The organism is Phocaeicola fibrisolvens, from assembly GCF_025567125.1.
Classification (GTDB): Bacteria; Bacteroidota; Bacteroidia; order Bacteroidales; family Bacteroidaceae; genus Phocaeicola; species Phocaeicola fibrisolvens.
The window spans coordinates 1-57,671 of record NZ_JAOQJI010000017.1; the positions used below are offsets into that span (position 1 = coordinate 1).

The 57,671-nt window shown below is 46.6% G+C and carries 45 protein-coding genes and 1 tRNA gene (1 of these 46 running past the window's edge); 24 read left to right on the forward strand and 22 right to left on the reverse strand.

Features of this window, described 5'->3' with window-relative positions; all coding sequences use genetic code 11:
* A partial coding sequence (locus OCV81_RS08835) for an ISAs1 family transposase (protein WP_148329709.1) occupies positions 1-1,058 on the reverse strand: 1,058 nt, incomplete at its 3' end.
* A 143-nt stretch (positions 1,059-1,201) separates the two neighbouring features.
* On the opposite strand from OCV81_RS08835, the gene tnpC reads away from it, so the two are divergent.
* Positions 1,202-2,386: an IS66 family transposase gene (tnpC, locus tag OCV81_RS08840; protein ID WP_262640293.1), complete on the forward strand. Its 1,185-nt coding sequence runs from the start codon at positions 1,202-1,204 to the stop codon at positions 2,384-2,386.
* Between the two features lie 255 nt (positions 2,387-2,641).
* On the opposite strand, the gene carB is transcribed toward tnpC, so the two are convergent.
* Positions 2,642-5,869, reverse strand: a complete 3,228-nt coding sequence (carB, locus tag OCV81_RS08845) for a carbamoyl-phosphate synthase (glutamine-hydrolyzing) large subunit (RefSeq protein WP_148329710.1) — start codon at positions 5,867-5,869, stop codon at positions 2,642-2,644.
* 21 nt (positions 5,870-5,890) lie between these two features.
* Positions 5,891-6,967, reverse strand: coding sequence for a glutamine-hydrolyzing carbamoyl-phosphate synthase small subunit (carA, locus tag OCV81_RS08850; protein WP_072542872.1), 1,077 nt, complete (start codon positions 6,965-6,967; stop codon positions 5,891-5,893).
* A gap of 572 nt (positions 6,968-7,539) precedes the next feature.
* On the opposite strand from carA, the gene OCV81_RS08855 reads away from it, so the two are divergent.
* From OCV81_RS08855 to OCV81_RS08930, 16 genes are all read left to right on the forward strand, one after another.
* Positions 7,540-7,612, forward strand: a tRNA-Thr gene (locus tag OCV81_RS08855).
* A gap of 429 nt (positions 7,613-8,041) precedes the next feature.
* Positions 8,042-8,662 (forward strand): YhcH/YjgK/YiaL family protein, encoded by a 621-nt coding sequence (locus OCV81_RS08860; RefSeq protein ID WP_148329711.1) that lies wholly within the window; start codon positions 8,042-8,044, stop codon positions 8,660-8,662.
* Between the two features lie 188 nt (positions 8,663-8,850).
* Positions 8,851-9,216: a BlaI/MecI/CopY family transcriptional regulator gene (locus OCV81_RS08865; RefSeq protein WP_148329712.1), complete on the forward strand. Its 366-nt coding sequence runs from the start codon at positions 8,851-8,853 to the stop codon at positions 9,214-9,216.
* A gap of 46 nt (positions 9,217-9,262) precedes the next feature.
* The gene (locus tag OCV81_RS08870) at positions 9,263-10,531 is read left to right on the forward strand and encodes a M56 family metallopeptidase (protein WP_148329713.1); all 1,269 of its coding nucleotides are present in this window, start codon (positions 9,263-9,265) and stop codon (positions 10,529-10,531) included.
* Positions 10,532-10,650: 119 nt separating this feature from the next.
* Positions 10,651-11,859 (forward strand): TlpA family protein disulfide reductase, encoded by a 1,209-nt coding sequence (locus tag OCV81_RS08875; RefSeq protein WP_148329714.1) that lies wholly within the window; start codon positions 10,651-10,653, stop codon positions 11,857-11,859.
* Between the two features lie 92 nt (positions 11,860-11,951).
* Positions 11,952-13,844: a S9 family peptidase gene (locus OCV81_RS08880; RefSeq protein WP_148329715.1), complete on the forward strand. Its 1,893-nt coding sequence runs from the start codon at positions 11,952-11,954 to the stop codon at positions 13,842-13,844.
* A gap of 105 nt (positions 13,845-13,949) precedes the next feature.
* A complete protein-coding gene (locus OCV81_RS08885; protein WP_148329716.1) occupies positions 13,950-14,381 on the forward strand; it encodes a hypothetical protein in 432 nt (143 codons plus the stop codon).
* Positions 14,382-14,391: 10 nt separating this feature from the next.
* Positions 14,392-15,354, forward strand: a complete 963-nt coding sequence (gene bioB / locus OCV81_RS08890) for a biotin synthase BioB (protein ID WP_148329717.1) — start codon at positions 14,392-14,394, stop codon at positions 15,352-15,354.
* Positions 15,344-16,633 (forward strand): adenosylmethionine--8-amino-7-oxononanoate transaminase, encoded by a 1,290-nt coding sequence (bioA, locus tag OCV81_RS08895; RefSeq protein ID WP_148329718.1) that lies wholly within the window; start codon positions 15,344-15,346, stop codon positions 16,631-16,633. The genes bioB and bioA overlap by 11 nt, the downstream gene beginning before the upstream one ends.
* A gap of 18 nt (positions 16,634-16,651) precedes the next feature.
* The gene (locus OCV81_RS08900) at positions 16,652-17,827 is read left to right on the forward strand and encodes an aminotransferase class I/II-fold pyridoxal phosphate-dependent enzyme (protein WP_148329719.1); all 1,176 of its coding nucleotides are present in this window, start codon (positions 16,652-16,654) and stop codon (positions 17,825-17,827) included.
* Positions 17,828-17,846: 19 nt separating this feature from the next.
* Positions 17,847-18,515 carry a DUF452 family protein gene (locus OCV81_RS08905; protein ID WP_148329720.1) on the forward strand — a complete coding sequence of 223 codons (669 nt, stop codon included), beginning with the start codon at positions 17,847-17,849 and terminating at the stop codon, positions 18,513-18,515.
* Complete coding sequence (gene bioC / locus OCV81_RS08910; RefSeq protein WP_148329721.1) at positions 18,500-19,249, forward strand: malonyl-ACP O-methyltransferase BioC; 750 nt, start codon at positions 18,500-18,502, stop codon at positions 19,247-19,249. Before OCV81_RS08905 ends, bioC begins: the two co-directional genes overlap by 16 nt.
* A gap of 21 nt (positions 19,250-19,270) precedes the next feature.
* Positions 19,271-19,921, forward strand: coding sequence for a dethiobiotin synthase (gene bioD, locus OCV81_RS08915; RefSeq protein ID WP_148329722.1), 651 nt, complete (start codon positions 19,271-19,273; stop codon positions 19,919-19,921).
* Between the two features lie 10 nt (positions 19,922-19,931).
* The gene (locus OCV81_RS08920; protein ID WP_148329723.1) at positions 19,932-20,804 is read left to right on the forward strand and encodes a DMT family transporter; all 873 of its coding nucleotides are present in this window, start codon (positions 19,932-19,934) and stop codon (positions 20,802-20,804) included.
* 132 nt (positions 20,805-20,936) lie between these two features.
* The gene (locus OCV81_RS08925; protein WP_148329724.1) at positions 20,937-22,160 is read left to right on the forward strand and encodes a hypothetical protein; all 1,224 of its coding nucleotides are present in this window, start codon (positions 20,937-20,939) and stop codon (positions 22,158-22,160) included.
* A gap of 25 nt (positions 22,161-22,185) precedes the next feature.
* Positions 22,186-23,787, forward strand: coding sequence for a hypothetical protein (locus tag OCV81_RS08930; RefSeq protein WP_148329725.1), 1,602 nt, complete (start codon positions 22,186-22,188; stop codon positions 23,785-23,787).
* A gap of 66 nt (positions 23,788-23,853) precedes the next feature.
* Here OCV81_RS08930 and OCV81_RS08935 read toward each other — a convergent pair whose 3' ends face one another.
* From OCV81_RS08935 to OCV81_RS08980, 10 genes are all read right to left on the reverse strand, one after another.
* Positions 23,854-24,999: a DUF4421 domain-containing protein gene (locus tag OCV81_RS08935; protein ID WP_394802529.1), complete on the reverse strand. Its 1,146-nt coding sequence runs from the start codon at positions 24,997-24,999 to the stop codon at positions 23,854-23,856.
* A gap of 29 nt (positions 25,000-25,028) precedes the next feature.
* Entirely contained in the window at positions 25,029-26,018 is a 990-nt protein-coding gene (locus OCV81_RS08940; RefSeq protein ID WP_072542950.1) for a Gfo/Idh/MocA family protein, read from the reverse strand.
* Positions 26,019-26,030: 12 nt separating this feature from the next.
* Entirely contained in the window at positions 26,031-26,849 is an 819-nt protein-coding gene (locus tag OCV81_RS08945; protein ID WP_148329726.1) for a transporter substrate-binding domain-containing protein, read from the reverse strand.
* Between the two features lie 5 nt (positions 26,850-26,854).
* A complete protein-coding gene (locus OCV81_RS08950) occupies positions 26,855-28,942 on the reverse strand; it encodes a putative porin (protein ID WP_148329727.1) in 2,088 nt (695 codons plus the stop codon).
* Between the two features lie 170 nt (positions 28,943-29,112).
* Positions 29,113-29,655 (reverse strand): 2-oxoacid:acceptor oxidoreductase family protein, encoded by a 543-nt coding sequence (locus tag OCV81_RS08955; protein WP_148329728.1) that lies wholly within the window; start codon positions 29,653-29,655, stop codon positions 29,113-29,115.
* Between the two features lie 14 nt (positions 29,656-29,669).
* The gene (locus tag OCV81_RS08960) at positions 29,670-30,443 is read right to left on the reverse strand and encodes a thiamine pyrophosphate-dependent enzyme (RefSeq protein WP_148329729.1); all 774 of its coding nucleotides are present in this window, start codon (positions 30,441-30,443) and stop codon (positions 29,670-29,672) included.
* A 21-nt stretch (positions 30,444-30,464) separates the two neighbouring features.
* Complete coding sequence (locus tag OCV81_RS08965) at positions 30,465-30,593, reverse strand: hypothetical protein (protein ID WP_262483167.1); 129 nt, start codon at positions 30,591-30,593, stop codon at positions 30,465-30,467.
* A 45-nt stretch (positions 30,594-30,638) separates the two neighbouring features.
* Positions 30,639-31,718: a 3-methyl-2-oxobutanoate dehydrogenase subunit VorB gene (locus tag OCV81_RS08970; RefSeq protein ID WP_148329730.1), complete on the reverse strand. Its 1,080-nt coding sequence runs from the start codon at positions 31,716-31,718 to the stop codon at positions 30,639-30,641.
* A gap of 30 nt (positions 31,719-31,748) precedes the next feature.
* Positions 31,749-31,979, reverse strand: a complete 231-nt coding sequence (locus OCV81_RS08975; RefSeq protein WP_022354230.1) for a 4Fe-4S binding protein — start codon at positions 31,977-31,979, stop codon at positions 31,749-31,751.
* A gap of 11 nt (positions 31,980-31,990) precedes the next feature.
* Positions 31,991-32,269 carry a tetratricopeptide repeat protein gene (locus tag OCV81_RS08980; protein WP_022354229.1) on the reverse strand — a complete coding sequence of 93 codons (279 nt, stop codon included), beginning with the start codon at positions 32,267-32,269 and terminating at the stop codon, positions 31,991-31,993.
* Positions 32,270-32,621: 352 nt separating this feature from the next.
* On the opposite strand from OCV81_RS08980, the gene OCV81_RS08985 reads away from it, so the two are divergent.
* Positions 32,622-34,916, forward strand: a complete 2,295-nt coding sequence (locus OCV81_RS08985) for a bifunctional dihydroorotate dehydrogenase B NAD binding subunit/NADPH-dependent glutamate synthase (protein WP_148329731.1) — start codon at positions 32,622-32,624, stop codon at positions 34,914-34,916.
* A 161-nt stretch (positions 34,917-35,077) separates the two neighbouring features.
* Here OCV81_RS08985 and OCV81_RS08990 read toward each other — a convergent pair whose 3' ends face one another.
* The gene (locus tag OCV81_RS08990; RefSeq protein ID WP_148329732.1) at positions 35,078-36,118 is read right to left on the reverse strand and encodes a DUF4468 domain-containing protein; all 1,041 of its coding nucleotides are present in this window, start codon (positions 36,116-36,118) and stop codon (positions 35,078-35,080) included.
* Positions 36,119-36,320: 202 nt separating this feature from the next.
* Between OCV81_RS08990 and OCV81_RS08995 the strand changes: the two genes are divergently transcribed.
* The gene (locus OCV81_RS08995; protein WP_239464735.1) at positions 36,321-37,094 is read left to right on the forward strand and encodes an arginase family protein; all 774 of its coding nucleotides are present in this window, start codon (positions 36,321-36,323) and stop codon (positions 37,092-37,094) included.
* Positions 37,095-37,176: 82 nt separating this feature from the next.
* Here OCV81_RS08995 and rpiB read toward each other — a convergent pair whose 3' ends face one another.
* The 8 genes from rpiB to OCV81_RS09035 all read right to left on the reverse strand — a co-directional run bounded on the left by rpiB (position 37,177) and on the right by OCV81_RS09035 (position 47,537).
* On the reverse strand, positions 37,177-37,611 hold the full coding sequence (gene rpiB, locus OCV81_RS09000) for a ribose 5-phosphate isomerase B (protein ID WP_022352623.1): 435 nt from the start codon (positions 37,609-37,611) through the stop codon (positions 37,177-37,179).
* Entirely contained in the window at positions 37,611-39,626 is a 2,016-nt protein-coding gene (locus OCV81_RS09005) for a transketolase family protein (protein WP_148329733.1), read from the reverse strand. Before OCV81_RS09005 ends, rpiB begins: the two co-directional genes overlap by 1 nt.
* Positions 39,627-39,761: 135 nt before the next feature.
* A complete protein-coding gene (locus OCV81_RS09010; RefSeq protein ID WP_022352621.1) occupies positions 39,762-41,360 on the reverse strand; it encodes a xylulokinase in 1,599 nt (532 codons plus the stop codon).
* Between the two features lie 106 nt (positions 41,361-41,466).
* A complete protein-coding gene (gene araA, locus OCV81_RS09015; protein ID WP_148329734.1) occupies positions 41,467-42,993 on the reverse strand; it encodes an L-arabinose isomerase in 1,527 nt (508 codons plus the stop codon).
* 41 nt (positions 42,994-43,034) lie between these two features.
* Positions 43,035-43,724 carry an L-ribulose-5-phosphate 4-epimerase gene (locus OCV81_RS09020; protein ID WP_148329735.1) on the reverse strand — a complete coding sequence of 230 codons (690 nt, stop codon included), beginning with the start codon at positions 43,722-43,724 and terminating at the stop codon, positions 43,035-43,037.
* A 4-nt stretch (positions 43,725-43,728) separates the two neighbouring features.
* A complete protein-coding gene (locus tag OCV81_RS09025) occupies positions 43,729-44,406 on the reverse strand; it encodes an NUDIX hydrolase (protein WP_022352618.1) in 678 nt (225 codons plus the stop codon).
* A gap of 50 nt (positions 44,407-44,456) precedes the next feature.
* Positions 44,457-45,611, reverse strand: a complete 1,155-nt coding sequence (locus OCV81_RS09030; RefSeq protein ID WP_072542936.1) for an aldose epimerase family protein — start codon at positions 45,609-45,611, stop codon at positions 44,457-44,459.
* Positions 45,612-45,791: 180 nt separating this feature from the next.
* Positions 45,792-47,537: a sodium:solute symporter gene (locus OCV81_RS09035; protein ID WP_022352615.1), complete on the reverse strand. Its 1,746-nt coding sequence runs from the start codon at positions 47,535-47,537 to the stop codon at positions 45,792-45,794.
* A gap of 384 nt (positions 47,538-47,921) precedes the next feature.
* Between OCV81_RS09035 and OCV81_RS09040 the strand changes: the two genes are divergently transcribed.
* The 5 genes from OCV81_RS09040 to OCV81_RS09060 all read left to right on the forward strand — a co-directional run.
* Complete coding sequence (locus OCV81_RS09040; RefSeq protein WP_148329749.1) at positions 47,922-50,813, forward strand: ligand-binding sensor domain-containing protein; 2,892 nt, start codon at positions 47,922-47,924, stop codon at positions 50,811-50,813.
* A gap of 221 nt (positions 50,814-51,034) precedes the next feature.
* Positions 51,035-51,550 carry a sigma-70 family RNA polymerase sigma factor gene (locus tag OCV81_RS09045; protein WP_148329736.1) on the forward strand — a complete coding sequence of 172 codons (516 nt, stop codon included), beginning with the start codon at positions 51,035-51,037 and terminating at the stop codon, positions 51,548-51,550.
* A gap of 44 nt (positions 51,551-51,594) precedes the next feature.
* A complete protein-coding gene (locus OCV81_RS09050; RefSeq protein ID WP_148329737.1) occupies positions 51,595-54,795 on the forward strand; it encodes a SusC/RagA family TonB-linked outer membrane protein in 3,201 nt (1,066 codons plus the stop codon).
* 13 nt (positions 54,796-54,808) lie between these two features.
* Complete coding sequence (locus OCV81_RS09055; protein ID WP_148329738.1) at positions 54,809-56,554, forward strand: RagB/SusD family nutrient uptake outer membrane protein; 1,746 nt, start codon at positions 54,809-54,811, stop codon at positions 56,552-56,554.
* A 96-nt stretch (positions 56,555-56,650) separates the two neighbouring features.
* Positions 56,651-57,671: the 5' portion of an Ig-like domain-containing protein gene (locus tag OCV81_RS09060; RefSeq protein ID WP_262640294.1), read on the forward strand. The gene runs 482 nt beyond the window's last position; only the first 1,021 of its 1,503 coding nucleotides appear in the window; the start codon lies at positions 56,651-56,653; the stop codon falls past the right edge of the window.

A 57,671-nucleotide genomic window follows, 5' to 3' on the forward strand; every position in this document is an offset into this window, starting at 1 on the left:
CTGAATTCCACATCAAGCATCCTGTGAAGTCCATTTTCCACCTGCCAGTGATTCCTCTTATGCATAATCAGACTTGCGGCATCTTTTCCCAAAGAGGTGATAAAGTATTGTGTCTCTTTTGTTTCCTCTCCTGTTTTCTTGTTCTTGCGTACGGTGTTGAATACTCCGAAAGTCTTTATTCCCGCCCATTTCCTGTACATGCTTCCCAGCATGTATTTTTCCTGAACAGTAAAACAGTTTCTGGTTACGGTATATCCGTGAGCCTTTTCATCAACTATGGTAACATCATCATTACGGTTCTCTCTTTTTTTGAGCATATTCCAGCCGACGATTTCCTCTATCTCTTTGCGCAAAAGAAGCTGGTTGTCCTTGACTATAAGAAGATAATCAGCTCCTTTTTTGAAAATCGCCTCCGCTATTTCTCTCTGCGTACCCATGGCGTCCATTGTTATAAGGTCTCCTTTGCCAATTGACAACGATTCTATCAGTGCCTTGTCAGCCGTAATCTCATTGCTTTTTTCCGGTACACGTTCCTGTCCGAGAGAAACCTCATGGGTCACATCGTATGCACTTACAATGTGTACTCTGGCTTTTCCGCCGTCATTGTCTGCATTGTTGATTTCATTTACAATACATGATAGGATAGAAAGATTCTCCTTGCCGGCGGAGCGCATTCTTTTCCCGTCAATGGCGATGTGTCTTTTAATTGATGTGGAATAATCCGTATCCGAGACGCTTGAGGCGGAAAAGCAGCAGGCCCATTCCCTGTACAGACTTTCAAGCTTGTCCGGATTTATGATGCTGAAAAAACGCCTGAAGGTATCATGGGAAGGAGTTGATTCAAGTCCCGGGATGAATCTCCTGAAGAAATCAATCTTTATCTTTCCATAATCTGCTATTTCATTCCATGTCTGGCATTTGGCAAATACCCCTGCAAGAGTTATTAAAAAAATTGTAGAGGTAGAATGTTGGACCATACCTTGTACACGTGTATCCAAAGGCTCCATGGCCTTTGCCAAATTATCCATAATCAAGAATTTCTTTGATATTGAATCCATATTTATCTGTTTTTTATTATAAAGATAATGAAAAACATCGACACATGCAAACTAAACAATCTGATAATCAGATAAATACAAACATCAAAAACTAAATCCTGTTAAAGAAATTTTGATGCGTTTTCTCTGAGCACAAACCGGGGATGCTCTATGTCAAGGAAATCATCCGTCCCAAATATGCGCTCAAGGACAGCACCCGGCTTCCTCCCGCAGGGCAGAAAGGCGTGGAGATTGCCCCCATGCCGCTGATGCCCGTCGACAAGTGCATCGCCGACACCAGCCTGCTTGCCGAGATACTGCTTCAGAAGTATGAATATCACGTCCCGTTCTACCGGCAGATACAGCAGTACCGGCATCTTGGGATGAAAGGCCTTACGGAAAGTACGCTGGACGGATGGTTCAAAAAGACGGTGGAGCTGCTCAGGCCTCTGTATGAGGAGCTCAAGAAGGAAGTCTTTTCCTGCGACTATGTACAGGCGGACGAAACCACTGTTCCGGTCATCAACAAGGAAAAGCACAGGGCCGACAAGGAATACCTGTGGATGGTAAGGTCGGTCATGAAGAAACTGGTCATCTTCCATTACGATGAGGGATCGCGTGCCGGAGCAGTCATCGAATCCCTGACAAATCAATATCACTTCAAGGGTTATCTTCAATGCGACGGTTTTGCAGGCTATGAGACAGCCTTCAGGACCAACCCCGACGTGCGGCTGCTCAACTGCCTGGTGCATATCCGCCGTCATTTTGAACAGGCTCTGGATGAAAACCGGGAGATGGCCGAACATGGCCTGACCCAGATACAGCATATTTACCGGATTGAACACTGCTGCGATAAGGCGGGCCTGTCGTACGACGAGCGGAAGACGAAGCGCCGGGAACTGGCCGGACCTGTCATGGATGCCATGAGAGTGTGGATGGAAACGGAAGGAATCAAGTACAGCCCCAATTCCCAGATTGGGAAAGCCATCACGTATGCCTATACCCGATGGGACAACATGATGGGATGTCTGGAGGACGGACGCCTGCTCTGGGATAACAATCTGGCTGAAAATGTCATCCGGCCGATTACTCTGGGACGGAAAAATTACCTCTTCTGCGGCAACCATGAGGCGGCGGCTAATATGTCGGTGATCTGTTCCCTGCTGGCCACCTGTAAGGCACATGATGTAAACCCAAGGGATTATCTGAATGATGTCATCGCCCGAATGCCCTATTACAAAAAAGCTACTCATGAGGAACTGCTGGAACTGCTTCCACATAAATGGAAGCTGCAACATCCGGAAAGTGCATTGACAAAACAAGAGGAGGAAGCCGGCAACCGGTGCTGACTGCAACATATAGGTTCAACAAAATAATAGCGACTGCAACTATTAGGTTTATAGTGACAGTCGCTATTGTTGTATATAAAGTTCAATACCTGTAGTTTAACGAATGCTTACATAAAATATATAGATTAAAGATTATAGTTGTACCTTGGTCTTTCTAGACGTAGAGGCATGATGGTCACAAAAAATCCCCTTCCGAACTCATTCATAACGAAGCGTTCAGGAGGGGATAACTTTTTCTGTATCTAGCTGTACGGATTATTTATATTCGTCCCAGCTCTTGATTTCGATGTCGTCGATGCTCATCGTGCAGAAGGCATGGATGAAGGCACTTGCCAGACGGGCATTCGTAATCAACGGAATGTTCAGGTCGATGGCGGCACGGCGAATCTTGTAACCATTGTCGAGTTCGCCGGCAGTCAGGTCGCGCGGGATGTTGACTACCATGTCGATTTCTTTCTTGTGCAACATTTCCAGTGCCTGCGGTTTGCCTTCTTCACTCGGCCAGAATACGCGGGTGTTCTCAATGCCGTTTTCAGTCAGGAACTTGGAAGTACCACCTGTAGCGAAGATGTTGTAGCCTTTGTCCTTCAATTCCTGTGCAGCTTTCAGCATTTCCACTTTCTGCTTCGGCGTACCGGTAGACATCAGGATGTTCTTTTCCGGGATGCGGTAGCCTACGGAAAGCATGGATTTCAGAACGGCGCAAGAAGTGTCTTCACCGATACAGCCCACTTCACCGGTAGAAGCCATGTCGACACCCAATACAGGGTCGGCTTTTTGCAGACGGTTGAAGGAGAACTGGCTGGCCTTGATACCTACATAGTCGAGTTCGAAGAGGTTCTTTTCCGGCTTTTCTACCGGCAGTCCCAGCATAACTTTCGTAGCCAGTTCGATGAAGTTGATTTTCAATACTTTGCTGACAAACGGGAACGAACGGCTGGCACGCAGATTACATTCAATCACCTTGATGTCATTTTCGCGGGCAAGGAACTGGATGTTAAACGGACCGGAGATGTTCAGTTCTTTCGCAATCTGACGGCTGATGCGTTTGATGCGGCGTACGGTTTCTACGTATAGTTTCTGCGGCGGGAACTGGATAGTGGCGTCACCTGAGTGAACTCCGGCAAACTCGATGTGTTCACTGATGGCGTAGGCAACGATTTCACCATTCTGTGCCACGGCATCCATTTCTACTTCTTTGGCATGTTCGATGAACTGGCTCACTACTACCGGATGCTTCTTGGATACGTTGGCAGCCAGCTGCAGGAAGCGTTCCAGTTCTTCCTGGTTGGAGCATACGTTCATGGCAGCACCGGAAAGTACGTATGACGGACGAACCAGTACCGGGAAGCCAACTTTCTGAATGAAGGCGTTGATGTCTTCCATGGAAGTCAGTGCGCTCCATTCCGGCTGGTCTACGCCGATGCGGTCGAGCATAGCCGAGAACTTGTCGCGGTCTTCTGCGTTGTCGATGCTCTTGGCGGAAGTTCCCAAAATGTGGATGTGCTGTGCATCCAGACGGAGAGCCAGGTTGTTCGGAATCTGTCCGCCGGTAGATACAATCACACCGTGCGGGTTTTCCAGGTCGAGGATATCCATCACACGTTCGAAGGTCAGTTCGTCGAAGTACAGACGGTCGCACATATCGTAGTCGGTAGATACGGTTTCCGGGTTGTAGTTAATCATCACGGAACGGTAGCCTTCCTTGCGGATGGTGTTCAGTGCCTGTACGCCGCACCAGTCGAATTCTACGGATGAACCGATACGGTAAGCACCCGAACCGAGTACAACGATGCTCTTGTGGTCGCCCAGGTAGTGTACATCGTTGGCCACACCGCTGTAAGTCAGATACAGGTAGTTGGTCTGTGCCGGATATTCAGCGGCCAGTGTATCGATTTGTTTCACTACCGGAACGATACCTACGCTCTTACGGTGCTTGCGGATGTCGAGGATGGCATCTTCCATGTCGCCTTCGTAACCGATGGCGCGTGCCACCTGGAAGTCGGAGAATCCCTGACGTTTTGCTTTATAAAGAAGTTCGTTCGGAAGCTGTGACAGCAGTTTGTGGTTGTTGCCCCACTCGTGCAGCTCTTTGGAAGTCTGCATGATGTTCATCAGCTTGTCGAGGAACCATTTGTCAATCTTGGTAAGGTCGTGAATCTGGTCTACGGTGTAGCCGGCACGCATAGCTTTTGAGATGACGAAGATACGCTTGTCGGTCGGTTCGCGCAGTGCCTTGTCTACATCGGCAATCTGAAGTTCCTTGTTTTCTACGAAACCGTGCATGCCCTGACCAATCATACGCAGACCCTTCTGGATGGCTTCTTCGAAAGTACGTCCGATGGCCATGACTTCACCTACTGACTTCATGCTGGAACCCAGCTCGCGGTCTACGCCGTGGAACTTGCCCAAGTCCCAACGAGGAATCTTACATACCACGTAGTCCAGTGCCGGCTCGAAGAAGGCTGAAGTGGTCTTTGTGACAGAGTTCTTCAGGTCGAACAATCCGTAACCCAGACCCAGTTTGGCAGCGACGAAAGCCAGCGGATAACCGGTTGCTTTAGATGCCAGGGCAGAAGAACGGCTCAGACGGGCGTTTACCTCAATCACGCGGTAGTCTTCCGATTCCGGGTCGAAAGCATACTGCACGTTACATTCACCCACGATACCGATGTGGCGGATGATGCGGATGGCCAGTTCACGAAGTTTGTGGTATTCGCTGTTGGTCAGTGTCTGTGAAGGTGCGATAACGATACTTTCACCGGTGTGGATACCCAATGGGTCGAAGTTTTCCATGTTGCAGACCGTGATACAGTTGTCGAAACGGTCGCGCACAACTTCGTATTCTACTTCCTTCCAGCCTTTCAAGCTCTTTTCTACCAATACCTGCGGGGAGAAAGAGAAGGCTTTTTCGGCCAGTACGTTCAGTTCTTCTTCGTTGTCGCAGAAGCCGGAGCCCAGACCTCCCAGTGCGTATGCTGCACGGATGATGACCGGATAGCCCAGTTCCTTGGCAGCACGGCGGGCGTCTTCGATGTTTTCTACCGCTTCACTCTTGATGGTCTTTACGTGGATTTCATCCAGTTTCTCTACGAACAGCTCACGGTCTTCCGTATCCATGATGGCCTGTACCGGAGTACCGAGTACGCGAGCATTGTATTTTTCGAATACACCTGCCTTGTAAAGAGCTACACCGCAGTTCAGGGCTGTCTGTCCACCGAACGACAGCAGCACACCGTCGGGACGTTCCTTGGCGATGACTTTCTCTACGAAATAAGGAGTGACGGGCAGGAAGTAAATTTTGTCGGCCACACCTTCCGAGGTCTGCACGGTGGCGATGTTCGGGTTGATCAGGATGGTTTCGATACCTTCTTCCTTCAAGGCTTTCAGGGCCTGTGAGCCGGAGTAGTCGAATTCACCTGCTTCACCGATTTTCAGGGCTCCTGAACCTAACAGCAATACTTTCTTTATATTTTCTTTCATTGTCTTCTTTGTTTTAATGGATTACAGCAACTTTACAAATTCGTCGAACAGGAATTCTGTATCGGTCGGACCGCTGGCAGCTTCTGGGTGGAACTGTGCAGAGAACCAAGGGTTCTTCTTGTGGCGGATACCTTCGTTGGAGCCGTCGTTCATGTTGATGAAGAGCGGTTCCCAGTCGGCTCCCAGTGTGTTGTTGTCCACTGCATAACCGTGGTTCTGTGAGGTGATGAAGCATTTGTCTGTGCCCACCAGACGTACCGGCTGGTTATGGCTGCGGTGTCCGTACTTCAGTTTGTAGATTTTAGCGCCTCCTGCCTTTGAAAGCAACTGGTTACCCATACAGATTCCGAAGATAGGAAGTTTTTCGTTCTGCATGGCTTTGCGGATGTTCTGTACAGCCGCATCGCAGGTGTCAGGGTCGCCCGGACCGTTGGAGATGAACAGACCGTCGAATTGCAGGGAGTTGAAGTCGTAGTCCCAAGGCACGCGGATTACTTCTACGTCGCGCTTGAGCAGGCAACGGATGATGTTTGATTTCACGCCGCAGTCTACGAGCACTACTTTTTTCTTGCCTTCGCCTTCATTGTAGCGGATGATTTCTTTGCAGGAAACTTTGTCTACGTAGTTTACGCCGGCATAAGTGGCTTCAGGGATGTTGTCCGGTTCATCGTCGAACACGATTTTTCCCATCATCACACCATGTTCACGCAGCACCTTGGTCAGTTCGCGTGTGTCGATGCCCGTGATACCTGGAATCTGTTCACGCTTCAGCCAGTCGGCCAGGCTTTCTACTGCATTCCAGTGGGAATACTTTTCGCTGTAGTCGCTCACGATAATCGCTTCGGCATGGATTTTTTCGCTTTCCATGAAAGTGGGCAGTCCGTTTGCTTCGAACGTGAACGGAGGCACGCCGTAGTTACCGACCAGCGGATAGGTCAGTGTCATCAACTGACCGGCATACGAAGGGTCGGTCAAGCTTTCAGGGTATCCGGTCATTGCCGTGTTGAACACCACTTCACCGGCTACCGGTTTCTCATAGCCGAACGACTTGCCATGAAAGCGGCTCCCGTCGTCGAGGATTAATGTTACATTTCTCATCACCTTATTACAAATAATCTTATATATCTTGTATTATTATTCTCTTGCATTCGTATATACGAAAAAACGCCCGGATTTGCCGAAAAGCAATTCCGGGTGTATATAAAGGGAAACTCAAATATTCAGGGAAAAAATGACATGAAGAAAAAAAAGAATGGCTTCCGGCATTCATCCAGTCCGCCGGAACTCCGAATATGTGTGTATTCTTTCTATGTCTTAACCAGTAATCCATCAAGCTCTTTTGTCACGTCATAATTCGGAGTGCAAATATACACATTTCTGTTCAAATGAAAGGACGATTGTCGAAAGTTTTTACAAAAATATTTCTTTCTTTTCTTTTGATGACTGGAGAATGGTGCGGGTGGAAGGTATTTATGTGGAAAGTGGGGGAGTGAGAATTCGGAAAAAGCCTGGTGAAGATTGGGTAGGAAAGAAAGGTGAAAGTGCAAGGAATAGCGTAAAAAGTGGGTTTCATGGGCTTCTGAAATGATTTTTTTTGAAAAAAAACTGCTTTTTGTTTGGCAGGTTCCAAGAAAACTGTAATTTTGCAACCGTTTTCAACGAAACACGTTGCCGAAATAACTCAGTTGGTAGAGTAACTCATTCGTAATGAGTAAGTCGCGGGTTCGAGTCCCGCTTTCGGCTCCGAGTGAAAGCCGCTTAATTACAACGAATTAGGAGGCTTTTTTATTTTCTTTCCCCAGATTCGGGGCAATGTAACGGGGCTCAACGTAAAGCATTGAAGAATTTATTTTAAAAGGTCAAAGAAATATATTGCCATTCTTTCATTGTTTTTTATGTTTCTCAGGTGGAGAACGTACGTTTTCCATGCGAGAGACGTAGGTTTCAGCTTCGGGAAACATAGGTTTCATGCATGGGAAACCTACACATTTTCTTTCTTTTTTGAGATTATTCTCTTTTCGTTTTCTGGTTATCATGTTGGCACGCTGATTCATGCAAGGGATTGTCGGTTGTAAAAAGTCTTTATGGGGAAACTTTTTTGTTGTCCGATAATTGTATACCTTTGGGCATGTTAAAACAGAATTTTATGAAATAAACCAATACGAAATAAAAATGAAAAGAAATGTAAGATTGTGTGGATGTATGCTGGCGGGACTGATGTGTGCATGGAATGTAACTTTTGCACAATGCCCTGTGAGTGGAGATTATTCCAAGTATATTAATTGGACATTGGGAAAGTCATGGAGCAACGGATTCAAGGCCATGCCAGATGTGTGTACTAATCTGAAGGAATTTTATAGTCAGTATCATAAGAACAAGGCTCAGTGGGATGCGGCTTTCCAATGGCTGGCACAAACCGATTTGGAGCATATTCCAGCAGGAAAGCACGACATACCCGGTACAACGTTGTCGGTTTCGGTAGAGGACAGTGCCAACAAGCCCTTGGACAAGTGTGGCTCTGAATCGCATTATCATCACATCGACTTGCAATACGTAGTAAAGGGAACGGAACGTTTCGGACTGCTTGATCATGATTCTTCTTATCCTAATCAGGCATACAAACCCGATTTTATGGGCTATACTTATGAGGTGGAGAAAACAATGTTTATTGATTCTACTCCTGGACGCTTCTTTTTGTTTTTCCCCAGTGACTGGCATATTGCCAAGGTGCAGACAGAGAAAGAATCACAGGAAATTCGTGTTGTAGTGATCAAACTGGACTATGTGAAATAATTGAAGGAAACAAATACTTTGCTTTTTTTGATTTGATGCAGCATCATCTTCTATCCGTTTATCGGAGCATGAAGATGGTGCTTTATTTGTTAATTCACTTTTCTTTTAAATTAATTAACTGTTTGTTTGAAAAACTATTACGATAGTTTCGTAGATTTGCGAAAAATTCGTAGAAAACCTAATTCGATATGGAAAAGCTAACTTATCAGGAAGAAGAGGCCATGCGCTTCATCTGGCATTTGGGCCCGTGTTTCGTGAAAGAAATCGTGGCCCGTTATGACGAGCCGAAACCGCCTTACACCACGGTGGCCTCGATTGTGAACAACCTGAAACGGAAGGGCTACCTGAAGGCCGAGAAGTTTGGGAACACTTACCGCTATACGCCGCTGGTGGGGAAGGAGGAATATACCCGCAACTCAGTGGGCAACCTCGTGCGCAACTATTTCGCCAACTCTTACAAGGAGATGGTGTCGTTCTTCGCCAAGGAGCAAAAAATCTCCAAGGACGAGCTGAACGAGATTATCGACCTGATTGAGAAGCGGAAAGACAAATAGAGTATTTCAGAATTATATTTACTCACCTTTTAAAATTCTTTTTATTATGCTATATCTTCTTCAAGTCAATTTCGGACTGGTCCTGTTTTACGCCTTGTACAAGCTGGTATGTACGCGGGACACCTTTTTCCGTTCCAGAAGATTCATTCTGCTGCTGGCATTGGTGTTGCCTTTCGTGTTGCCGCTGGTCGACGTGCGGGAATGGCTGGAAAGTCGTGACAGCCTGATTATGCTGACGCATTTCGACTATTCGGTAGTGTTGCCGGAAATTGTGGTGGGAAGTGAAGCGGCGGAAGCGGGAAACGGCGTGTGGGTGTTGTCCGATTGGGTGAAATACCTGTACCTCGCCGGAGTGCTGGTGCTGTCCGTTCGATTCCTCGTGCAAGCGTGCAGTCTGTGGCATCTGATCTTGCGTACGCCGGAGAAGACGATAAACGGCATCCGTGTGAAATGCTTGAATGGCTCGTCCGGACCCTTCTCTTTCTTCGGGTGGATTTTCCTGAATCCGGCGACGGTGAAGGGAGACGAACTGGACGAAATCCTGACACACGAGATGGCGCACGTAAAGCAACGGCATTCCGTCGATGTGCTTCTTGCCGAAATGGTCAGTATCTGCTGCTGGATGAACCCTTTTGCCTGGCTGCTGAAACGGGAAGTCCGGCTCAATCTGGAGTTCCTGGCCGACAAGAGAGTCGTGGAAGCGGGATTCGCCACCAAGAGTTATCAATATCATCTGCTTGGGTTGGCCTACAGCCACAAGTATGGATTATCCAATAATTTCAATTTCTCTCATCTTAAAAAACGTATCATTATGATGAACAAGAAAAAATCAAACGGAACAGGGCGTATTAAATATGCACTGTTCATGGTTCCGGCCTTTGCTCTACTCGTTGCCGGAAACACCTCCTGCTCGCAGGGAGCATCCGAAAAACAGGATGCCAAAGAAGAAACCGTCGCACCGGATTCAGTAGCGGCTCTTACTGACAGTGTGGCAAAGGACGAAGTGTTTATGGTAGCGGAACAGATGCCTGAATTTCCGGGAGGGATGAAGGAATTGTTGAAATTTCTTCAAGACAATGTGAAATATCCGGAAAGTGCCATGAAGAAAAATGTGCAGGGACGGGTAATTGTGCAGTTCGTAGTGGAAAAAGACGGAACCCCTACCGAGTTCAATGTGGGTCGTTCTGTGGACCCGGATTTGGATGCGGAAGCTTTGCGCGTGCTGAAGACCATGCCTAAGTGGAAACCGGGCATGCAGAGGGGAGAGGTCGTGAGAGTGAAATTCACTGTGCCTGTTGCGTTCAAGCTTCAGTAATTTGCTTTTTTGAGTCCGCTTTCAAATGGGTTTTACGTATGCTTTATGTACTTCTGAGAGAAGTTGAAAGGAAGAAACCGCATTTGAAAGCGGGCTCATTTTTATAAAAATATAATACCATGAAAATTACCGCAATATTATTTTCCTCTATCTTATTGGCCTTGCCGGGTTACGGACAAAATAGAGAGACGGACTATCTGTCGCATGTGCTGGAGAAAATGAATGCCGTGGAATCGGTGACCTATCATTGTGTGATAAAGTCATGGGAACCGGGAGACAAAGAGCCGGTGTACAATGTGCCAATAGAAATTTATGAGCATGTGAATCCGCAGGATACGGCTGTGGGTTATTCTTTCTTGTGTGCCTCGGATAAGGAATTCAGGCAGCCGCTTTGGGTATATGACGGAACTGTGTTTGCTTATATAGAGAAAGAGGAAAAAGAAGTACGGATAGATGATTTCACTCAGAAAAGTTCCCTTCCGTTCAGAGTTATTATGCCGCAAGCTTTTGGTTGCATGAAATCCGTTCTTGAGTATGCATTGAACACCCAGGATAGCATAGTCCTCAGCTTGAAGGATGAGGGGAAAGATTATCTGATGGAATTAAGTATCCATACACCGTATCAGGTGGAGTTCTTTGGTAAGGCCTGTTACATGCCGCAGAATCCGTATGTATATGATCCGACATCTATCTACAAAATCTGGATTTCAAAAGAAGATGACATGCCTTTTCGTTATCGCAGGGAGATGCAGCACAGCATCAGTGAGGGGATTTGTTCCGATTTTGTGTATAATCCTGCAGGAAAGGGAAAAATTGTGGCGGAAGATTATTATCCGGCAGACTATGTGCGGCGTATAAAAGGAGAGAAGTCTCAGAAGGCGACTGTGGATATGATGGGTAAAAAAGCTCCAGACTGGACGCTTACTGACATGAACGGTCAGAAGGTTTCTTTAAGCGGTATAAAGTCGAAGGTCATCTTGTTGCAGTTCACGGGGATAGGCTGCGGACCGTGCAAGATTTCAGTTCCTTTCTTGAACAGGTTGAGAAAAGAATATGCGGTAAATGAACTTGAAGTGCTGGCTGTAGAAACGTGGGGACGGTCGAAATCATCTTGTGAAGTGTATGTGAAAAACCAGGGAATAGAATACGGTTTTCTGACTGCCGATAAGGATACAATTGCTAAACTTATAAATGATTATCAGGCTGGTAATGGAGTTCCGCAGTTTTATTTGATAGGTAAAGACCGCACGATAATTGCAAAGTTTCAAGGCTATGCAGAGAAGACAACGGACGAGGAGATAGAAAAGAAGATAAAAGCGAACTTGTAGATCCGAAAATCGTATTCTTCCAATACCTTGCATTTTCTGTAGATTTTTCTATACATTTGCAGCCGTACATTTATAAACAAAAATAAGACACAATGAAAAATCTAAGAAACATGCTGGCAGCCGGTCTGTTCATGGCCGGAATTTGCTTTACCGCCGGCGCACAGACACAGATTCCGCTGGAAAACTTTTTCAAGAACCCGGAAAAGATAGACTATCAGGTATCGCCCGACGGGACCTACTTTTCATTCATGGCTCCCTACGAGAACCGCATGAACCTTTTTGTACAGAAAATCGGATCGGACACTACCATCCGCATCACATCTGAAACGGAACGTGACATCGCCGCAAGCATGTGGGCCGGCAATAACCGCATCCTTTTCGTCAAGGATACGGGAGGCGACGAGAATTACCAGCTCTATGGCGTGAACATCGACGGTTCTGACCTGAAATCGTACACCAATTTCCCGAAAGTGAGAACCAATATTATCGACCCGCTGGAAAAAATCGATTCACTGGTCATCATCGGCATGAACAAACGTAACCCTCAGGTATTTGACCCGTATCGCCTGAACCTGAACACAGGAGAATTGACCTTGTTGGCCGAGAACCCAGGCAATATACAGGGATGGATGACCGACCACGACGGCAAGCTGCGTGTAGCCATTGCCATAGTAGATGGGGTCAATAAGCAGATACTATACCGTGAAACGGAAGACCAGCCGTTCCAAGCGGTATTGACCACCAACTTTAAGGAAACCGTCGGTTTTGCCGTCTTTACGCCCGACAACAAGATGGTCTATGCACTGACCAACGTCGGACGCGACAAGACCGCACTGGTCCTGATGGATCCGGAAACCTGCGAAGAGAAGGAGGTCCTGTACATGAACGACAAGTACGACATCTCGGGCTTCAGCTACTCCGAAAAGAAGAACCGGCTGACAGTAGTAGCCTGTGAAGGGCACAAGGACATGATCCGCCACTATTTCGACAAAGAGGAAGAAGGGATACGTCATAAACTGGAAGCACAGCTTCCGGGCTATAACGTCAGTATCACCAGCCAGAGCAGAGACGAGAATATCCGCCTGATCCATGCCGGCAATGACCGCACATACGGAAGCTACTACCTCTATAATGTAAAGGAAAACAAGCTCACCAAGGTGGCCGACATAGCGCCCTGGATTAAAGAAGAGGAAATGTGCGCCATGAACCCGATTACCTATACCAGCCGTGACGGACTGACCATAGAAGGTTACCTGACTCTGCCGAAAGGTTATACCATGGAAAATGCAAAGAACTTGCCGGTTGTGGTCAATCCGCATGGAGGACCGTGGGCACGCGATTCCTGGGGATACAATCCGGAAGTACAGTTCCTTGCTAGCCGTGGCTATGCCGTACTGCAGATGAACTTCCGCGCCTCAACCGGATACGGACGCAAGTTTACTGAACTGGGCTACAAGCAATGGGGACAGACCATGCAGAATGACATTACCGACGGAGTAGAATGGCTGATCAAGAAAGGGATAGCCGACCCGAAGCGGGTGGCCATCTATGGAGCAAGCTATGGAGGTTACGCTACCCTGGCAGGAGTGACCTTTACTCCCGACCTGTATGCCTGCGCCGTCGATTACGTAGGAGTGTCCAATTTGCTTTCATTCATGAATACGATTCCTCCCTACTGGAAACCGTTGCTCGACATGATGCACGAAATGGTGGGCGACCCCGCAACCGACAAAGAAATGATGGAAAAATACTCGCCTGTATTCCATGTAGACCAGATTAAGGCTCCGCTGTTCATCGCCCAGGGTGCAAACGACCCGCGCGTCAACAAAGCCGAATCTGACCAGATGGTAGAAGCCTTGAAGAAACGAGGTGTGGAAGTGGAATACATGGTAAAGGAAAATGAAGGACACGGATTCTATAATGAAGAGAACAAGTTCGACTTCTACCGTGCCATGGAGAAATTCCTTGACAAGCATCTGAAATAAACACTTCAGCCTGATTGTTATTAAACCGGATTCTCCAAAATCCTTGCATTTTCTGTAGATTTTTATATACATTTGCAGCCGTACATTTAAACAAAGAGAAAACAGATGCATCGTATCGCTTCCTATTCGCGCAAAGTCATGCTTCGGTTCCGCCGTTGGAGCCGGAAGGAATATGCTGCGTTCGTGAGCCTGCATCGCCACGTCACCATCGGACAGGTGGGACGGGGAATTGCGGATGCCTCACTGGGTAAGCAGAAAGCGACCGTGCGCACGGGAGCGAAAAGTGCGGTGACCTCATGGACCAGTGTGGTGGAGGAGGAGTGGCCGCTGGGAGGCGGAACGACCGGATGGGAAGGAGCACTGGCAGGGATTGGTGTGCCCGAACGACAGGGACAGTCCTGCAGACAAAGGGATGAGGTGCCTGCTTCTTTTTGTACGACGATGAGATTTGAAACAAGCATACCGAAAGGGGTGTACTCGTTCGCGACTCAGTCTGACAGACGTAGCCGTAACGGGTACACTCCTTCTTTTTTATGAATAAATACGTATGGAAAGATTACAGAAACTGGAAGAGAAAATAAAAGAAGGACAGGTGCTGACTGCCGAAGAGGCTTTGTGGCTGTTGGAAGAAGCACCTTTTGACGCATTGTGTGAAACGGCCCACCGCATCACGGAGGCATACGCTTCGCGGAAGTTTGACATGTGTTCCATCATCAATGCCAAGTCGGGACGTTGCCCGGAAAACTGCAAGTGGTGCGCCCAGTCGGCACATCATCACACGGGCGTGGAGGAATACGGACTGGTGAGCGAAGAAGAATGTTTGCGTCAGGCACAGATGAACGAGCACCAGGGGGTATCGCGCTTTTCGCTGGTGACCAGCGGACGTCGGCCTTCGGCGGGAGAAATAGAAAAGTTGTGCGCGCATTTTGAATACCTGCGGGCACACAGCGGCATCAAGTTATGTGCATCTTTGGGGCTGGCCACGGAGGAACAGCTTGCGGCGTTGCACCGTGCGGGGGTGAGCCGTTATCATTGCAATCTGGAGACGGCGCCTTCGTTTTTCCCGAACCTGTGCTCCACGCATACCCAAGCCCAGAAGATAGATACGTTGCAGGCAGCTCGCCGGGTGGGCATGGACGTGTGCAGCGGAGGCATCATCGGCATGGGAGAAACACCTGCCCAGCGGGTGGAACTGGCGCTGACCTTGCGGGAACTGGAGGTGCAGTCTATCCCGTTGAACCTGTTGCAGCCCATCAAGGGAACACCGCTGGAACATGCGAAACCGCTGACAGCGGAAGAGGTGTTGCGCACGGTGGCCATGTTCCGCATGGTGAACCCGACAGCTTTCCTCCGTTTTGCCGGAGGACGTTCGCAGCTGAGTGAGGAGACGGTGGACCGTGCTTTGTATGTGGGCATCAATTCGGCCATTGTGGGTGATTTGCTGACTACTCTCGGTTCCAAAGTATCAAAAGACAAAGAACGTATAAAAGGAGCAGGATATGAATTGTGAGAAACTGTTTGACGAATTTGACCGGGACCACCTGTGGCACCCGTACACTTCGACCTCAAATCCGTTGCCTACTTACAAGGTGGAACGGGCAGAGGGCTGTACGCTGACCTTGGCCGACGGCACGGAGCTGATTGACGGCATGTCGTCGTGGTGGTGTGCCGTACATGGATACAATCATCCGGTATTGAACCGGGCGGTGGAGGAACAGCTCCACCGGATGTCGCACGTGATGTTCGGGGGACTGACCCACGAACCGGCCATCGAACTGGGAAAGGAATTGTTGAAAATCGTGCCTCCCAGCATGGAGTATATTTTTTATGCAGACAGTGGGTCGGTGGCTGTGGAGGTGGCCTTGAAGATGGCGGTGCAGTATCAGTTTGCAGCCGGCCATCCGGAGAAGAACAACTTCGTGACCATTCGCTCGGGCTACCACGGCGATACGTGGAACGCCATGTCGGTGTGCGACCCGGTGACGGGCATGCACAGCCTGTTCGGTTCGGCCCTTCCGGTACGCTATTTCGTGCCAGCTCCGCAGTGCCGTTTCGGCGCGGAATGGGACGAGAAAGACATCGAGCCGTTGCGGGAAGTCATCACGCAGCACCATGGCGAGCTGGCGGCCCTGATTCTGGAACCGATCGTACAGGGAGCCGGAGGGATGCGTTTCTACCATCCACAGTATTTGCGGGAGGCGGCACGCCTCTGCCGGGAACACGGCATGCTCCTGATTTTTGACGAGATTGCCACGGGTTTCGGGCGTACGGGCAAGCTCTTTGCATGGGAACATGCGCAGGTGGAACCGGACATCATGTGCATCGGCAAGGCACTGACCGGAGGATACATGACCTTCTCGGCGGTGTTGGCTTCGGCAAAGGTGGCCGACTGTATTTCTTCCAAGGAACCGCGTGCCTTCATGCATGGGCCTACGTTCATGGGCAATCCGCTGGCGTGTGCTGTGGCACTGGCTTCTGTCCGGCTGTTGTTGTCGTCTGGTTGGCAGGAGAAGGTGCGCCGCATTGAGGCACAGTTGAAAGAGGAATTGGCGCCGGCGGTTGCGTTGCCGCAGGTGGCTGACGTCCGGGTACTGGGAGCCATCGGGGTGATTGAGACCAAGAAGCCGGTCGACATGGGCTGGATGCAGCGGCGGTTTGTGGAAGAAGGTATCTGGGTACGTCCGTTCGGACGGCTGGCCTACATCATGCCGCCTTTCATCATCCGTCCGGAGCAGCTGACCAAGCTGACGAGCGGTTTGTGTAAGATTGTGGGCGAAATGCCGGAATAAAAACAAAGGAGGAACATCATGGAAAATGAAATACAATCCGGACCGGACAGGGATTTCCTGCTGGAACTGGACAAGCTGGAGGCGTGCGGCAACCTGCGCGTGTTGCCGGAAACCTGCTGTGACGGGAAATGGATTGAAGCCGGCGGACGGCGGATGCTGAATCTGTCATCGAACGATTACCTGGGACTGGCTTCGGACAAGGCGTTGCGCGAGGAATTTCTGCGGACGGTGAAGGAGAGGGACTTGTGCTTTTCTTCCTCGTCTTCACGGTTGCTGACGGGCAACTTCCCGGCTTATCGGGAATTGGAAACGTTGCTGGTTTCGCTCTTCGGGGCGGAGAGTGCACTGGTGTTCAGCAGCGGGTATCACATGAACACGGGGATTCTGCCGGCGGTGACCGATGCGAATACCCTGATTCTGGCCGACAAGCTGGTGCATGCGAGTCTGATTGACGGCATCCGTCTGTCGGCAGCCAAGTGCATCCGCTACCGCCATCAGGACTATGCACAGCTGGAGAATCTGCTGGCCAAGTATCACGGTTCGTATCACCGGATTGTCATCGTGACGGAAAGTGTGTTTAGCATGGACGGTGATGTGGCTTCGCTCGACCGACTGGTGGCACTGAAGCACTGTTACGACCACGTGATGCTGTATGTGGACGAGGCGCATGGCATTGCGGTGCGAGGGGCGCATGGACTGGGGGTGGCCGAGGAACAAGGCTGCCTGAAGGACATCGATTTCCTGTGCGGCACCTTCGGCAAGGCGATGGCTTCCGTCGGGGCGTATGTGGTGTGCCGGAAGGTGATTCGCGATTATCTGGTGAACCGGATGCGGACGTTGATTTTCACCACGGCATTGCCTCCTGTCAACGTGGCTTGGACGCGGTTTGTCTTGTCGCGGTTGGAGGAGATGCAGGCACGGCGGGAGCACCTGGCACAGATTTCAGCGCGTCTGCGGGAGGCTGTCCGTGAAAGCGGGGCCGATTGCCCGTCGGAAAGCCACATCATTCCCTTGGTGGTAGGAGCCAACGAGAAGGCCATCTGGAAGGCACTGCAGATGCAGGAACACGGCTTCTATGTGTTGCCCGTGCGTCCGCCTACGGTGCCTGAAGGGACGGCACGGTTGCGTTTCTCGCTGACCGCGCTGATTGAAGCGGACGAAGTGGCGCGTTTGTGTCACGAATTGAAGGAATGAATCGGAAAGAATTGAAGGAATGAAACAACTGTTTATCAAGAAGGAAGGAAACCCGGTGTTGCTGCTTTTCTTTGCGGGCTGGGGTTCGGACGAAAACCTGTTTGGCAGTCCGGTGCCGGAAGGGTGCGATTACTTGCTGTGTTTTGATTACAAGAATATGGACTTTGACTACAGCCTGCTGGACGCCTATCAGGAGATACGGGTCCTGGCCTGGTCCATGGGCGTATGGGTGGCTTGCCAGACGTTGACCGGGAAGGATTATCCCTACGGGATGAGGCTGGCCGTGAACGGAACACCTTATCCCATTCACGATACGAAAGGGATTCCGGAAGCCATCTTCCGGGGAACGCTGGAGAATTTCTCGGAACCGGTGCTGGTACGTTTCCGGCGGCGGATTTGCGGGTCGGCAGCGCAGGTGAAAGTTTTTCTGGCACATCATCCTTACCGGACATTAGAAGATTTGCATCAGGAACTGGCAGACGAATGGACGATGGTGAAGGCCCTTCCGGTGTGGGAGTGGGACTGGGACAAGGCGATTGTCGGGACCTCGGACAAGATTTTCCCGCCGCAGAACCAGCGGGAAGCTTGGCAAGGCGTACCGGTAGAAGAAAAGGACGTGGAACACTATGACGAGGAACTGTTCCGGCAGTTGCTAAGCGGAGAAAGTAGTTTATGGACAAGACCCTGATCAGTCGGCGTTTTGCGAAGGCCGTGGGCACTTACCTGGACAAAGCCGACGTGCAGCGTTACGTGGCGTCGCGGATGGCAGAACTGACGGGCCGTTATATCCCGGAAGACGTACAGGAACGGGTGCTGGAGATTGGTTGCGGCACGGGCATGTTCACGCGGATGTACCTGAAACAGGCAACTCCGGAAGAGATGTGGCTGAACGACCTTTGTCCGGAGGTAAAACCCTATCTGGCCGATGTGTTGGGCGAGAAGGTGCATTTTGTGGCGAAGGATGCGGAGACGCTGGCTTTTCCCGGAGGGCAGGACCTGATTGTGTCGTGCTCGGCGGTGCAGTGGTTCGATGATTTGCCGCGCTTCTTTTCGGGGTGTCGGAGGCTGCTGCACGAAGGAGGCTACCTGGCTTTCAGTACCTTCGGCCCTCACAACACGGAGGAGGTGGCCACGCTGGCTTCGGCAGGGCTTTCGTATCCGTCGTTGGAGGCACTGCGGGAGATGCTGGCCGCCCGTTACGAGGTGGTATATGCCCATGAGGAGCAGTTGCGCCTGTCGTTTGCTTCTCCGCTGGAGGTGTTGCGGCACCTGAAAGAGACGGGAGTGACGGGCACGGCAGCACAGGCCTGGACACGAGGCAGGCTGCAGGAGTTCTGCCGGAATTATACCGAACGGTTTTCGGATGAGCGGGGCAGGGTGTATCTTACCTTTCATCCCATTTATATGATATGTAGAAAATAAAATACTAAAAGCGATACGGAAATGAAAAAAAATGTATATTTTGTGAGTGGCATCGACACGAACATCGGAAAGAGTTATGCCACAGCTTATTTGGCCAAGACATGGAACGAGCGGGGTATCCGCACCATTACGGAAAAACTGATTCAGACGGGTAATATGGACCTGTCGGAAGACATCGAGTTGCACCGTCGGATTATGGGTACAGGCTTGTTGCCGGAGGATAAGGAACGGCTGACGATGCCGGAGATTTTTTCTTATCCCTGCTCTCCGCACCTGGCTGCAGAGATTGACAAGCGTCCGATTGACTTCGACAAGATTGAACGGGCTACGCAGACGTTGAGTGAGCGTTACGACGCGGTGTTGTTGGAAGGGGCCGGGGGACTGATGGTGCCTTTGACGCGCGAATTGCTGACCATTGACTACGTGGCACAGAAACAGTATCCGCTGGTGTTCGTGACTTCCGGACGACTGGGAAGCATCAACCATACGTTGCTGAGCCTGGAGGCGATGAGCCGCCGGGGCATCCGTCTGCATACGCTGGCCTACAATCTCTTCCCGGAGGAAGACGATGAGATTATCCGTCGGGATACGGAGGAATACATGCGCGATTTGCTGAAACGGGAATATCCGGAAGCAGAGTTCGTGGTGATTCCGTTTTTAGGTAATAAATAAAAGAAAGAAAGTGAAACAGGGGTATTATCACCTGCTGGCCATTTTGGTGGTCGCAGTGTGGGGATTGACGTATATCTCCACCAAGGTGCTGATTCAGCATGGACTGCATCCGCACGAGATTTTTTTCTATCGTTTTCTGATTGCTTATGCAGGTGTTTGGGTGATTTCCCCCCGTCGTTTGCTGGCTAATAGTTGGAGGGATGAAGGTTTGCTACTTTTAGGCGGCTTCTTTGGAGGTGCGCTTTACTTCTATACGGAAAATACGGCATTGGGAATTACGCAGGTTTCGAATGTGGCTTTTCTGTTGTGTACAGCTCCCTTGATGACGGCATTGCTTTCATCAGTTCTCTACAAAGAGGAACGACTGACCCGCCGGTTGCTGGGCGGATCGGCACTGGCTCTGTGTGGAGTGGCTTTGATTGTGTTTGAGAAACAACACGGAGTACAAGTTTCCCCGTGGGGCGATTTGCTGACCTTGTGTGCAGCTTTCTCGTGGGCGTGCTATAGTTTGGTGATTCGTCAGCTTTCAGGTCGTTATCCGGTGTCGTTCATCACTCGGAAAGTGTTTTTCTATGGGATAATCACTATCCTGCCGCTATTTGGAATTTATCATTTCCGGTTGAATGCGGGGATTTTGGTGCAGCCGTCAGTTTGGATGAATCTGTTGTTCTTGGCATTGGTAGCCTCGCTGGTCTGCTTTGTGGTTTGGAACGTGGCTCTGAAGAAGATAGGAGTGGTACGTACTTCCAACTATATCTACTTGGGGCCGTTGGTCACGCTGGCCGCTTCCATGTGTATATTGGGAGAAAAACTAAGTCTTTGTGCAATTGTGGGATCGGCCTGCATCTTGTGCGGGGTATACTGGGCAGAAAAGAAACATTGAGTCTTCCGGTTTTGAGATTGACAAGTTTAGGGAAATCCCTACCTCAAAATAGGGATTTCCTGCTTGATGGGGAGAAATATCTTCCTATTTTTGTACTAGAATAAAAAGGTAAAACCGTTAAAAGATAGAATTATGAGGAAGTTGAAAGTATTTGCTTCGTTGATATGGGCAAGTTTGCCGCTTTTTGTGGCGGCCCAGAGTAACGACGACCTTTACTTCGTGCCTAAGAAGAAGGCAGAAACGAAGAAGGAGACCGTAGTAGCCCCGAAGCAGAATCAGGGGACAGCGGTATATTCCACATCGGCCACTTCCACTCCGGTGGTGGTGAAAGATGCGGCAGGAAACACACGTGATGTGGACGAGTACAACCGTCGGTACACATCGCGGGAAAACACGTTCTCCATGCAGAACGATACGCTTTACATACAGGAAAAACCGTATGGAGAGCGGGGAGAATGGGTGAACGGCTTTGAAGGTTCACAAGATGATTATGAGTATGCTATGCGCATCGTCCGTTTTCGGAGTCCGCGCTATGCCATTCCGGTGAGCAGCCCGCTGTATTGGGACGTGGTGTACGGAGCCTTCCCTTCCTGGGATTGGAACGTGTATGACGACGGACTGTATGCATACGTGTTCCCTACTTACAGCAATCCGCTGTGGTGGGACTGGAGATGGAACTGGAGCATTGCCGGACCGCGATTTGGCTGGTATTCTCCATGGTATTATAGCAGCTGGTATTCTCCTTATTGGTATGGTAGCTACTGGGGTGGTTACTGGGGCAGCTATTGGGGAGGCTACTGGGGCGGTTATTGGGGTCCCGGATGGCATCATCATTACCCCTATTATGGATGGGGAGGAGGCGCTTATCAAGGGCACTCTTATACCTATAACAACCGCCGTGCAGAAAATATGGTACGGAACGGTACGGTGGGGACTGCGTTCGACCGTAACGGCAGAACGGGAGGCCGCGTGATGAGTGGATTGGACCGTAACGGCAGAACGGGAGGTCGTGTTGTGACCGGTACCGATGGAGTACGTTCTATCCGTCCGGACGGTGCTTCCAGAGTGCGTAGTACGGGTACAAGATACACACGCCCGTCTCAGGGATTGGGTGAGTCCACTTATTCTCGTCCTAGTAGTACACGCCCGAATTCCTATCGAAATACGGATGTGTTCAACCGGATGAATCAGAATTCGAACCGGACGAATGGGCTTAATAATTCGCGGACAAATTCAAATTCTTCTGTCAGAAGTTACAGTAACTTTGGAGGAGGAAGCTATCGTTCTACTACGGGTGGCGGCGGTTCTTCCAGAGGTGTAAGTACCGGTGGCGGTGGTGGTGCTCGCAGAAGATAAATGTGTAAATAAAATGAAGTTAAAGATGAAAAAGAGATATATGTATGCGGTGGCCTGTTCAGTGCTGTGTGGCGCACAGGCCATGGCGCAGACTGCGTATGATGCGGTCCGTTATGCGGGGGATGAATTGAATGGAACAGCCCGTTTTGTCGGAATGGGGGGTGCCATGGGTGCTTTGGGTGCAGATATTTCGGTCATCGGTACCAACCCGGCGGGTATCGGCTTGTTCAGGGGACACGATGTGTCTACGTCATTTGGCATGAATGCCACAAAGGCGGAAAGTGACTTTAATGGGAATGTGATGAACGACAAACGGAATAAGGCTTCGTTTGATCAGATTGGTTTTGTGTATTCTACCAAAATCGGCAACCGTACGACGCTTCGTTACCTGAATTTTGGTTTTAACTATCATAAAAGCCGGAATTTCAACCGGCAGTTTGCAGCAGGCGGTATGCTGGGCGGACTCTCACAGACGCAGCAGATGGCCAATATGGTAGGCGGGTCTATCTATTCCATCAGTGAAATGGATGACATTTATAACTATGGGACAGAAGGGCACAGCGGACTTTCGAACCCTTACTACAATACCAATTATCCGTATCTGGGCGTCATGGGTGTCCGTACGGAACTGGTCGGAGTGGGCACATTGGCCAATGGGAAGCAAGTACCGATGGGCTGGAACGGTAATGCAAACGGTTTCCGCAGCCGGGAGGAAGGTGGTATCAACCAGTATGACTTCAACGTGGCGTTTAATGTGGAAGACCGGATGTATTTCGGTATCACGCTGGGCGTGAATGACGTGAATTATACTCGCAGCACCTATTATACGGAAGATGTGTACGATGGCGATCACTCAGGTTATTATGAGTTGCGAAATGCTTACCGTACGGAAGGAACTGGATTGAACTTGAAATTCGGTGCTATTTTCCGTCCGATAGAAGATTCTCCGTTCCGCTTTGGTCTGGCCATTCATACGCCTACCTGGTACAGTTTAACCGACAAATATTCTTCGGAGATTTATTCGGAACTGAATTATAAATTCGCGAATGAAGCTGACAATACGCAGTTCAAGGCTGATGAACGGACGATAGATTATGCTGGAGAGTCTCTGCAGGATTATCGGTTGGTGACTCCGTGGAAATTCAATGTCAGCGCAGGAACTACTTTGGGAGGAATCATGGCTTTAGGTGCAGAATATGAATATGCAGGCTATAATGCTTCTCGGATGTATTACAACGACGGGACTCCAATGGAGAACCAGAATGAGTACACCAAGTCTATCCTGAAAGGACAACATACACTGCGTGTGGGAATGGAAACACGTATCTCTTCGGCTTTCAGCGTAAGAGCAGGTTATAACTATTCTACTTCGGCCTTTAAGTACGGAGCATACAAATCGCTGAATGCAAACGATATGCGTACGGATACGGAATATATGAATGACTTGGCCCGTAATACGGTAACCGTGGGCTTAGGTTATAGAGGAAAATGGTTCTATACGGATTTGGCATATAAATATGACATATATAAATCCGATTTTTATGCCTTCAGTGATGAGGCTTTGCCAGCCACAAAGGTTACCAATGAACGTCATCAGCTGTTGCTGACATTGGGCGTTCACTTCTAAGCGTTCATTGTGTTTGTTTTATTTTAATATGGGAGTTGCTTTTGTTGATCGAGGCAGCTCCCTTTTTTATTCTTTTTTGTCGCGGTATTCTTTCTTTTTCCAGAAATTGAATCCCATGTAGATACGCAGGCTTCCAAAAGAGTTGGTCATGGAGAAAGTGGGTTTCCGGTAATCATAGGTGTGGAGTACGAGGGAGGCTCCTACATAATATTTGCTGTTGTTCCAGGTGATTCCGGCACGGGTAATCAAATCGAAATTGATGTCTCTGATCCATTGGGTCCAGTTGGTTCCACTTTGGGTAGGCTGGTCGTTGATGCGGGCCTTTTTGTAGGCGATGGCTGGAAGCAAGGAAATGTTCAGCAGACAGTTCTTGGCAAATACCCAGTTGTAGCCATAACCAACGCTGAGGTTGTAATCAGTGTAGCGCAGGCTGTGGAATTTCAGGGAGGAGCTGAGCTGTTGCTGCATCTCATCGGGCAGTTGGGTGTAGTCGAAGGAGATGTTGTGTTGTGAATAGGAGAATCCGGCCAGCAGAGAACCGCAACTTTTCCGCTGGTTGGTCGACTGGCTGTAGGCTGCAGGGTAGGAGAAACGTTTGTGGTTGAAAATCCAGTAGGCATTCAGTCCCTTGATGTTGCTTTGGAAGCCGTTGAACTGCGTGTTTGTATAGTCCTTGCTCAGACTGAAATTTTCGTACGAAGAAATTTTGAAATCACTGCCTGTTTTCCGGTAGTAAAGGTCTACTCCAAATTTGGCGCTGTACAGGTTGAATACAATTTCTTTTCGGGGAGCTTTGTTCTTTCCTTTTCCTAAAAGGTCTTTGATATCAAACGAAAGTCCCAAAAAAATCCATCTCCATCCGAAGTAGATTCCCAGCTTGGTGTTGATGTGGGGGGCAAAACTCAGGCTTTGTCCGTCGTTGCTACCAAGGCGGTAGTGCTCATACCAGGAGCTTTGTTCCAGCATGAAAGCTAGGTTGTATTGGTTAGGAGAGATATAAGTGGTATCTATTGTGTTTAACTTAATCCCGGCTTTTTTTATTTCATTCCCTGTGAATTTGATGGAACGTACAATGCCGTTGCTCAAACTGCCCAATGAAAGGCGTGGAAAGGAGATGAGTTTAGGCTTGTCATGGGCCACACTGTCCTGCTTCTCTGCTTGAGCTAGACTATGAGCCGGGCAGAAAAGGAATAGAGACAGTATGGTCAACAAGGAGAGAGGTTTCACTCTATCATAAAGGTTTAAAGTTTGTTCAGGATTCGGTCCATAACCCAGTTCGTGGGAGTGGCACTGATTCCGTCGCAGGTGCAGACTGCTTTTCCTTGCAGGTGTTCTACTACAGCCTTAATCAGCGGCAACTGTACGTGGGGCGGATTTGGGGGAAGAATTTCTTCGCGTCCACGTTCCGTATGCAGGGCAATGGGGTCGTAGGTAAAAACAGAAAAACAAATCATGCCTTTGTCTCCGATAATTTCAATACGGTCTTCTTTGGCTGATTCATGTGCGACGAAACACCACGAACCGGAACCTGGCAGTCCGGAATCAAACTTGAAACAGGCACTGATGGTATCTTCTGCTTCGTACAGACCGCCGCGATTACTCTTGTAGCCTTCGGCTTCGAGGATACAACCAAACATGTCTTGCAGCAAATCCAGCTGGTGAGGAGCCAAGTCGTAGAAGTAACCTCCACCGGCGATGTCTGGTTGTACACGCCACGGCAGGTTTTTGCTGTTGTAATCCAAAGCACGGGGCGGCTGTGCAAAACGAATCTGTACATTGATGACGTTACCAATCTCTCCCTCATCAACCAGCTGTCGTACTTTTTGGAAATAGGGCAGGTAGCGGCGGTAGTAAGCTACAAAACAAGGAACTCCTGTCTCCTTGGAGATGCGGTTGATGCGGGCACAGTCTTCGTAACTGGCGGCCATCGGTTTCTCAATGTAGACCGGTTTTCCGGCTTTCATGGCCATGATAGCAAAGGTGGCGTGTGAGGAGGGAGGGGTAGCAATATAGATGGCATTCACATCTTCATCTCCAATCAGTTCCTGTGCGTCGGTGTACCACCGGGGAATCTGGTGGCGTATGGCGTATGATTTGACTTTTTCTTCTTCACGGCTCATAACCGCTACAACTTTGGAGCCTTCAATCATGTTGAAGGCCGGACCGCTTTTCTTTTCGGTGACTTCACCGCATCCGATGAATCCCCAGTTTACTTTATCGAGTTTGATCATAGATGAGTGGTTTTAGTAAAAATATTTTTTATATAATACCCGATAGTCTTCACTTTTCATGTACTGGTTTAACCAGACATTCAGGCTGTCGAGCAGGAGGGGGGCGTGTTTAGCCACTCCCCATGCATAAAACTGAGTGAAGCTGATATCGGTATCGATGTCTAGATTGGGGTATAGTCCGATGTTGGCTTTGGCGATGTTTTCGTCACATACAGCGTAGTCGATGTCTCCCTCGGAAACCATGGCCATGAGCTGTTCGGGGCCATACTGGTCTATTTCTTTAATATAAATAGTATCGGCAATTTCATTAATCAGGTTATGCAGTCGAAGAAGAGCTGGGGAACCTTTGACGATGTGCAGCATTTTACCTCCCAACTCCAGTTGATTTTGTATATACAGACTGTCTTTACCTTCTTCTCGTTTTCGTTGTACCAAAATCTGTTTGCTCAACAATAGAGGCTGGGTAAAGAGTAGGGTATCTTTTGAGCGGGTGGTTACAATGGTACCTGTAGCTATCAGGTCGTACTTCCCTTCGCTGATACCTTTCAACCGCTCTTCGAAACTCATTTCTGGAGTAACTTCCAAGCGGAGTTTTTTAGCTTTGGCAAAGGCGTTCAGCAGTTCATAATCGAAACCGGAAATGCTGTCTTTGTCTGCGTGGTAGCTGATGGAGTTGTATTCCATGACAGCACGAAGAATGCCCGAGCGGATAATCTCCGGATAGTCACGCGGAGTGAACTTCGGATGTGTCTCATGGTGTGAGCAAAGACGCACCAGAATCAGCAGGAGAATAATCCCACCTGTCAGGTAGAAAAGTTTGTTTTTCTTCATGGCCGTTAGTCAAAGAAGTTCCAAGAAAGACCGACCTTCAGGATGCGCGGGTTGAGTGGATAGTGGGGAGCAAGAAAGTAGCTTTTCTCGCCCGTACGTTGCAGCAGGTTGTACATCTGTACAAAAATACGCGTACGTTTCAGGTGCAGGTTGATGTATCCGTTGATGAGTGGATAGCCTCCCAGCTTGTATCGTGTATCCGGATTCTGCAAATAGAACTGCCCGATGGCTGGTGCATAGTCGGGCGCATAATATTGGGTGAAATAACGCAGGTCGGCTCCCATTTCGATATTGAGCACTCTTTTGGCTAGACCGAACCGGATATACAAGTCGTGGTAAAGCACGAGTTCCGGAAGAGGTAATATAGTGGCATTACTCGTTTTCTGGTAGGTGATTTCATTGTCAAGATGGAGAATGCCCAACTTGAAATCCTGCCGTAAAGTGGCGCTGAACACCTGGATGCTTCCAGAGTATTGGCTTACAGCCATATTGTTTTTATAGCTGGCTACATCATTGTTTGTGTATTTTACGGATGTATTGTCCAGATACGTGTAATTGGTAATGTTTTCTACTCCGGCTTTCAGTTGTGTACGCCAGCGGTCGATGCTCAGTTTTCCTTCAATGCGGGTACGCATGATTTTACTCAGGTCATTATCCCACCAGTAGTGTTTGGAGTGGAAATGGCGGTAATAGAATGTCGGGTTCAAGTTCTTGATATAAGCATTGGCTTCCAAGCGGACTGTATCGTTGAACAGACGGAAATTCAAATCGCCTTGTCCTTCCACGCTGAACTGTCCGGCGTCTTCTCCAATCATGGCAATTTCTCCTAGCACGTTGTAATGTAAAGTCTTTCCCTGCGACTTGATGAGCTGTCCTCCAATAGAAAGCACATTTTCTTTGTGGCTGGTCGGAATTCGGCGCCCAGGAGTACCAGTTATCGTATCGGTAAGTGTGAAGTTTCGATGCTCAAAGCTGGCAAAAACCGTCAGTCCCGCCTTTGCCCATTTGTTGAAACCTTCCCGGAGAGCGATGCCTACGGTATTTTTGATAGAAAAGTTCTTGGTCACATCGAGAGAGTCTTTTCCAAGGTAGTTGTGCTCGAAATATTTTTCATTCTGACTGGTGTCATAAGAAATGTATTTTCTTCGGTTAATGTCTACGTTTACGGTGTGGATGAAACTGGTGACCGGCACAAATACTTCTTTGGTAATCGTATCGTTCTCAGTGGCTTCGTCCCGATAGAATCCCAAGTTGTATCGGTGTGTCAGGAATGCGTGGTATCCCGTGTTGTGGTTCCAGATATTTGACAAGTTGGTCGGAATGGAGTAGGTTTCATAAGTCCGGTTTCCTTCGGCCATTTCCAGTGGATTGGTGATGTAACGATCGTCCGTGATACCCCCGTTCTCGGCGACTTTCAGGTTGTCGTTGATGAAACTGAAATGCATGTCATATTTGTCTCCGTGATAATAGGCAAAAAGATTGCCGTTGAACAAGGCAGTCGACTGGCTGTCATATTTTCCTCGTCCGTAAGTATAATCGATGTCGAAGCCAAAGCCCATGCGTTTGTTGACGTTGACAGCAAAATAGGCTTTGAAACGCTCTTCTCCGTAACGTCCGTCACCTTGTTTGAAATAGGTCAGGTTAGTAAAAGGTGATTTTGTATTGGTATAAATGATGTCACTCGGTTTCCTTACTGTAAAATCATACGGGTCGGTAAAGAAAAACTGGCTGCTTTCTTTCCGCTCGAAAAACACGTGGGAGATGCGTGGAGAGCCCAAATTTCCAAGGTAGGTGTAATGTCCGGTAGGCCCTCCCGTGTCATTGGAATTTTGAAATCCATGTTGTAGCGTGTCTACGGGGACTGCGGTCATTTCGCCAAAACGTTCATCGATTTTCCAGGAGTTGAGTCCTACGGGCACTGTATTGGCATCGATGACAGCAGTGGTATCAATCGGGTTTCCGTTTCGGTCATACCTGTTTCCGTCCTGGCCTGTGGCAGATGTTCCATATTGTCCGTATTGGGTCAGGGTGTTCTGTGCGGGCAATGAGCCACACAGAAGTATGAGTATAGCTATAAAAAGTATTTTCTTCATAATGGGGCAAAGATACAATAAAAAAGCGAAAACGGGAGATTGTGTCTTTCAAAATGTAGGTGCGCTTTTATAGAAATGAACGGGCTGGGAAAAGAGAAGGCCGCAAGGACATTCTTTCATGAAATATCCTCACAGCCTTTCAGGTAGCCAGTATGAGTTTTTAATGAGGTTCAGACTTCCTTGATGATTTCCATTCCGATTTTAATGGCTTCTTCGTTCATTGGAATCAAGTGATGATGACGTTCGGGCAGCGTCTTGTGCAATGCCTTTACTACACTGTCAATGGATACGATAGGGCGTATCTTCAAAAGACCACCCAGTACGATCATGTTGAAGGTCTTGGCCATTTTCCGTTCGTTGGCTTCGTCCATGGCATCGATGCGGTACACATGGATGTCTTTGCGGGTCGGGGGATTGATGATGCCGTAGCCGTCATAAATCAGTACACCGCCCGGTTTTACCTTGTTCTCAAACTTGGCAAGCGAAGGCTGGTTCAGAATGATGGCTGTATCGTATTTGCTGAGAATCGGGGAAGAGATACGTTCGTCGCTGACGATGACGGTGACGTTGGCCGTACCTCCGCGCTGTTCGGGACCGTAGGCAGGCATCCAGGTCACTTCCTTGTTTTCCATCAACCCGGAATATGCCAGGATTTTTCCCATGGAAAGTACCCCTTGTCCTCCAAATCCTGCGATGATAATTTCTTCTTTCATAGGTATGCGAATGATTATTTAATATCTGTAGTATCTTTCAGGTCGCCCAGCGGGTAGAACGGGAACATGTTCTCTTCCATCCATTTGTTGGCGGCTTCGGGTGACATCTTCCATCCGGAGTTGCAGGTAGACACAATTTCTACCAGGCTGGAGCCTTTTTTCTGCATGGAGCATTCAAAGGCTTTGCGGATGGCTTTCTTTGCCTTGCGGATGGCAGCCACTGACTGTACAGACTGACGAGTGACGTAGGCCGTTCCTTGCAGGGTCGCAGCAATTTCTGTCATCTTCAGCGGGTAGCCGTGAATTTCCGGTACACGTCCGTAGGGACAGGTGGAAGTTTTCATGCCCACCAGTGTGGTCGGAGCCATCTGTCCGCCGGTCATACCGTAGATGGCATTGTTGATGAAAATAATGGCAATGTGTTCGCCACGGTTCAACGCATGGATGGTTTCTGCCGTACCAATGCAGGCCAAGTCACCGTCGCCTTGGTAAGTGAATACCAGACGGTCGGGCCAGAGGCGTTTGATAGCAGTGGCCAAGGCAGGTGCACGTCCGTGTGCAGCTTCCTGGCAGTCGATGTCCAGGTAGTTATACATGAATACGGCACATCCCACCGGACTTACTCCGACGGCTTTCTCGGCCATACCCATTTCGTCGATGACTTCGGCAATCAGTTTGTGGACTACTCCGTGGCTGCATCCCGGACAGTAGTGCATCGGGTTATCGTTCAGCAATCGAGGCTTCTGATAAACCAGATTTTCAGGTTTGATTATATCTTCTTTTGTCATAATTGGTTCTCCTGTAGTTTATCATAGAAAGAAACGGAACACGAACTCCATCATCTTCAGGAAAAGAGAGGCACCGCACACGTAGAAGAATACGGTCTTGTCGTCACCCAAAGTGAAATAGAGAATTACGGAAATCAGTGCACCGATCATAAACAACACGTTTAAAACGGCTCTTATTCTGTCGGTATCCATAACTTATTTGATCAGTTTTTCTTTAATGGCTTCGATTACTTCATCCGGATCGGGAACGATACCGCCCAAGCGTCCGAAGTGCTCTACCGGTACTTTGCATTCTACGGCCAGACGGACGTCTTCAATCATCTGTCCGCTGTTCAGTTCCACGGTCAGGATACCTTTCACTTGTTTGGCTCTTTCTTTCAAAGCCTTGCTGGGGAACGGCCACAAAGTAATCGGGCGGAACAGACCGACCTTGATTCCCTCTTCACGCGCATGTTCCATGGCTTTCTGTGCAATACGGGCGCATGAACCGAAGGCTACAATCAGGTATTCCGCATCTTCGGCGTCCAGCTCTTCATAGCGGGTTTCCTTTTCTGCGATTTCCGCATATTTGGCTTGTAGGTGCAGGTTGCGCTGTTCCATTACCGCCGGGTCAAGTTCCAGCGAAGTGATGATGTTTGGTTTGCGACCTTTGCAGCCAGTGGTAGCCCACGGGCATTGTGCCAGGATTTCCTCTTCTGTCCGTCTGGGGCGGAATGCCGGCAGGGTCACTTTCTCCATCATTTGTCCGATGACGCCGTCGGCCAGAATCATGGCCGGGTTGCGGTATTTGAATGCGAGGTCGAAAGCCAGGCCTACGAAGTCGGCCATTTCTTGTACGGAAGCCGGGGCCAGTGCGATGAGGTGATAGTCACCGTGTCCGCCTCCTTTAGTTGTCTGGAAATAATCGGCCTGACTCGGCTGGATGGTACCCAGTCCTGGACCGCCACGCATGACGTTCACTACCAGACAGGGCAGTTCGGCTCCTGCAATGTAGGAGATACCCTCCTGTTTCAGGCTGACACCAGGGCTGGAGGAGGATGTCATGACCATTTTTCCGCTACCGGCGCCTCCATACACCATATTAATTGCTGCTACCTCACTTTCCGCCTGAAGTACTACCATTCCGGTAGTTTCCCAAGGTTTCTGTTCAGCAAGCGTTTCCAATACTTCAGATTGGGGAGTGATAGGGTAACCGAAGTAACCGTCCACGCCGATACGGATGGCGGCATGGGCTATGGCTTCGTTACCTTTCATTAGAACAACTTCTTCTGCCATAATTTTTAGATTTTGCTTGTTGGGCATTTATTATTCTTCACATTTTGCTCTATATACGGTGAGACATCCGTCCGGGCACACAATGGCGCACGAAGAGCATCCGTTGCAGGTGTCTTCCACTACCTGCTGTACAAAATTATATCCTTTTTGATTTACTTTTGGGGTGAGTGACAGTACGTGCAACGGACATGCTACCACGCACAGGTTGCATCCCTTGCATCGTTCTGTATTTACTACAACCACACCTTTCATTTTAGCCATAGTTCTATATCTTATTGATTAAACATATCTTTGTTATAAAAGTTGAGTATATCCATCATCATTGCTCTGGCTTCGGATGCCGGACTCTCCGGGTCCAAAGAGATTGCTTCCTGATAATTATTCAGCGCACCTTGCCAGTCGCCTTTTTTCCGATAAGCGTTCCCCAAAAGATAATAAGCTTCCGGCATGGGTGAGGAAGCGGTGAGGAGTAAATCATTCAGGCAGGATATAGCGGTGTCTACATTTCCTTCATTTATCAGTTGTCTGATGTGATTCAGTCGTTCATTCATGAGCTTTTATATCATATTGTAACCTTACAAAGATAGTCTTTAATTTGGTATAAGAGTCATTTTTACGGAATAAATAGCATTTTTGTACAAAAAATTTTTTGAGTGGATGTGTGTAATGTGTTGATTAATATAATGTTATGTTATACTTCAATTCGTTCTATATGAAAAAGATGCATAATTAACTAATTTTGGTTTTGGGAGAACTAAAGTATAAGTCCTTTTATGGGTGTGATTTCTTGACAGATTTTTCCAAAGGCCTGAAAAATATTTGAAAGTGTCGTTATTTCTTTTAACTTTGTGGCAATTTATTCATAAAAGGAACAACTAATAATTAACTTTATCAGATAAGACCATGAACAGAATTCTTCAGAAGGAGCGTTTTTCCGAAAAAGTTTTTAAACTGGTTATTGAGGCTCCTTTGATTGCAAAATCACGCAAAGCGGGGCATTTCGTAATTGTCCGTGTGGGAGAGAAGGGGGAACGTATGCCGCTGACCATTACTGCGGCCGACCCAGTGAAAGGAACCATCACGCTGGTGGTACAGGAGGTGGGACTTTCGTCCACTCGTTTATGCGAACTGAATGTAGGCGACTATATTACGGATGTGGTAGGTCCGTTGGGAAAAGCCACTCATATTGAGAATTTCGGTACGGTGGTCTGTGCCGGAGGAGGAGTGGGAGTAGCGCCGATGCTCCCCATCGTACAGGCATTGAAAGCTGCTGGCAACCGGGTGATTACCGTATTGGCCGGACGTACCAAGGAACTGATTATCCTGGAAAAGGAAATGCGGGAAAGTTCCGACGAAGTGATTATCATGACCGACGATGGTTCTTACGGACAGAAAGGACTGGTGACGGAAGGGGTGGAAGCGGTCATCAAGCGGGAGAAGGTGGACAAGTGCTTTGCCATCGGTCCGGCCATCATGATGAAGTTTGTCTGCCTGCTGACGAAGAAATACGACATCCCGACCGATGTGTCTCTGAACACCATCATGGTGGATGGAACGGGTATGTGTGGTGCCTGCCGTATCACTGTGGGAGGAAAGACGAAGTTCGTGTGTGTGGATGGTCCGGAATTCGACGGCCATCAGGTGGACTTTGACGAGATGCTCAAGCGTATGGGTGCCTTCAAGGACATCGAACGGGAGGAAATTCACAAGCTGGACGAGCATCCTGCGGCATGTGAAGCGGAACAGAGTGCTTCGGGCCGGAATGCGGAGTGGCGTGAAGCGTTGCGCAAGCGGATGAAGCCGAAAGAGCGTACCCTGATTCCTCGGGTGAAGATGAACGAACTGGACCCGGAATACCGCTCACACAGCCGCAAGGAGGAAGTGAACTTGGGACTGAACGAAGAACAGGCGCTGACGGAGGCCAAGCGATGTCTGGACTGTGCCAATCCTTCCTGTATGGAAGGTTGTCCGGTGGGCATTGATATTCCGGGCTTCATCAAGAACATTGAGCGTGGAGAATTTCTGGAAGCAGCCCGTACGCTGAAGAAAACCAGTGCACTTCCGGCTGTGTGCGGACGTGTCTGTCCGCAGGAAAAGCAGTGTGAGTCGAAGTGTATCCACCTGAAGATGGGGCACGAAGCAGTGGCCATCGGTTACCTGGAACGTTTTGCAGCCGATTATGAGCGGGAAAGCGGACAGATTTCGGTTCCGGAAATTGCGACCAAGAACGGCATCAAGGTGGCGGTGGTCGGTTCGGGACCCGCGGGATTGTCGTTCGCGGGCGACATGGCCAAGATGGGATACGATGTGACTGTATTCGAGGCCCTGCACGAGATTGGTGGGGTACTGAAATACGGTATTCCGGAGTTCCGTCTGCCCAACAAGATTGTGGACGTGGAAATCGAGAACTTGTCGAAGATGGGCGTGACTTTTGTGAAGGACTGCATCATTGGGAAGACCCTCAGTGTAGAAGAGTTGGAAAACGAAGGCTTCAAGGGAATCTTTGTGGCTTCGGGTGCCGGATTGCCTAATTTCATGAATATCCCGGGCGAGAACTCCATCAACATCATGTCGTCCAACGAATATCTGACCCGTGTGAACCTGATGGATGCGGCCAGTGAAGATTCCGACACTCCGGTGACCTTCGGTAAGCGGGTAGCTGTGATTGGAGGTGGAAATACGGCCATGGATTCTGTGCGTACGGCCCGCCGTTTGGGAGCGGAGAAAGCGATGATTATTTACCGTCGTTCGGAAGCGGAAATGCCGGCCCGACTGGAGGAAGTGAAACATGCCAAGGAGGAAGGCGTGGAATTCCTGACCCTGCACAATCCGATTGAATACATTGCCGACGAGAAAGGTCGGGTGAAACAAGTGGTGTTACAGAAAATGGAACTGGGCGAACCCGATGCGTCCGGTCGTCGTAGTCCGGTGCCTATTCCGGGGGCTACGGTGACATTGGACATTGATATGGCCATTGTCAGTGTGGGCGTTTCGCCAAATCCGATTGTGCCTCATTCTATTCCCGGTTTGGAACTGGGACGTAAGGGTACCATCGCAGTGAACGAGGACATGCAGTCGTCCATCCCGACCATCTATGCCGGAGGAGATATCGTACGCGGTGGAGCCACCGTGATTCTGGCCATGGGTGACGGACGTCGTGCGGCAGCTGCCATGAATCGTCAGCTTCAGAAGGCATAATCCTGTAAAAATAAGCTCATAAAAAAACGCTTAGACGTTTGGAAAAGAACGTCTAAGCGTTTTCTTTTAAACGCCTTTACGTTTTAGATAAAACGTCGAAGCGTTTGAAGTAAAACGTCCTTGTGTTTGAGATAAAACGTAAGGACGTTTTTGGAATGAGGTTACTGACGCAGCAAAGTGCGGATGATTTCGCCTGTGTACATGGTGTAAGATTTGCTGCTATCTGCTTGAATATTGAGTGATTTCAGGTCATCGGCTGTCATTTTCTGGCTCATAGACTTTTTGCATTCAATGACTGCGGCCGGCTGGTTGCTTCCCTGAGCGTAGAAGGTAATCTTATATTCCGTGCATTGTTCCATCAGGGCGCTGAGGGCGATACGGTCTTGGGCAATTAGCAGATAAGCCACGTTCTTATTGAACAACTTTCCAAAGCCTCCCCAGTTTTCCGGTTTGATTTCGATTTCTTCCTCGTTGGCGGTCAGGGTGATGCGTCCGTTCTGCAGCTGGTTGTTCCAGTTGTCTGTAAGTTTCGTTACATCTATTTCTTTCAGTTCGCCAGTTAATGCTGGTGTTAGCGGAGTAGCTGCTACGGTTGTGGCAGAAGTGGTTCCGTTGGCCAATACCTTTTGTCCCAGTGCATCGGTAGCCGACTGGAAAAGCTGGTCTTTCAGGTCGATGGTCTCGCGGCGGAATTTTCCGCAGATGGGAGCAAGTTTCGTTTTCTTTTTGTTCAGTGCCATGTCATCGGTAATCCATTCTTCAGCCGTAAACTTCTGTCCTCCGTCACGGTTTTCATCGTACCAGTAGCGGATACGGGTCATAGTCATGTGGCATACCCCGTCGGTTACATGGATAAAGTATTGGTAATAGATACGGGTACGGTCCAATGAAAGGGCAGAAGAGGAGAATACCATGTATTCTTCCGCCGAAGCGGCGATGTCGCCTTCTTCTTCATTGGTATAGACCACCCGACTTAGCAGTTTCCCGTCGGGTTTGAAACGGTTGTTGGCCCAGTCAAGCATTTGCTGGTAGAGTTGTTCTTTGGAAAGAGAGGGAGCTTGGATGTCGTGAGTGAAAGTCACTTTTCCATCGTCCAATGTGACAGCTCCTACCAAATACTTCGGGTCAGTATTGTCTTTTTTGTCTTTGGCCATTCCAAACAATGGCAGACAAGCCAATAGAATGAATAACAGTTTTTTCATGATTCGTATATATGATTTACAATTTAAATTTGTGGGGTGAATATAGTTATTTCTGCCATATTGTTTGTAAAGATAGCCATTTTTTTTCTCCTGCATGCAGGAATTGGATTTCTTATTATTTTTTAGGGGAGGCTGTCATTTTGTCATTTGCGAATTAGGTATGATGTTTGCGGAATTTATTTGAATAAAAGATACTAATGATATGAATACAAAGAACGACGGACGAGTGGTGATTATGAATTTCACGGGTGTGTACGACTGGGAACGTTTTTCGCATGAGCGGAATTACACGTGGCTGGATTGTACGCATCTGAAGGGTACGGAATGTTATTGTGACAAAGAAGGGGCTAAGGCTTTAAAGCAATTGATAGCCGATTATCCCGTCAAAGCCATTCATTTTATTGACTCCGGCAATTATCATTATTTGACAAAGTTCTGGACCGACAAGATTCGGCAGCCTTTTTCATTGGTGGTGTTTGACCATCATCCTGACATGCAGCCTCCGTTGTTTGAAGGTGTAATCTCTTGTGGAGGATGGGTGAAGGATGTGATGGACACCAACCCTTACGTGCGGAATGTGATTCTGGCAGGAGTGTCGGAAAAATTGAAGGAGGCTATTCCGGAAGCTTATCGGGAGCGGGTGATTTTCTACGGCGAGAAGGAACTTTCGCATGAAGAAGCCTGGAAGCGGTTCTCGGCACAACATGTGGAGGGGCCGGTGTACCTGTCAATTGATAAGGATGTGTTGGATGCGCATTCTGCTGCGACCAACTGGGATCAGGGAGAGCTGTCGCTGCCGGAACTGGAGCAGCTGCTGTCGGTGGTGTTGCGCCAGGAGCAGGTGATAGGCATTGATATCTGTGGAGAGTGCCCTACCACCTTGGATATTTTCAAAGAGAAGCAAGAAGTAGCTCTTGATAGCCGGGCCAATCAGGAATTGTTGGATTTTTTTCGGCGGAACCAACTAAATGAATGAAAAAATCCCGTTTCCAAATCGAATGGAAACGGGATTTTCTATTTCGCCTCAAATGAATAGATTTTTCTGAATAATCTCAGAATTACCGAACTGGCATCTTGTCAATCCTTGCCTGATGACGTCCGCCTTCAAAGTCGGTCGTAAAGAATTCTGTCATAATCTTGTCGGCAGTGGCTTCGTCGATGAAACGTCCCGGCATGACCAATACGTTGGCATCGTTGTGCTGACGGGCCAAATGGGCGATTTCCGGAATCCAGCAAAGTGCCGCACGGATACCCTGATGCTTGTTCAGCGTCATGCTGATGCCTTCTCCGCTTCCGCAGATGGCAATGCCCGGATAGCATTCACCTTTTTCTACGGCCAACGCCAATGGATGTGCATAATCGGGATAGTCGCAACTTTCTGTAGAGTAAGTACCAAAATCCTTGTATTCCCATCCTTTAGCTTCCAGCCATTTTTTTACGTATTGTTTCAATTCAAATCCGGCATGGTCGGATGCAAGTCCTATTGTTTTCATTAGAGCATTTCTTTTACTTGGTTATACACATTTTCTGCGGTGAATCCCAGTTTTTCATCCAGCACTTTGTAAGGAGCAGAGAAACCGAATGATTCCAGGCCCCAGATTTTACCGTTGGCACCTACCAGTCCGAGCAAGTTTACCGGCAGTCCGGCTGTCAGACCGAATACTTTGGCTCCTGTAGGAATGATGCTTTCCTGATATTCCTTGCTCTGGCTGCGGAACAAGCCTTCTGACGGTACAGAAACGATGCGGGTTTTGATGCCGTCTTTGTGCAACAGTTCAGCTCCGGCTACCAGTGTAGAAACTTCAGAACCAGAAGCTACCATGATGACATCCGGATTTTCGTCAGAACCTGCTACGATGTAAGCTCCTTTGGCAGCCTGTGCATAGTCTGTTCCTTCCGGCAACATGTTGATGTTCTGGCGAGACAGAATCAAAGCCGACGGAGTATCGGTATTTTCCATAGCCAGTTTCCAGCAAACAGTCGTTTCTTCTGCATCGGCCGGACGGAGAACCAACATAGAGTTCTTTCCGTGGTGGTTTTTCAGTTTTTCCATCAAACGAATCTGTGCTTCCTGTTCTACCGGTTCGTGTGTAGGTCCGTCTTCTCCTACGCGGAATGCATCGTGTGTCCAGATGAATTTCACTGGCAACTGCATGAGGGCAGCCATACGTACGGCTGGTTTCATGTAGTCTGAGAATACGAAGAAGGTACCGCAAGCTGCGATGACACCGCCATGCAAAGCCATACCGATGCAGCAGCAAGCCATGGTCAGTTCAGCTACTCCGGCTTGGAAGAAGGCACCGCTGAAATCTCCGTTGGTGAAGGCGTGAGTCTGTTTCAGGAAGCCGTCGGTCTTATCTGAGTTAGACAAGTCGGCAGAAGCACAAATCATGTTAGGAACCTGCTGTGCCAATGCGCCCAATACGGTAGCCGATGCGTTACGGGTTGCATCGTTTGCTTTCTGCTGGATGTGTGCCCAGTCTACTTTCGGTGCAGCACCACTGAACCATTCTTTCAGTTGTGCGGCTTTTTCCGGGTTGGCGGCAGCCCATGCAGCTTCTTCTTCATGACGGGCAGCTGCGATGGCTTTCAGTTCTTCTGCACGTTTGGCGTAGATTTCTTTTACGTCGTCGAAAATAACGAACGGATTTTCCGGATCACCGCCTAAGTTCAGGATGGTATTTTTGTAAGCGTCGCCACCCAGAGGAGCTCCGTGAGTCTTGCAGTTATGTTCGTATGAAGTGTTGTCTGCCTTGCGGGCACCCTTACCCATAATACATTTACCGATAATCAGGGTCGGGCGTTTGCTCTCAGCTTTTGCTGCATTCAAGGCTGTACGGATTTCTTCGCAGTCGTTACCGTTGATTTCGATGACGTTCCATCCCCATGCACGGTATTTCATGGCTGTATCTTCCGTAGTTACATCCTTTGTTTCAGTAGACAACTGAATTTCGTTGGAGTCGTAGAACATAATCAGGTTGTCCAGTCCCAGGCATCCGGCAATACGTCCGCTGCCCTGAGAGATTTCTTCCTGAATACCTCCATCTGAGATATATGCATAGATAGTTTCTTTTGCAAAAGTCGGATTGCCTGTGCGGGCAGCCAGGAATTTAGCAGCGATGGCAGCACCTACCGCAAAGGTATGTCCCTGTCCGAGCGGACCGGATGTATTTTCAATGCCGCGCATTACGTCTACTTCCGGATGTCCCGGAGTAGGAGAACCCCACTGGCGCAGTTGCTGCAATTCTTCCAATGTGAATTTTCCGATGAGTGCCAGCTGTGAATACAACATCGGAGACATGTGACCCGGGTCGAGGAAGAAACGGTCACGTCCTTCCCATTTCGGGTTCTGAGGATCATATTGCAGGAACTCAGAGTACAGTACATTGATGAAATCGGCTCCACCCATTGCACCTCCGGGATGACCGGATTTCGCTTTTTCAACCATTGATGCAGCTAAAATACGAATATTGTCAGCGGCATGGTTCATTACTTGTTTACTGTTCATATTATTAATTTTTTAATTTGTATGCTACATAAGGCAGACACCGCTATGGGTACCTGCTTCTTGAAATTATGAGCAAAGGTATGACATTTATATGTAAATTACAAAGTGGAAGTAAGTTATTTATTTCACATTTTTTTACTTCTTGTATTTCACTGCAGCCTCTTCTACAGGCAGACAAGCCTTGTATTTTTCAATATAAGCGTTGAATCCGGCTACGTTTTCTGCCGTAGGTGATACCTCTACGCCTGCATTGCCTGCAAATACCTTTTCGTCGAGGAAGTCGGCTAAAGACTGCTTCTTGTCATTATTTACCAGGTAAGAACCCAGCAGGGCGATACCCCATGCACCGCCTTCACCGGCCGTCTCCATGACAGAAATCGGAGAATTGATGGCTGCAGCCAATACACGCTGGCCTACACCTTTGGTGCGGAACAAACCGCCATGACCCGTAATGCGGTCTACCTTAATCTTTTCTTCGTTGAAGAGGATGTCATTACCAATTTTTAATACGCCTACAGAAGCATACAAGTGAGCGCGCATGAAGTTAGCCAGATTGAATTTGTCGTTGGCTGTACGCACGAACAACGGGCGTCCTTCTGTCAGTCCTGTCACAGGTTCGCCTGAGAAGTAGTTGTAGGAAATCAGTCCACCGCAGTCGGCATCACCTGTCAAAGCGTTATTGTACAGCTTGCCGAAGATTTCGTCCATGTCTACCGGCATGCCCATCAGTTCCTGGTATTCCTTGAACAGGTTGACCCATGCGTTCAGGTCGGAAGTACAGTTGTTGCAGTGTACCATGGCTACCAGACTACCGTCGGGAGTAGTCACCATATCAATCATTTCATACGGTTTTGACAGGTCTTTTTCCAGTACAATCATAGAGAAGGAAGAAGTACCGGCTGAAACGTTACCAGTCCGCTGTTTTACGGCATTGGTGGCCACCATGCCTGTGCCCGCATCTCCTTCCGGAGGACATACAGGAATGCCTGCCTTCAAGTGGCCGGATACATCCAGCTTCTTGGCACCTTCTTCGGTCAGGCAACCGGCATTTTCTCCGGCCAGCAAGACTTTAGGCAGGATGTCGGTCAGTTTCCAGCTGAATCCGTAGGGAGCCACCAGTTTGTCGAACTTAGCCACCATTTCGGCAGAATAGTTCTTTGTGGCAGGGTCGATAGGAAGCATACCGGACGCATCACCGATACCCAGTACCTTTTCACCGGTAATCTGCCAGTGTACATAGCCGGCAAGTGTGGTAAGGAACGTGATGTCTTTTACGTGCTCTTCCTTGTTCAGGATGGCCTGATACAGGTGAGAGATACTCCATCTCAGAGGAATGTTATAGACGAACAGTTCAGACAGTTCGGCCGCAGCTTTTCCAGTGTTGGTATTTCTCCAGGTGCGGAAAGGTACCAGAATTTCAGCCTTGTCATTGAAAGGCATATAGCCGTGCATCATGGCACTGATACCGATGGCTGCCAGCGTTTCGATTTCTATGCCATATTGTTTTTTTACGTTAGCGCGAAGATCGGCGTAGCAATCTTGTAGCCCAGCCCAGATAGCTTCAATGCTGTAGGTCCAGAGTCCGTCTACCAACTGGTTTTCCCACGTATGACTACCTTGTGCGATGGGTTTGTTTTCCTGGTCAATCAAGACAGCTTTGATTCGGGTGGAACCGAATTCAATACCCAAAATGGCCTTGCCTGCCTCAATGGTTGACTTAGCATCTGATTTCATATCAAAATCAACAATTTAAAGTTAAGAAATAAAGCAATAGGAAAAATTAAAAGTGCTGCCAGAAAGAAGGTTTCTGTCCAGCACTTTTAATGAAACTGACAAAGTATTAGCAGAGTGCTTTGTTCAGCATGTAGTATACTTCGTTCATGCGAAGTTCTTTCTTGAATTCACCGATGGTAGTGTCTTTGTTGATATGTACCATTTCAATACCGGCGATTTCAGCATAGTCTTCCCAGTATTCTGCAGTCAGGTCGTATGAGAAGCAAGAGTGGTGTGTACCACCAGCCAAGATCCATGCACCCGCACCGATTTCGAAGTTAGGCATCGGTTTCCAAAGAGCAGAAGCAACCGGCAATTTAGGCAGCGGTTTCGGTTCGATGCATTCTACGTCGTTTACAATCAGACGGAAACGGTTGCCCAGGTCTACTACTGTAGCTGTACATCCTGTACCTACCTTAGAAGTGAAGACAAGACGTGCAGTCTGGCTCTTGCGAACGCCGATACCCAGGAAGTGTACTTCCAAGCGAGGTTTCTTGGCAGCAATCATCGGGCAAACTTCCAGCATGTGGGCCTGCAGGATGGCACTGTTTTCACCGTCGAAGTTCAGTGTGTAGTCTTCCAGGAAAGAGCATCCGTTAGGCAATCCCTGATTCATTACCCATACAGTACGGTATAAAGCAGCTGATTTCCAGTCGCCTTCTGCTCCGAAACCGTATCCTTCTGCCATCAGTCGCTGAGAAGCCAAGCCCGGAATCTGGTCGAAGTGGCTGCCGTCTGTCTGACCCAGGTCGTCGAAGTTAGTAGTGAAACCTTTGGCACCTTTTGCTTTCAGAATGGCGCGGAGAGCCAGTTCAGCTTTGGCAGAGTTCCAGACTTTCTGGTAAGCTTCTGTAGATTTGTCTTCCAGTTCCGCATCGTGGTCGTATTCGCTGAAGTAAGTTTTTACCAATGCATCTACGTCTTCGTCCTTTACCTCTTTGTGATATTCCATGAGTTCGCTTACCGGGCAGTAGTCTACATGGTATCCCATGCGCTGTTCAGCTTCCACCTTGTCACCGTCGGTAACGGCTACATTGTTCATCTGGTCGCCGAAGCGGATAATCAGCATATCCTGAGCGTCAGCCCATGCAGCACATACACGCATCCAGACAGCAATCTTCTTCTGAGTAGATTCTTCTTTCCAGTAACCTACTACCACTTTGCGACGGATACGCATGCGGGTGCAGATATGACCGAATTCGCGGTCGCCGTGAGCAGACTGGTTCAGGTTCATGAAATCCATGTCCATTGTGTCCCATGGAATTTCTTTGTTGAACTGAGTGTGCAGGTGGAGCAACGGTTTTTTCAATTGCTGCAAGCCGTGAATCCACATCTTGGCCGGAGAGAAAGTGTGCATCCAAGTGATGATACCGATACATTTATCGTCGTTGTTGGCTGCTTTGAATACAGCTTCTACTTCTTTTGAAGAATTGGCTGTTCCTTTATATACCACTTTCACAGGCAGTTTGCCGCTGGCGTTCAAACCTGCTACCATTTCGTTGCTGTGTGCGTCTACTGCGATGACTGCATCGCCTCCGTAAAGGAGCTGAGCTCCGGTTACGAACCATACTTCATATTGATCAAATGTGTTCATAGTGATTTTATTTATTATTAATTAATTGGTTGGCTTTGTTGTTATTTCTTTTGTCCGTAATAGGCATTCGGACCGTGCTTGCGGCTGAAGTGTTTTTCCACCAACAGCGGATTCATGGTCAGGTGCGGGTTGATGGCGTAAGCAATGCTGGCCATTTTTGCCACTTGTTCCATGACTACGGCATTGTGTACAGCGTCGTGTGCATCTTTACCCCATGAGAAAGGTCCGTGATTCTTTACGAGCACTCCCGGAGTATGTACCGGATTCATGCCCTCGAAGCGTTTCACGATGACATTTCCCGTTTCCAGTTCGTAGGCACCCTTCACTTCTTCTTCTGTCATGTCGGCTGTACAGGGAATAGCCTCGTGGAAATAGTCTGCATGAGTGGTACCGATGTTCGGAATGTCGCATCCGGCCTGTGCCCAGGCAGTGGCGTAAGTAGAGTGGGTGTGTACCACTCCGCCGATTTCAGGGAAAGCTTTGTAGAGAGCCAGATGAGTAGGGGTGTCGCTTGAAGGGCGCAAATCGCCTTCTACTACGTTTCCTTCCAAATCGACTACTACCATATCCTCAGCTTTCATTTCATCGTAAGACACTCCGCTAGGTTTGATGACTACCAGTCCGCTTTCACGATCGATGGCAGATACATTTCCCCACGTAAAAATCACCAGTCCGTGCTTTACCAAATCCAGGTTTGCATGGAAAACTTCTTCTTTTAGTGCTTCTAACATGTGATTAAAGTTTAAATTTCGGGTCCTTCTGATAGGCCTTGTCATTGAATTTATAGAGAGAGGCGCCTCTTCTGGATCCTGTTTTATCTATTTTATTAGTTTTTTCAATAAATCCCATTTCTGCGATACGTTTGCGGAAATTGCGCTTGTCCATCGGCTCGCTGTAGATGGCTTCATACAAGCTTTGCAGCTGGGTCAAGGTGAACAGCTCGGGAAGCAGGTTGAAGCCGATGGGGGCTCTTGATGCCTTCTGGCGCATGATGGCACGTGCTTTCTCCACCATCTCGTTGTGATCGAAAATAAGTTCGGGAATTTCATTGATGTTTATCCAATGCGCATTGTGTTGCTGCACCAGTTCCCGGTCATATTCGTTGATGTTGATAAGCGCATAATAGGCCAGTGAAATTACGCGTTCTCCCGGATCACGGTCTACGGCACCGAATGCCCCAATCTGGTCCATATATACATTCTCCAGACCGGTCAGCTCGCTCAGTACCCGTTTGGCCGCATCGTCCGCACTTTCGTTTTCCTGGATGAATCCTCCCATCAGAGACCATTGGCCCATTGCCGGCTCAAAATTTCGTTTCAGCAGCAATAAGTTCAGTTCTCCTTTTTCGAATCCGAAAATGATGCAGTCGATGCCGACGTAGAATTTGGGATTATGATTATAATAAGTGGTCATTCAATTTTTGACTTTTTGTTCTTTTCAACTAGGTTTCTTGTCGGTTTCTGTTATTTCTCCACTGTAAATTTGAAGATGCAGTGACTCTGGTAAGTTTGTCCTGGAGCCAGAATAACAGAAGGCCATTGTGGCTTGTTGGGGCTGTCGGGATAGTGCTGTGTTTCCAAACAAACGGAAGCCCGTTGCGGATAGGCAATGCCTTTCTTTCCTTTCACTGTTCCGTCCAGGAAATTTCCTGTATATACCTGTATACCTGGTTCATTGGTGTAGACTTCCAAGCTGATACCTGTGGTTGGACAAGTCAGTTTGGCAGCCAGCTGGTTGATGTCGCCTTTGGTCTTCAATACCCAGTTATGGTCGAATCCGTTACCGAATTTCACTTGTTCGTTGGTAAAGTCTGTGACATCTGGACTGATGGTCTTCGGCGTGTTGAAGTCGAACGGAGTATCTTTTACTGCCATCATTTCGCCGGTGGTCATGAAGGTGCTGTCTACTGGTGTGATGCTGTCGGAAGCCACATAAAGCACGTGGTCGGTAGCCGGTTTTGAAGGATCACCGCTCAGGTTGAAGTACGAGTGGTTGGTCATGTTGATGACAGTCGTCTTGTCGGTAGTGGCATCGTATTGGATATCAATGGCGTTATCAGCTGTCAGAGAATAGGTTACATGAGCCGTTACGTTGCCCGGGAAGTTATTGTCTCCATCCGGTGATTTCATGGTCAGCACAAGGGTACTGTCATTGGTTTGATTAGCTTCATATACTTGATATTGCCATCCTGTAGGACCTCCGTGCAGACAGTGCCCGAAATTGTTTGTCGGGAGTTGGATTTCTTGTCCGTCAAGAGTGATTTTACCTTTGTTGATTCGGTTGGCATAACGTCCGATGGCTGCACCGAAATCACTCGGAATATGCTGGTAGTCAGCTATGCTGTCGAAGCCGAGAACCACATCGGTCATCTTGCCGGTTTTGTCGGGAACCATAATGGAAACCAGTCGACCCCCAAAATTGGTGACACAGACTTCCATCCCCTGATGATTCTTTAAAGTGTAAAGTTTTACAGGTTTTACACTATCTACCAGCGTCTCAAAATTGGCTGGGTCCAAACCCGATAAGGTCAGTTTGGGAGCTTCTTGTTTTTGACTGCATCCGCAGAAAAAAATTAAAGCAGCACTCATGCCTAGAAGTGATTTCTTCATGCTTTTCATAAATTTATATTTAATATTATTTGTGTGGTGTAAAAGTAACACTTAAAATGATTGGTTGTTCTTTTTTTCAAATGTTTTTCAACATAGAATGCATGTTTTTCGATAGTTTCTATATAAAAAAGGAAGAGGATACGCAATCTTCTGCATACCCTCTTCTATTATAAGTTGTTGTTTTTTGGATTACCAGAAATATGCATAGAACAATGCGCACAGTACCACAACGCCCAATGTGGCAATAACATCCCACATATTCCAGCTTTCGCGGATGGCTTTCTTGTAGTCGCCTGTGAATGTGATGGCGGCAATCTGTTCAGATGTTGGTTTGGCAGTAAACATGGATACCACGTACATCAGAATGACGATGAATACAAGTAACCATACTTCGAAGATGAGCCAGTTGGTTTGCCAGAACCAAGAGGTGTATTCCCAGAATGCACCGTCCATGACAGCTTTGCCTGAGTCGGTGATTACATTGGTCAGCAAACGTACCATACCGATGAGGAAACCGCCAATAAGGCCCCATTCTCCGGCTTTCGGAGTGATGCGTTTAGAGAAGATACCAAGGGTGAATACGGCTACCATGGCAGGGGCAATCAAAGACTGGATATCTTGAAGATAAGAATACAGGTTACCCATGTTCATCATGATAGGCATCCAAGCCAATCCTAAGAGTACGACTACGACGGTAGCAACACGGCCTACCATTACGTAGTGGCTTTCACTCATACCTTTTTTCATCGGTTTGTAGAAGTCTTCTGTAAATAAAGTGGCGCAGCTGTTGAAGAAGGCAGCCAAAGAAGCTACAAGGGCACAAATGAAACCGATTGTGACGATACCTTTCACACCGGCTGGCAGGATGTTTTTGACCATCATGGCGAAGGCGCCGTCCGTGTCATGTGTGTTGGTGATGTCCATAACGATGTTGCTGCCGGTCTTTTGAGAGAGTGCGAAAGCTACCATACCCGGAATCAGGAACATGAATACAGGTAGCAGTTTGAAATAGCCGGCTGCGATTGTACCGCGGCGTGCGCGAGCCATGACTTTGCGGTTGTCTTCTCCTTTGGTTTGTCCGAGTACACGTTGTACGATATGCTGGTCAGTACACCAGTACCAGAAGCCGATGATGGAGGCTCCAAGGAAGACTACGTAGCCAGGGAACTGCGGATACATGGGGTCGGCAGGGTCGGTGTGGAACATGTGGGTTGTCCCGAAGCCGTCGTGTGCGGCGTTACAAGCGGCCATCATTTGTGACCATCCTTCTGCGATGCTGCCGTCTCCAAGCATATTCAGACCAAGGAACAAAACGAGGAACGAACCAATAATCAATATCGGGGTTTGGATGGCAGAAAGTGTCATTACACCTTTCATACCACCGAAAACTGTGAATACGGCTGTAATGAAAATAAGACCGAGTGCACCCCACCAAAATGGAAGTCCAAGCAAATATTCAAAGAAAATACCACCGGTGAATGCTGTTACGGATACCTTTGTCAGCACGTAGGCAATCAGAGTGATGATGGACAACCATGAACCAGTGCGCTGGGTATAGCGGAATTTCAGAAAGTCAGGCATGGTGATGATTTTACCCATTTTGTTATTTAATAGCTGGTAAAAAGGCACGAACAGCCATCCAAGGATAAGAATCATCCAGCCTTGCATTTCCCAGTGTGCCATTCCTACACCGTCTTTCGCACCCGTACCAGCCAATCCTACCAGGTGTTCAGAACCGATATTTGCTGCAAAGATGGCGGCACCGATGATATACCAAGGTTCTCCTTTTCCGAAAAGGTAATCCTGACTGTCTGCACCTTTCATCTTTTCATGGTCCTTTTTAATTGTACGGTAAACAGCCCATACAATAGCCATGACCCCGACTGCGAGAACCAACCAGTCGAGCCAAATAAATTCAGTTGAATTCCAATTCATAATAGTATTATTTAAATGATTTGTGTATTGACTTCGCGGCTATCAAAAGTTTATTTTATTTTGTTTGTTTTCCAAAGTGTATTAGTAACACTAATTCGACTGCAATATTACGGATAAGTGTAAAAATACACTAATAAAAACTCATGTTTTAGAGCATGTTTCTTTGCTTTTTCTGTTTGTACTTTGTTTTTAACATTTCGGTAGAGATAAAATGTATAAAGCTTTTGAGGCTTTTTACAGTTTCATTCGTATGATAATGTTTGAAGAATGGATGAGTAGAATGAAAACTGGTAGTTTTTGTAGAAATGTATTTTGAGTCTCTTTTTGAAATATAGACAGAATCTGTGTATTTTTGTTTGTAAAAATGAATTTTAGTTTATGGCAATGAAGTCTTTTTTGAAATATATCATTATTTTTTTGTGGTTCTGTTTATGGAATGTGCAAGCAGATGCTGAATCATCTGTCATTCGTAATTTGTCTGTTTCAGATGGACTTTCGGATTTGGTGGTTAATGTGATTTACAAGGATTCGAAGGGATATGTTTGGATGGGAACGAATACTTCAGTGGAACGTTTTGACGGAATACGATTGGAGCATTATATGGTGGAAGGTCGTAATGAGAATTTAAAGCGTGTGTATGCACTTGCCGAAATGCCTGGAGATGAAATGTGGGTCGGTACGGGAATGGGGGTATGTCGTTTGCGTTTAGGTCAGGATAGATTGGAGCGATTGGCACCAGAAATGATTACGAGTGGGGTGCACGTATTTTGTCGAGTAGGTGAAGTGCTTTATATTGGTACTGAAAAAGGGTTGTATGTCTATCAGAATGGAGTCTTTACACATTTGCTGGTTGATAAGAATGTTTTTTCAAGTGCAAATTATGTAACAGGAATTGTAAAAGGAAATAAAGATGAATTGTGGCTTTCGACCATGGGTGGACTGAAGTTACTTTATATGACTGACCGGAAGATTGTTTCATTCTCAGATAAATTAGGTAAAAACGGACAAAATCTTTCGTTCTATAATATAGCATGTATTAATCGAAAAGTCTATTTAGGTTCGATGACAGATGGTTTGATAGTCTTTGATTCTGTACAGAAACAGTTTGCACATTATGTGGATGTCGGGTGCGGAGTTATTTCTTCTTTATCTACAGATGGGAAAGATTTGCTTTATGTAGGTACGGATGGAAATGGAGTACATTTTATTTCGGTCAGCAAATGTAGGATTGTTCGTTCATTTCGTCATGACCGTGATACAGACGGTTGCATTCGTTCCAATTCAGTATATTCTGTATTAGTGGATAAGGATGGGGTTATTTGGATTGGTTTTTATCAATTGGGAGTGGATTATACTTTGTATCAAAGCGATTTATTCTCTACCTATAAATACAAATCTTTGTTCGATTCCAGGGATATGGCTGTAAGAACTATTGCTTTTCATGGAAAACAGAAATTGATAGGTTCTCGTGATGGATTTGTGTTTATAGATGAGGCCAATGAACAGTTTCAAAGTTATAAGATTCCTCGGTTGCGTGCTTCAATTATCGTATCTAGCTGTTACTTCCAGGGAGAATATTATATTGGAACGTATGGTGGTGGAATGTATGTGTTGAATCCGGTAACATTGGAACTACGTGATTTCTGCCCGGATGTGGCCGATCCATTCTTACATGGTCATATTTTTAGTATTCGTCCTGATAATCAGAATAATTTGTGGATTGGAACCTCTTCCGGGCTTTATTGTTTCCATAATGGGAAAGTAATGCATCATTATACAAGTGGAGATTCTAAACTTCCAGAAGGAAATGTATATGAAATTTATTTTGATTCTTCTCACAAAGGATGGATTTGTACGGAAACAGGTATTTGTATTTGGGATCCTTCTTCTGAGAGTTTGAAAAATGATGTTTTTCCGGAAGGATTTGTCAACAAGGAAAAAATTCGAATGATTTACGAAACGTCTGATCATGAGTTGTATTTTTTGCCGGACAAAGGTGATCTATTTGTTTCTGATTTAACGATGACTCAATTTAGGAGGGTTACATCTGGTACCTTATTGGAAAGGAAATCTTTGATGGCTGTGATTGAAGATTCGGAGAATTGGTTATGGTTGTCCACCAATAAGGGTATGTATAGGTTTGACAGAAAGAATCGCGTTGTCCCATATAATTTCATGGATGGTATCCCAAGTCTGATTTTTATTAATTGCATTCCTATAAAAGATGAAAAGGGAAATTTATGGTTCGGTAATTCTAAGGGATTGGTATGTTTAAATGGAGAAGAGATGAATCTCTTGTCTAGACGTTTTTATACGATTGCTCTTTCAGATGTACTAGTGAATGGAAAAAGTGTACAGCAACGGATTTCTGGTAAAGCCGGTCATTATTTTTTGTCGTTGGACGATAGTCAGAAAAGTGTGACTATTCAGTTTTCCGCATTGACATATAGTGATCCTAATAGTTTGATGTATGAATATCAGCTAGACGAGGATGGAGAATGGATTTCCTTGATGGGAAAATCAGAGGTCTCTTTATATGATTTGCCCTATGGCACTACATATTTTAAAGTTCGTCAGATTGGATATCCGGATTCTGCTATGATACTAGAGATTAATATACCGAATCATTCTTGGATAAAAATTCTATATACGTTATTGGTGTTGGGAATATTAGTATGTGGAATCTATACTTTTCGACGTCGGTTGTTGCAGAGTGTGTTACGTGTTCTACGTAAATTAAACGATTCGGAAGATAGAGATATACCAGAGATGGAGAAGAAAGTTGAAAATGATATTACTCGGAAGGAGGTCTTGTCTTTAGAAGGTATTTCTCATGAGGTGGAGTCGGGAACTGAAAAGAAGATATTAGCCCATACTGATGACAAATATCGTACAAACAAGGTGAGCCCAGAAGAATGCAAACGTCTTTATCGTCTATTGGATCAGGAGATGAAACGAAATAAGCCTTATCGTAATCCGAATCTAAAAGTTGCAGAACTGGCCTCTTTGATTGGTACTACTTCTCATTCTCTTTCGTACCTGTTTAATCAATATTTGGAGAAAAATTATTATGACTACATTAATGAATATCGGGTAGAAGAGTTCAAAGCACTTATTTTAAAGGAAGAATATGCAAAATATACCCTAACCGCGTTAGCAGAACTTTGTGGTTTTAGTTCGCGTGCATCTTTCTTCCGTTCATTCAAGAAAGTTACAGGTATAACTCCTAATGAATACATTAAACAGGTTTCCGGGGAACGCCGTTCGGTAGATTAACAATTCCGATTGGTGCTGAAATCCACTAAGACATCCCGTGGAAAAGTTTCAAATAATAAATTGAGACTTTTCTGCGGGATGCCTTATTTTAATGATAATCAAATATATACATGCTTTTTGGTCTTACTGTATGAGGTGAGATTTATTCGAGGTAATATTTGCTCTAAGTTTTTGATAATGTAAATACTTTTGTAGTGTGAAAAACAGAAATGAACTAATTTATGAAAGACCTGACACACACATCCAATGAGCTAATAGCACGAATTTTTGCGGACCATCGCCAGTCAGTTTTCTTCTATGTTTATAAGAAAATAGGTAAGAAAGAAGATTCTGAAGATTTGGTTCAGGACGCATATCTTCGTCTTTTAGAATATAGGACTATGCTTCGTCCCGATACCGTGAAATATTTTTTATTTACTATAGTCCGTAACCTGGTGACCGATTATTTTCGCCGTTTTTACAAAAGACAAGAAGTTGTGGGTTTCTTACAGGAGTTTTCTCAAACAAGAACAATGGAATCTGATAGCCATGTAATTGTAAAAGATTTGCAGAAACAAGAATGGAATAGAGTAAGGCTATTGCCTCGTCAGCGTCGTAAGATTTATGTCATGAATCGTTTTGAAGGGAAAAATCTGTCAGAAATAGCATCGGAACTTCATCTGTCACAGCGCACGGTAGAGAATCATCTGTTTATCAGCCGAAAAGAAGTACGGATGTATATGAAACAATGTATATAAGAGTAAGAATAGGAATCAATATCGTTAATTTAAAATTTAATTTTATGAAGAATGATTTTCTGAAAAATTCATCACAGAGAGTCCTTTTTTCAGCTTTTATGGCTTCAGCTTTGATTGCGGGAAATCTCACTCCTATGCATGCAGAAATGGCCTATGTTCAGTCTGCTATGCAATCCGTGAGTGTAAAAGGACAAGTATTGGATGGTAGTGGGATGCCTGTTATCGGTGCGAGTGTTCTTGAAAAAGGAACATCAAATGGGGTTATTACAGACATCGATGGAAATTACTCATTGAAGGTTTCCTCTAAAAGTGCAGTCATTGTCATTTCTTATATCGGATATAAAACCGTAGAATTGCCTGCATCTGATGCGCGTTTGTCGAAAGTGGTGCTGAAGGAAGATACGGAGGTGTTGGATGAAGTTGTGGTGGTAGGTTATGGTACTCAGAAGAAGGAATCATTGACTGGTGCGGTGACTGTAGTCGATTCAAAGGCTTTTAAAGAAAAAGGAAGTTTGTCCAGTCCGTTAGCAGCTTTGCAAGGACAAGTTCCAGGAGTTATGATTTCCCGTTCTTCATCGGCACCGGGTGATGAGAGTTGGAGTATGAATTTACGTGGTTCGGTATCTGTCAACTCAATAGAACCTTTGATTGTTGTAGATGGAGTGGCTTATACGAGTGTCAACGACCTTCGTTTAATTAATTCCAATGACATAGAATCTATTAATTTCTTGAAGGATGGTGCTGCTGCTATTTATGGTTCGCGTGCTGCTGGTGGGGTCGTTTTGATTACGACCAAAAAAGGAAAGGAAGGAAAAACCAAAGTAGAATATAGTGGAACAGCCACGTTGAAGACTGTTGGTTTGATGCCTCAGTTAATGAGTATAGATCAGTGGGCAGATGGTGTCATGACAGCCTTGGAAAATGATAATAATACTTCCAATAGCTGGTATGCCTATGCGCAACTTGCCAAAAAGTATAAGGGTTCATATATTGATTTGCACCAGAGTGCCAATCCTTTTGGCAATGCTGCATTTACTGATGTAAGTGATTTCGTTTTTGATGACGGAGTGGATTGGTTGGGATCTTTGTTTGGAAGTACTTGGTCTACTGAGCAGAATTTAAGTATTTCAGGTGGTACGGAGCGTTCTTCTTATCGCCTTTCTCTAAGTTATTTATATGATGGTTCAACTCTTCAGTATGGAAATAATAATAACAACCGATATAATTTCCGTTTGAATAATACCTTTAAGTTGACGAATAATCTGACTTTGGACTCATCCATTTCATATAATCGTCAAGAGCAGGTGTCGCCCTCTATGATTGGTTCTGTTTTGACGGTGAGTGTGCCGATGCCTGGTTTACCTCTTACTACGGTGGATGGAAAGCCTTACGCATGGGGTACATGGGGATCTCCTGTGGCAAAAGTTTCTGAAGGAGGTGACAATCGACTGTCGGTGTCGGCTTTTAGTGTAAGTGAAACATTGAACTGGACATTGACAGACTGGCTGACAGCTAACGCTAACGTGGGGTACAATACTAGTACAGCAACAAGAAATCAGACAGAAAATGCAATTACTTATTATAATTATTTAGGTGATACGCAAGTGTTGATTGATCCTGTACAAGGAAATTCATATTATAAACAAACTAGTTCAAGAACGGATTTTTATTCGGTAACTGGTTTCTTGAATGCACATAAAACATTTAATGAAGATCACGATTTAAGTTTGACAGTTGGTGCTCAATATGAATTCAAAGAGTATACTTATTTTGGCGCAAAAGTGAAAGATACTCAGACTGGTTTGGAGATTGTAAATGGTTCGGGCGAGATTACTCTAAGTGGAGATGAAGACAAGTATCAGAATGCCAATATGTCTTATTTCGGGCGATTCAACTATAGTTATAAGGATAAGTACTTGTTGGAGTTGAATGGACGCTATGACGGTTCTTCAAAATTTCAACCAGCGAATCGTTGGGATTTATTCTATGGGGCTTCTTTAGGTTGGAGAATGAAGCAGGAAGCTTTTATGCAGGATATTGACTGGCTGAGCGATTTGAAACTGCGTGTATCTTATGCCGAGATGGGAAACCAGAGTGGGATTGCAAACTACGATGGCGTGCAATTGTATGATGTAGTGGCTGGTACAGGTGCTTATGTCGGTGATGGAAAATTGTCATATATCAAAACCAATGGTGAACTGGCATCTAATTCTCGTAGTTGGGAACGCATTAAGAATTATAATGTCGGTTTGGATTTCGGATTCTTGAATGGAGCGTTGAGTGGTTCGGTAGAGGCCTTTCTTAAAAAGAACGATAACATGTTGGTCAGCATTACATACCCTGGCATTTTAGGGGATAAAGCTCCTAAAGCCAATGCCGGGAAATTCAAGGATTGGGGATTTGAAGGTCAAATGACGTATCGTGGAAACATCGCTGGAGTAAATTATTATGTGGGTGGAACTTTTACTTTTGCGCGCAATGAACTGGTGGATTATGGTGGTACAACTGTATTGAAATCTGGCTATACTACGACTCAGCAAGGATATGCATTGAATTCTATTTTTGGACTCCGTTATGGAGGCAAGATTCAGAATGAGGAACAATTGCAGGCTTATTTGGCCAAATATTATGAAAACAATGGAATCAATATGCCAAGCAACTTGCGTGTGGGTGATAATATGTATTGTGATGAAAATGGAGATGGTGTATTAGATGAAAAGGATTACATTTATTTGGGAAGTGATACGCCTGAAATCTCTTATTCTTTTAATGCCGGAGCTTCTTATAAAGGTTTTGATATCAATGTGATTTTTCAGGGGTCGGCCAATCGTTTTGTATACCGTGGTATAGATAACTGGACTGTTCCTTTTCGAGCTAATTATACGAATACTATCACCTCTTCTATTGGGAACGTGTGGAGTCCGGAGAATCCAAATGCCTATTATGCACCGTATACCAACGATGCCAATATAAATAACTACAATTATCAGGCATCTTCTTTGACTTCTCAGGATGGACGATATCTGCGTTTGAAAAATTTGACCATTGGTTATACGTTTACAAATAAACTGTTACAAAAAATTAAGTTTTTGCAAGGGGCACGTATTTACGCAACAGGTACAGACTTATGGGAAACAACAAAGATAAAAGATGGCTGGGATCCGGAAGCGGCGCGCGATGCTACAGGACTGAAGCGTTATCCATTTACACGTAATTTTACATTTGGTGTTAATCTAACCTTTTAAATAGAAAACCTTTATGAAAAAAAGATATTATTTCAAGGCAGCATGCTTGTCAATCTTGAGTTTGTTTGCCGTGTCATGTTTGGATTTGGAACCGAAGGCACAATTAGGAGATAATTTGGTATGGGACAAAGCTGATAACTTTCAATTGTTTGCTAATCAATTTTACAGTTGGACACGTGATTTTCAACTTTCTGCCACCAATACTTATGGTAATGGAGTGAGTGATGGACCTCATAGTGATTATCGTTCTGATTTGATAGCTACTTCTTCTATCAATACTTATAGTCAAGGAACTAATGTGATACCGTCGGAGGATGCAAATTACACGACGTTGTATAAGCAGATTTATTATACGAACTTGTTGTTGAACCGGGCTGAATCGTTTTCAGATAAGGCTGCCATTGCCGTACCAGTGGCGGAAGCAAAATTCTTTCGTGCATATTGTCATTTTGAACTTGTACAGATTTGGGGTAATGCGATATTGCTGACACGACCTTTAGATTTGGATTCCGAGGAGTTATATGCTGTTCGGAATGACCGGGGAGAGGTGATTGATCAGGTTATTGCTGATTTGCAGGATGCGGCGGAAGCATTGCCGGAAACTGCAGATGCAGGCAAACTTACCAAATATGCGGCTTATGCCATGCTTTCCCGTGTAGCACTTTATGAAGGTACGTGGCAGAAGTTTCATACTAATGGAGCAGATACCGAGAATAATACAGAGCGAAGTACCGAATTATTGACACTTGCTAAGGAAGCTGCTTATCAGGTAATAAAAGACAATAAATATAAACTCTTTTATAATGAAACACTAGGAAATCAGAGTTATCGTTATATGTTTATTTTGGAAGATGCAGCTCAGTGTAATCCGGCGAATCTGCATAAGAGTGATAATACGGAATATATTCTATCGCATCGGCACCGTGATGGAGATAAGGGAACTAATATTACTCATGGAATGTTGGCAAACGTTTGTTACATTACTCGCAAAATGGCAAATATGTATTTGTGTTCCAATGGATTGCCGATAGATAAAGCAGGTGATTTATTTAAAGGATATTCTGGTGCTACTACAGAATTCCAGAATCGTGACAACCGTATGACTAATACCTTGATTCAGCATGGACAGAAATATTGGAATAATGATGGTAAATGGCGCACTACTTGGAATGATGAGGATTTGAATAATAGTTTGGTGATGGATGTACGTTCAAACAGTGGTTATCAAAATTATAAATGGTGTGTAGAACGTCAGGTGGCCGATTATTATGAGTCGATTGATTATCCGGTAATTCGTTATGCTGAAGTCTTGTTGAACTATGTGGAGGCCGTTTATGAGTTGCAGGGCAATATCAGTAATAGTGATTTGCAGTATCTGAATCAGGTACGTACGCGGGTAAATCCGGATATGCCGGAATTGACCAATGAATTTGTCAGTCAACATGGATTGTCTATGCGTGAAGAAATTCGTAGGGAACGTACGGTAGAGTTGTTCCTGGAAGGATTCCGAATTGATGATTTAAAGCGCTGGGCTACGGCTCCTGAAGAAATGCCTCAGGATCAGCTTGGGGTACAGGTAAAAGGTACTTGGTTTGAAACAAACTGGTCGGCGCAGTCTCGTCAGTTAAATAGTGATGGATGCATTATCTTATATGACGGACGTGTATGGGATGATAAATTGTATTTGTATCCATTACCTTCCGATCAATTGCAGTTGAATCCACAATTGGGACAGAATCCGGGGTGGACTAATAATTAAATTCATGTGTATTCACTTTAAAAGGATTTTATGATGATATCTAATTTATATAGAAAATTAAATGCCCTGTTGTTAGGGGTAACAGCTGTCACGATGATGGCTTGCCAGGAAGATGAAACAGGTGATTTGTATGAAGCTATTTATCCGAAATCAATCACACTTGATATTCCGGAAAGTGTAAGACCTTTGATTTATCAGGATGAGAACGGTACCAATGTTTTGCCTTTGCTGAAGGGAGAAGAAGTGCAATTGGGCTATACTATACTTCCTGAAAATATTACTTTTAATGAAGTTGCTTGGTCTTCAAGTGATGAAAATGTGGCTACTGTAGATGAAAATGGAAAAGTGAAGGCTGTCAATGGAAACGGAAGTACCTATTCCATCGTGCAGGTGTCTCCTTCCGTCTTTTTTACTGGAAGCGGTATATACAGCACCCTGAAAGTAATGGTTTCAGATGAACTGATACAAGCTGAAAATATTTCTTTGTCGTCAGAAGCTGATCAAGTGTATATGGGGGAGAGTATGCAACTGCATTATACTATCTTTCCTGAAAACACAACTTATAAAACTGTGAGATGGAGCAGTTCGAATGAATCTGTAGCAACGGTGGATGAGAATGGTGTGGTTACAGCGCATGTCATTGATGCAAATACAGAAACAGTTACCATCACGGCTTCAGCTTTGGATGGTTCACAGGTATATGCAGACAAACAACTGAAGATAATGAAAATTGTTCAACCGGAGGATGTGGCCATAGATCAAAGCTATTCGATTGAACAAAATTATTTGTGGGCTATTACGGATAAAACAGTTAAATTATCTTATACCACAACGCCTTCTGATTGTACAACATCCTTGATACAGTGGACTTCAAGCAATGAGGAAATCGCTACTGTTAGTCAGGGAGTGGTATCCTTTAATCAGAATGGAGTGTTTGGAGATGTGACGATTACGGCAACGTGTCCTGAAACTGGGAAAACTTCTTCTATCAATTTACGCTTGGAAGAAGGTCTGGTACGTGAATTGTTCCATGATGAGAATAATTATACATGGTATAATGCGAAACAAAGTAATAGTGGAACGGAATCGTCTCACGTATGGCATGATGGGTATGTAA

Bases quoted from the DNA above. Each gene is read 5' to 3' on its own strand.
- tnpC (WP_262640293.1), top strand. From the start codon at position 1,202: ATGCTCTATGTCAAGGAAATCATCCGTCCCAAATATGCGCTCAAGGAC.
- carB (WP_148329710.1), bottom strand. From the start codon at position 5,869: ATGAAAGAAAATATAAAGAAAGTATTGCTGTTAGGTTCAGGAGCCCTG.
- carA (WP_072542872.1), bottom strand. From the start codon at position 6,967: ATGAGAAATGTAACATTAATCCTCGACGACGGGAGCCGCTTTCATGGC.
- OCV81_RS08860 (WP_148329711.1), top strand. From the start codon at position 8,042: ATGAAAAGAAATGTAAGATTGTGTGGATGTATGCTGGCGGGACTGATG.
- OCV81_RS08865 (WP_148329712.1), top strand. From the start codon at position 8,851: ATGGAAAAGCTAACTTATCAGGAAGAAGAGGCCATGCGCTTCATCTGG.
- OCV81_RS08870 (WP_148329713.1), top strand. From the start codon at position 9,263: ATGCTATATCTTCTTCAAGTCAATTTCGGACTGGTCCTGTTTTACGCC.
- OCV81_RS08875 (WP_148329714.1), top strand. From the start codon at position 10,651: ATGAAAATTACCGCAATATTATTTTCCTCTATCTTATTGGCCTTGCCG.
- OCV81_RS08880 (WP_148329715.1), top strand. From the start codon at position 11,952: ATGAAAAATCTAAGAAACATGCTGGCAGCCGGTCTGTTCATGGCCGGA.
- OCV81_RS08885 (WP_148329716.1), top strand. From the start codon at position 13,950: ATGCATCGTATCGCTTCCTATTCGCGCAAAGTCATGCTTCGGTTCCGC.
- bioB (WP_148329717.1), top strand. From the start codon at position 14,392: ATGGAAAGATTACAGAAACTGGAAGAGAAAATAAAAGAAGGACAGGTG.
- bioA (WP_148329718.1), top strand. From the start codon at position 15,344: ATGAATTGTGAGAAACTGTTTGACGAATTTGACCGGGACCACCTGTGG.
- OCV81_RS08900 (WP_148329719.1), top strand. From the start codon at position 16,652: ATGGAAAATGAAATACAATCCGGACCGGACAGGGATTTCCTGCTGGAA.
- OCV81_RS08905 (WP_148329720.1), top strand. From the start codon at position 17,847: ATGAAACAACTGTTTATCAAGAAGGAAGGAAACCCGGTGTTGCTGCTT.
- bioC (WP_148329721.1), top strand. From the start codon at position 18,500: ATGGACAAGACCCTGATCAGTCGGCGTTTTGCGAAGGCCGTGGGCACT.
- bioD (WP_148329722.1), top strand. From the start codon at position 19,271: ATGAAAAAAAATGTATATTTTGTGAGTGGCATCGACACGAACATCGGA.
- OCV81_RS08925 (WP_148329724.1), top strand. From the start codon at position 20,937: ATGAGGAAGTTGAAAGTATTTGCTTCGTTGATATGGGCAAGTTTGCCG.
- OCV81_RS08930 (WP_148329725.1), top strand. From the start codon at position 22,186: ATGAAAAAGAGATATATGTATGCGGTGGCCTGTTCAGTGCTGTGTGGC.
- OCV81_RS08940 (WP_072542950.1), bottom strand. From the start codon at position 26,018: ATGATCAAACTCGATAAAGTAAACTGGGGATTCATCGGATGCGGTGAA.
- OCV81_RS08945 (WP_148329726.1), bottom strand. From the start codon at position 26,849: ATGAAGAAAAACAAACTTTTCTACCTGACAGGTGGGATTATTCTCCTG.
- OCV81_RS08950 (WP_148329727.1), bottom strand. From the start codon at position 28,942: ATGAAGAAAATACTTTTTATAGCTATACTCATACTTCTGTGTGGCTCA.
- OCV81_RS08955 (WP_148329728.1), bottom strand. From the start codon at position 29,655: ATGAAAGAAGAAATTATCATCGCAGGATTTGGAGGACAAGGGGTACTT.
- OCV81_RS08960 (WP_148329729.1), bottom strand. From the start codon at position 30,443: ATGACAAAAGAAGATATAATCAAACCTGAAAATCTGGTTTATCAGAAG.
- OCV81_RS08965 (WP_262483167.1), bottom strand. From the start codon at position 30,593: ATGATCGGTGCACTGATTTCCGTAATTCTCTATTTCACTTTGGGTGAC.
- OCV81_RS08970 (WP_148329730.1), bottom strand. From the start codon at position 31,718: ATGGCAGAAGAAGTTGTTCTAATGAAAGGTAACGAAGCCATAGCCCAT.
- OCV81_RS08975 (WP_022354230.1), bottom strand. From the start codon at position 31,979: ATGGCTAAAATGAAAGGTGTGGTTGTAGTAAATACAGAACGATGCAAG.
- OCV81_RS08980 (WP_022354229.1), bottom strand. From the start codon at position 32,269: ATGAATGAACGACTGAATCACATCAGACAACTGATAAATGAAGGAAAT.
- OCV81_RS08985 (WP_148329731.1), top strand. From the start codon at position 32,622: ATGAACAGAATTCTTCAGAAGGAGCGTTTTTCCGAAAAAGTTTTTAAA.
- OCV81_RS08990 (WP_148329732.1), bottom strand. From the start codon at position 36,118: ATGAAAAAACTGTTATTCATTCTATTGGCTTGTCTGCCATTGTTTGGA.
- OCV81_RS08995 (WP_239464735.1), top strand. From the start codon at position 36,321: ATGAATACAAAGAACGACGGACGAGTGGTGATTATGAATTTCACGGGT.
- rpiB (WP_022352623.1), bottom strand. From the start codon at position 37,611: ATGAAAACAATAGGACTTGCATCCGACCATGCCGGATTTGAATTGAAA.
- OCV81_RS09005 (WP_148329733.1), bottom strand. From the start codon at position 39,626: ATGAACAGTAAACAAGTAATGAACCATGCCGCTGACAATATTCGTATT.
- OCV81_RS09010 (WP_022352621.1), bottom strand. From the start codon at position 41,360: ATGAAATCAGATGCTAAGTCAACCATTGAGGCAGGCAAGGCCATTTTG.
- araA (WP_148329734.1), bottom strand. From the start codon at position 42,993: ATGAACACATTTGATCAATATGAAGTATGGTTCGTAACCGGAGCTCAG.
- OCV81_RS09020 (WP_148329735.1), bottom strand. From the start codon at position 43,724: ATGTTAGAAGCACTAAAAGAAGAAGTTTTCCATGCAAACCTGGATTTG.
- OCV81_RS09025 (WP_022352618.1), bottom strand. From the start codon at position 44,406: ATGACCACTTATTATAATCATAATCCCAAATTCTACGTCGGCATCGAC.
- OCV81_RS09030 (WP_072542936.1), bottom strand. From the start codon at position 45,611: ATGAAAAGCATGAAGAAATCACTTCTAGGCATGAGTGCTGCTTTAATT.
- OCV81_RS09035 (WP_022352615.1), bottom strand. From the start codon at position 47,537: ATGAATTGGAATTCAACTGAATTTATTTGGCTCGACTGGTTGGTTCTC.
- OCV81_RS09040 (WP_148329749.1), top strand. From the start codon at position 47,922: ATGAAGTCTTTTTTGAAATATATCATTATTTTTTTGTGGTTCTGTTTA.
- OCV81_RS09045 (WP_148329736.1), top strand. From the start codon at position 51,035: ATGAAAGACCTGACACACACATCCAATGAGCTAATAGCACGAATTTTT.
- OCV81_RS09050 (WP_148329737.1), top strand. From the start codon at position 51,595: ATGAAGAATGATTTTCTGAAAAATTCATCACAGAGAGTCCTTTTTTCA.
- OCV81_RS09055 (WP_148329738.1), top strand. From the start codon at position 54,809: ATGAAAAAAAGATATTATTTCAAGGCAGCATGCTTGTCAATCTTGAGT.